Here is a 57,671-nt window from a genome sequence, read left to right on the forward strand (position 1 = left end):
GGCGAACCCGCCTCACCCCACCACATCCGCCTCCTCCACGACCGCTTCCCCCGCCTCACCATCACCAACGGCTACGGCCCCGCCGAATCCATGGGGTTCACGACGACGCACACCATCGACCCCGCACTCCACTCCCCCGGCCCGGTCCCGATCGGTACGCCGCTCGCCAACAAGTGCGCGTACGTGCTCGACGCGCGGCTCCAGCCGGTCCCGCCCGGTGTGACCGGCGAGCTCTACCTCGCCGGCGACGGCATCGCCCACGGCTACCTCGGCCGACCCGCACTCACCGCCGAACGCTTCGTCCCCCACCCCTACGGACCCCCCGGCACCCGCCTCTACCGCACCGGCGACCAAGCCCACTGGGACACCCACGGCACCCTCCACTACACCGGACGCACCGACACCCAGATCAAGATCCGCGGCTTCCGCGTCGAACCCGGCGAGATCGAGGGCGTGCTCCTCGGGCTCCCAGGGGTGGAGCGGGCGGCCGTCACCGCGTACGAGGCCGGGCCGGCGGACAAGCGGCTCGCCGCATACGTGGTCACCGCCCGGGAGTCCGGCGAGCTGCGGCAGGAGCTGCGCGCGCTGCTCCCGCAGCACATGGTCCCGGCCCATGTGGTCGTCCTGGACCGGCTGCCGCTCACCCCGAACGGCAAGCTCGACACCCGGGCCCTGCCCGCCCCCGCACCGTCCGCCACCGCGGCACCCGGCCGCGCGCCGCGCACCCCGGCGGAGGAGAAGCTGTGCGCCCTCTTCGCCGAGGTGCTGCGCACGGACCAAGTGCCTTCTCCCGACGCCGACTTCTTTGACCTGGGCGGGCACTCGCTGCTCGCCGCCCGGCTCACCGGCCGCATCGGCACCACGTTCGGGGCCCGGCTGACCACCCGGGACGTGTTCCTGCACCCCACCCCGGCCGCGCTGGCCGGACGCCTCACCTCACTGACCGACGCCGCCGCGGCACCCCGGCGGGCCCGTCCCGCCCTGCGCCGCCGCACCTCCTCCTGAACGGAGTACGCCATGACGTACGACATGTCACACGACCACCCGGCTCCCGCGCCCGAGGACGTCGTCTGGGCCATCCCCGGCTCCGCGCCGGCCCGCACCGCGCTGCTGGTCCTGCCGCACGCCGGCGGCAACGCCCACGCCTACGCCGAATGGCGCGACCACCTGCCCGCGGACGTCACCCTGCTGATCGGCCAGTACCCGGGGCGCGGGGCCCGCTTCTCGGAGCCGCTGCCCGAGTCCGTGGACGACCTGGCCGGTCCGGTGGTGGCCGCGCTGCCCGAGGGCACCGAGGACCTGGTGGTGCTGGGGCACAGCATGGGCTCGCTGGTGGCCTTCGAGGTGGTCCGGGCCCTCCGGGCCGCCGGCCGGGCCCCGCGCGCCCTGATCGCCTCGGCCTGCCGGGCCCCGTTCCTGCCCAACCCCAGTCCCGTCCACCCCGAACTCCTGGACGACGAGGCCCTGGTGGCGGCCATCAAGGAGCGCGGCGGCACGGACGACGGCATCCTCGACGAGCCGGAACTGCGGGAGATCATCCTGCCGTCCATCCGCGCCGACTTCGCGATCGACGACGTCTACCGGTGCGCGGAGGAGCGGGTGCGGACCGGCTGCCCGGTGACCGTGATCGGCGGCGACGCGGACCCGATCGTGCCGGTGGAGGCGCTGACCCACTGGGCCGGGGTGACCGACGACGGCTTCGCGATGTCGGTGCTGCCCGGTGGCCACTTCTACTTCCAGGAGCAGCTGCCCGCGTTCTTCGCGCTGGTCAACCCGGTGCTCGACGGCACGGCGGGCGCCCTGGCCGGCGGCGTGCCGGCCGCCCGCGTCGCCTGAGCCGTACGTCCCCTTCTTCCTTCCCCTACCTCAAGGACACGTCTGCCATGACCGCGATCGCCGATACCCCGGCCACCTCCCTCGACGCCGCGCGCGAGCCCGGCAAGCCCGTCGTCGTGACCGCGCCGCCGGTCTCCTCGATGGCCGAGGCCGTCGCCTGGCTCACCGCCCACCGTCCCGCGATCCAGGCGGAGTTGCACCGCTCCGGCGCGGTGCTGCTGCGCGGCCTGCCCGTCGAGGACGCGGCCGGATTCGCCCAGGCCCGCGACGCGCTGATCGAGACCCGCGCCGGCTACAAGGAGAAGGCCACCCCGCGCACCGACTTCGGGGAGGGCGTGTTCTCGTCCACCGACCTGCCGGCGGTGCAGCCGATCCGGCTGCACAACGAGAACAGCTACACGCTGGACTTCCCCGGCGTGCTGCTGTTCGGCTGCGTCACCGCCCCCGAGACGGGCGGCGCCACGACCGTCGGCGACATGCGCGAGGCACTGCGGCAGCTGCCGGCCGAGCTGGTGGAGCGGTTCGAGACGGCCGGCTGGCTGCTGGTGCGCAACTACTCGGAGCTGGCCGGGCTGCCCTGGTACAAGACCTTCGCCACCGAGGACCGGGCGGTCGCCGAGGCGTACTGCGACGAGAACACCGTCGGGTACGAGTGGCTCGACGACGACTCGATGCGCACCCGCCAGCGCCGTTCGGCGATCGTGACGCACCCGGTGACCGGGGAGCGGGTCTGGTTCAACCACTTCGCCTTCTGGAACAGCCGGACCCTGGACGAGGACGTGCGGGAGGTGCTCGTGGAGACCTACGGGGAGGACGGCCTGCCGTTCAACACGTACCTGGGTGACGGCACCCGCCTGACGGACGCCGAGGTCGACGCGGTCAACGCCGTGTACGACCGGGTGACCGTGCGCGAGACCTGGCAGCGGGGCGACCTGATGCTCGTCGACAACATCCTGTGCGCCCACGGCCGCGAGGCCTTCACGGGCGACCGCAAGATCCTCGTCGCGATGGGCGAGCCGGTCTCCCTGGCCGACTGCCGTCCCGCGACCGCCCCTTCGACCGCCCTGCACGGGGAGTGAGCCCGATGACCGCCGTACTTCCCGAGACCTCGGCCGCCCCGATGGGCGGCGCCGTCCCCGTCGCCCCCGCCGACCTCGCCGTCCCCGCCGCCCGGACCGTCCCCGCCGACCTGCTGGACCGCCTGGCGCTGGTGCCGGGCGAGCGGCCCGCCGTGGTGGCCGGGGACCGGAGCCTGGACTTCGACGCGCTGCGCGCCGAGGCCGCCCGTATCGCGGCCCGGCTGGCGGCCCGCGGGATCGGCCCGGAGTCCGTGGTGGCGCTGTGCCTGCCGCGCGGCGCGGACCTGGTGGCCGCGCTGATCGGCACGCTCACCGCGGGGGCCGCGTACCTGCCCGTCGACCCGAAACTGCCGGCCGAGCGCCGCCGCTACCTGGTCGAGGACTCCGGCGCCGACCTGGTGGTGACGGCCGGTGCGGACGACGCGCCGCTCGCGGAGGGCGTGCCGCACCTGCCGGTGGCCGAACTGACCGCGCCCGGGGAGCCGGTAGCGTTCCGGCCGGTGCCCGTGCCCGGCGGGGCCCTCGCATACGTGATCTACACCTCGGGTTCGACCGGCCGCCCCAAGGGCGTGGAGATCGGCAGGGCGGCGGCCGCGGCCCTGCTGGCCGAACTGGAGGGGGCCGGCATCGCGGTCACCGACGGCGGCCGGGTCGGCTGGAACGCCTCGCCGTCCTTCGACGCCTCCGTGCAGCAGTGGGTGCGCATCTGCCGCGGCGACACCCTCGTGATGATCGACGACGAGACGCGGGCCGATCCGGCGCTGCTGGCGCGGCTGGTGGACGAGCAGGCGCTGACCGACCTCGACATCACCCCCTCGCACGCGGACCCGCTGCTGGACCTGATCAGCGAGGACGGCGGGCCGCGCCCGCTGACCCTGCTGGTCGGCGGCGAGGCGGTCGGCCCGGCGCTGTGGCGCCGGATCGTGGAGCGCTCCGAGGCCGGGGTGCTGCGTGCGGTGAACCTGTACGGGCCGACCGAGTGCACGGTCGACGCGACCGCCGGCTGGATCGACGCGGACGAGCCGCCGCACATCGGGGCGGTGCTGCCGGGCCTGCGGATGCGGCTGCTGGACGGCAGGCTGGCGCCCGTCGGCTTCGGCGAGACCGGCGAGCTGTACCTGGCCGGGCCCCGGGTGGGCCGCGGGTACCGGAGGCGGCCGGCGCTGACCGCGGAGCGGTTCGTGGCCGACTCGGAGCCGGGCGCGGCGGACGGGCAGCGGATGTACCGCACGGGCGACCTGTGCCGGCTGCTGCCCGACGGGCGGCTGGTCTACCTGGGGCGGGCGGACGGGCAGGTCAAGCTGCGCGGGCACCGCATCGAGCTGCCGGAGATCGAGGCCGCGGTGGCGGCCTTCCCGGGGGTGGCCGAGGCGGTCGTCGTCGTACGGGACGACCTGAACGGGGCTCCGGGCCTGGTCGCGTACCACCGTTCCGCCGAGGGCGCCGCGGTGGACGAGGGCGCGCTGCGCGAGCGGCTGGCGGCGGGGCTGCCGGCCTACATGGTGCCGGGCGCCTTCGTGGCGGTGGACCGCTTCCCGACCACGCCGAACGGCAAGCTGGACCGGGCGGCGCTGCCCGCTCCGGTGGCCGCGCCGGCCGGGGCCGCGGACGCGGCGGCGGAGACGGGGTCCGGGCTGCAGGGGCCGGTGGAGGAGCTGATCGCCGGCGTGTGGGCGACGGTGCTGGGCGCCTCCCGGATCGGCCCGGACGACAACTTCTTCAAGCTCGGCGGGCACTCGCTGCTGGCCATCAAGCTGGTCTCCCGGGTGCGTTCCGAGCTGTCCGTCGCACTGCCGGTGAAGGCCGTGTACGCCAACCCGCGGCTGCGTGACCTGGCCGCGTTCATCGAGGGGCTGCTGGAGAAATGACGACCATCCCGTTGTCCTACGCGCAGCGGCGGCTGTGGTTCCTGAACCGGCTGGAGGGCCCGTCCGCGACGTACAACGCGCCCGTGGTGCTGCGGCTGGCGGGCGTGCCCGACCGGGCGGCGCTCGACGCGGCGGTACGGGACCTCGCCGGGCGGCACGAGGTGCTGCGCACCGTGTACCCGGCGGTGGACGGCGAGCCGCACCAGCGGGTTCTGGAGGCGCCCGCGCCGGGGAACGGTGTCGAGGTGCGGGCCTGCGGGCCCGGCGAGGTGGCCGCCCTGGTGGCGGAGTTCACCCGGGAGGCCTTCGACATCGCCGGCCAACGGCCGCTCCGGGCGCGGCTGTTCGTGCCGGGCGACGGGAGTTCCACCCTGGTGCTGCTGGTGCACCACGTGGCGACGGACGGCTGGTCCCTGGGGCCGCTGCTGCGGGACCTGTCGGCGGCGTACGGGGCGCGGTGCGCGGGGCGGGCGCCCGGCTGGGAGCCGCTGCCGGTGCAGTACGCGGACTACGCGCTGTGGCAGCGGGAGGTGCTGGGCGACCCGGACGACCCGGAGAGCCTGGCGGCGGAGCAACTGGCCCACTGGAGCGGGGTGCTGGCGGGGCTTCCGCCGGTGACGGAGCTGCCGGCGGACCGGCCGCGGCCGGTGGAGCCCACGCACCGGGGGGCCACGGTGCGGGCGCGGACGGACGCCGGGGTGCGGTCCGGGCTGGCGGCGGTGGCCCGTACCGGCGGGGCGAGCATGTTCATGGTGGTGCGGGCGGCGCTGGCCGTCGCGCTGTCGGCGGCCGGCGCGGGTCCGTCGGTGACCATCGGGACGCCGGTGGCCGGGCGGCCCGAGGAGGACCTGCACGAGCTGGTCGGGTTCTTCGTCAACTCCCTTGCGCTGCCGACGGATCTGTCGGGCGACCCGACGGCCCGGGAGCTGGTGGCGCGGGTACGGGAGGCGGACCTGGCGGCGTACGCGCACGAGGAGCTGCCGTTCGACCTGCTGGTGGAGCGGCTCAACCCGGACCGGGCGCTGGGCCACCACCCGTACTTCCAGGTGATGCTCACGTACGCCGCGGCCGGGGAGGGTCCGGGGCCGGTGCGGCTCGGGGAGCTGGCGGGGCAGGTCGAGGACGCGGACCTGGCGGCGGCGAAGTTCGACCTGACCGCGTACTGCGCGGAGGAGGGCGACGGGCTGGCGCTGGGCCTGCAGTACGCGGAGGACCTGTTCGACGCGGGCACGGCCGAGCTGGTGCTGGAGCTGTGGGTGCGGGCGCTCGCGGCCTTCGCGGAGCGGCCGGAGGCCCGGCTCGGCGAGCTGGCGCTGCTGACCGCCGAGGAGGAGCGGGGGCTCGCCGCGCGGCGGGAGCGGGTGGCGGCGCTGGCCGCGGCAGCCGCCGAGCGGGACCGGGCCGGGGCCGCCGCGCCCGGGCTCAGGACCGGAAGCTCGCCGCGCGAGGAGCTGCTGTGCGGACTCTTCGCCGAGGTGCTGGGCCGCGAGTCGGCCGGCCCGGACGAGAACTTCTTCAGGCTGGGCGGGCACTCCCTGCTGGCCAGCAAACTGGTCAACCGCATCCGGGCCGCGCTCGGTACGGAGGTCGGCATCCGGGACCTGTTCCTCGCACCGACCCCGGCCGGCCTGCACCGCCGGCTCGCCGGGCAGGAGGGGGTCCGGAGCGCGCGGCCCACGCTGACCGCGGTGCCGGAGCGGCCCGAGCGGGTGCCGCTGTCGGCGGCGCAGCGGCGGCTGTGGTTCACCGACCAGCTCCAGGGCCCCGGCTCCGCCTACAACATGCCGCTGGTGGTGCACCTGGACCGGCCGCTGGACGCGGCCGTGCTGCGGGAGGCGCTGGCGGACGTGGCCGGCCGGCACGAGGTGCTGCGCACGGTGTACGGGGCGGTCGGCGGGGAGCCGTACCAGCTGGTGCTGGACGCCTCCGACGAGCGGGCGCGGCCGGTGCTGGAGGTGCGGGAGGGGGCCGACGCGGACGCGGTGTCCTCGTACGCCTTCGACCTGGCCGGCGAGATCCCCTTCCGGGCCTGGCTGCTGGCGCGGGAGGGCGGCGGGCACACGCTGGTGCTGCTCGTGCACCACATCGCCGGGGACGGCTGGTCCAACGGGCTGCTGCTGCGGGACCTCACGCGGGCGTACGCGGCCCGGGCGGGGCGGCGGGCGCCGGAGTGGGAGCCGCTGCCGGTGCAGTACGCGGACTACGCGCTGTGGCAGCGGGAGCTGCTGGGCGACCCGGCCGACCCGGAGAGCCCGGCCGGCCGGCAGCTCGCCCACTGGAAGGGCGTGCTGGCGGGCCTGCCGGGGGTGACGGAGCTGCCCGCAGACCGGCCGCGGCCGGCGGAGCCGAGCCACCGGGGCGGTCTGGTGCGGGCCGCGCTCGGCGCCGGGACGCAGGCCGGCCTGGCGGCGCTGGCGCGGACCGCACGGGCCACGCTGTTCATGACGGCGCGGGCCGCGCTGGCGGCGGCGCTGTCGGCCGCCGGGGCCGGGACCCGGCCGTCCGTCGGCACGGTGGTCGCGGGCCGGGACGACGACGCGCTGCACGAGCTGGTGGGCTTCTTCGTCAACACCCTGGCCCTGCCGGTGGACCTGTCGGGCGACCCGACGGCCGGCGAGCTGGTGGCGCGGGTGCGGGAGGCGGACCTGGCGGCGTACGCGCACGCCGACCTGCCGTTCGACCTGCTGGTGGAGCACCTCAACCCGGACCGGTCGCTGGCCCACCACCCGTACTTCCAGGTGCTGCTCACCGTCGCGGCGGACCCGGAGGAGGAGTCGGTGGCCTTCGCGGGGGCGACCGGCCGGGTGACGACCACGGACCTGGCGGCCGCCAAGTTCGACCTGGCCTTCCACTGCGCCCGCACGGCCGACGGCCTGGACCTGATCCTCCAGTACGCGGAGGACCTGTTCGACGCGGGCACGGCGGAGCTGCTGCTGGAGCTGTACGCGCGGGCGCTCACGGCCTTCGCGGAGCGGCCGGAGGCCCGGCTCGGCGAGCTGACGTTGCTGACGGCGGAGGAGGAGCGGGGGCTCGCCGCGCGGCGGGAGCGGGTGGCGGCGCTGGCCGCGGCAGCCGCCGAGCGGGACCGGGCCGGGGCCGTCGCGCCCGGGCTCCGGACCGGGATCTCGCCGCGCGAGGAGCTGCTGTGCGGACTCTTCGCCGAGGTGCTGGGCCGGGAGTCGGCCGGCCCGGACGAGAACTTCTTCAGGCTGGGCGGGCACTCCCTGCTGGCCAGCAAACTGGTCAACCGCATCCGGGCCGCGCTCGGTACGGAGGTCGGCATCCGGGACCTGTTCCTCGCACCGACCCCGGCCGGCCTGCACCGCCGGCTCGCCGGGCAGGACGGCACGCTCGGGGCCCGGCCGCCGCTGACCGCCGGGGAGCGCCCCGAGCGGGTGCCGCTCTCTCCGGCGCAGCGCCGGCTCTGGTTCGTCGACCAGCTGGAGGGCCCGTCCGCCACGTACAACATCGCGCTGGTGCGCCGGCTGGACCGGCCGCTGGACCCCGCCGCGCTGGCGGCCGCCCTCGCGGACGTGGCGGGCCGTCACGAGGTGCTGCGCACGGTGTACGAGGTGGCGGACGGGGAGCCGTACCAGCGGGTGCTCGACCCCTCGGACGGCCGGGCGCGGCCGGTGCTGGAGTTCCGGGCGGGCGGTCCGGCCGAGGCCGACGCGGCGGCGGCGTACGTCTTCGACCTCGCGGCCGAGATCCCGTTCCGGGCGGCGCTGGTGTCGGAGGACGACGGCGGGCAGATCCTGGTGCTGCTGGTGCACCACATCGCGGGCGACGGCTGGTCCACGGACGTGCTGCAGGACGACCTGGCGCGGGCGTACGCGGCCCGGGCGCAGCGGCGGTCCCCGGAGTGGGAGCCGCTGCCGGTCCAGTACGCCGACTACACGCTCTGGCAGGAGCGGCTCCTCTCCGACGGACTGGAGAAGACCCGGCTCGCGCACTGGGAACGGGCCCTGGCCGGGCTTCCGCCCCTGGTCGAGCCGTCGGACGCCGCGGAACGGCCGGCCGAGCCGAGCCACCGGGGCGGCCTGCTGACCTTCTCCGTGGACGCGGACACGCACCGGCGCCTGGCGCGGGTGGCGCACGCGACGGGCACCACGCTGTTCATGGTGGCGCAGGCCGCGCTGGGCGCGCTGCTGGCCCGGCACGGTGCGGGCACCGACCTGGCGGTCGGCACGACCGTGGCCGGCCGGGAGGACGACGCGCTGCACGGGCTGGTGGGCTTCTTCGTCAACACCCTGGTGCTGCGGACCGACCTGTCCGGCGACCCGACGTGGGCGGAGCTGCTGGGCCGGGTGCGGGAGGCGGACCTGGCGGCGTACGCGCACGCCGAGGTGCCGTTCGACCGGGTCGTGGAGCACCTGAGCCCGCACCGGTCCACCGCGCACCACCCGCTGGTGCAGGTGTTCCTGCAACTGGCCGCGGCGACCACGGGCGCCACGGGTGCGGCCGGTTCGCCGCTGGCCGGGACGCAGCTGCCGGTGGGCGCCACGACGGCCAAGGCGGACCTGACCTTCGCGCTGACCGAAGCCCCGGGCCACGGCGGGCTGTCGGGGGTCCTGGAGTACGCGCGGGACCTGTACGACGCGGACGCCGCGGCACGCCTCGCGGCGGAGCTGACCGGCATCCTCCGGGAGATCGCGGAGGACGTCTCGGGACGGCCCGGCCCGCTGCCGGCGCCCCGCGGCGAGACCGTGGACGGCTACCGGGTGGACCCGGAGCGGGTGGCCCGCGTGCTCTCCGGGCACCCTGCCGTGACGCGGGCCCGGGCGGAGGTGCGCGGGGGCCGGCTGACGGCGTACGTGACGGGGCCGGTCGCGGAGCCGGAGCTGCGCGAGTGGGCCGCGGCCCGGCTGCCGGACTACGCGCTGCCGGGGACGTTCGTGACGGAGGACACCGGCCCGGCTCCGGAGCCCGGGGCGGCCTCCGCCGGCGCCTCGTGGGAGGACCGGCTGAGCGCCCTGTTCACGGAGGTGCTGGAGGGCCGGGAGGTCTCCCGGGAGGACAACTTCTTCCGGGTGGGCGGGCATTCGCTGCTGGCGGTGCGCCTGGTGAACCGGGTGCGGGCCGAGCTGGGCCGGGAGATCACCCTTCGTGAGGTCTTCCGCCACCCCACGGTCGCCTCCCTGGCCGCCCGCCTCGCCGAAGCGACCACGACGCCCGCGGCCCCGCCCCTGACGAAACTCCGCCGCCGGGCGCGGAGTTAGCACACACGCCAACCCACCAACCGCACCCGCACCACGCCGAGGGGCATCGCCAGCCGCACCACGCGGCCGACGATGCCCCTCCGCGCGTCCCGAAGCGCCACCGGCGTGCCCGCACCCCCCCTCTCGCCCACGGCCCCAGTCCCAGCCCCCGCCCAAGCCGCCCCACACCGCCGCACCCCCACCGCCGCCCAACCTGCCTGCCGCACTGCCGGTTGTGCCGGTTCCGCGTTCCTACCGTGGTCGCAGCGAGGGCCGAGTGGCCTCTCCGCCCCACCCCGTCTGGAGGATCTGCGATGCCCTCGACCGACGTACTGGACGGCGGGCCCGCCGTGCGCCCGGCGCCCCCGGCGCTGGAGCGGATCACCGCCCGGGTCGCCGAGGACCCGGAGCGGACCGCCCTGGTGCACGGCGAGACCCGGATGAGTTACGGAGAGCTGGCGCTGGCCGTCGCCTTCCGTGCCGACGAGCTGGCCGCGGCCGGTGCGGGGCCCGGGCGCCTGGTGGCCCTGCACCGGCGCCGCGGGGTGGACGCGGTGGTCAGCCTGCTGGCGGTGCTGCGGACCGGTGCCGCGTACCTGCCGCTCGACCCGGACGCCCCGGCCGCCCGCAACGCCGCGATCCTGCGCGACGCGGCCGGCGAGGTGCCCGTGCCGTCCGGCGAGCGGGACCTGGTGCTGCCGGCCCGGGAGGACATCGTCCCCGGCGACGCGTACGTCATCTACACCTCCGGCTCCACCGGCACCCCCAACGGCGTGGTCGTCGGCCACGACGCCCTCGCCCACTTCGTCGCGGGGGCCACGGAGACGTACGGGATCGGCGCCGACGACGTGGTCCTGCAGTTCGCGCCGCTGCACTTCGACGCCAGCGTCGAGGAGGTGTTCCTGACCCTGGGCGCCGGCGCCACGCTGGTGCTGCGCGACGACGAGATGCTCGACGTGCCGGGGCTGCTGGACGGCTGCGCCCGGCACGGGATCACCGTGCTGGACCTGCCGACCGCGTACTGGCACGAGCTGGCCCACGCCGTCTCCGCCGGCCTGGCCGGCCTGCCCGCCGCGCTGCGGACCGTCGTGATCGGCGGGGAGGCGGCGCTGCCGGAGCGGGTGGCGCAGTGGTCGCGGGCGGCGGGTGCCGTGCGGCTGCTCAACACGTACGGTCCCACCGAGGCCACCGTGGTCGCCACCGTCGCCGACCTGTCGGGGTACACCGGGGGCCCGGTGCCCATCGGCCGGCCCCTGCCGGGGGTGCGTGCGGCCGTGGTGGACGGTGAACTGTGGCTGCTGGGCGGCGGGTTGGCGCGGGGCTACCTCGGGCGGCCGGAGCTGACGGAGCGTCGGTTCACCGCCCTGGACGGGGAGCGCGCCTACCGGACCGGGGACCTGGTGACCGTACGGGAGGACGGGCAGCTGGGCTTCCGGGGCCGGTCCGACGACGAGGTGAAGGTCAACGGCCACCGGGTGGACCCGGCGTCCGTGGAGTCGGTGCTCTCGGCGCACCCGGCGGTCCGCGAGGCGGCCGTGGTGGCGCAGCGGCCCGCGGAGGGCGTCGTCCGGCTGGTGGCCTTCGTGGTGGCGGACGGGGCGACGGCGGCGGAGCTGCGGGCGCATGTGCGGGCCGAGTTGCCGCCGGCCGCCGTGCCGGGCGCCTTCGGTCTGGTCGCGGCGCTGCCGCGGACCGCGTCCGGCAAGATCGACCGCCGGCTGCTGCGGGACGCGGTCCCGCAGGAGCGGGACGCGGCGCCGGCGCGGGAGGCCGCGCCCGCCTTCGAGCCGCCGGCCGAGGAGGACCGGGTCCCGCTGTCGTACGCGCAGCGCAGGCTGTGGTTCCTGGCCGCCCTGGAGGGGCCATCGGCGAGCTACAACGCGCCGTTCGTGCTGCGGCTGGACGGGGTGCCGGACCGGGCCGCGCTGGCCGCGGCGCTGGCCGACGTGGCGGAGCGGCACGAGGTGCTGCGGACCGTCTACCCGGCGCCGGCGGGCGGCGAGCCGTACCAGCACGTGCTGGAGTCGGTGGAGGTGCCGCTGGAGGTGCACGCGTGCGGGGCCGGCGAGGTGGCCGCGCGGGCCGCCGCGGCCTGCGCGTACGCCTTCGACGTGGCGCGCGAACTCCCGGTGCGGGCATCCCTGTTCACGACCGGGGACGGTGCGGCCACGCTGGTGCTGCTGGTGCACCACATCGCCACCGACGGCTGGTCCGTACGGCCCCTGCTGCGCGACCTCGACCAGGCCTACCGGGCGCGGCTGGCGGGCGAGCAGCCGGGCTGGGAGCCGCTGCCGGTGCAGTACGCCGACTACACGCTGTGGCAGCACGAGCTGCTGGGCGACCCCGAGGACCCGGACGGCCTGGCGGGCCGGCAGCTGGCGCACTGGCGGGCGGCCCTGGACGGCATGGCGCAGGAGGCGGCCCTGCCCTTCGACCGGCCGCGGCCGGCCGAGCCGAGCGGGGCGGGGAAGACGCTGGTCGGGCGGGTGGACGCGGAGACGCACCGGCGGCTGGCGGAGGTCGGCGCCGAGCACGGCGCGAGCTCCCTGATGGTCTTCCAGACGGCCCTGGGCCTGGCCCTGGCGGCGGTGGGGGCGGGCGACGACCTCGGGATCGGCACACCGGTGGCGGGCCGCGGCGACGAGGCGCTCGACGAGCTGGTCGGCTTCTTCGTGAACACGCTGGTGCTGCGCACGGACGTGTCGGGCGGGCCCGGCGGCGCCTCGTTCGGGGAGCTGGTGGAGCGGGTCAGGGACGCCGACCTGGCCGCGTACGCCCATCAGGAGCTGCCCTTCGACCTGCTGGTGGAGCGGCTGAGCCCGCGGCGCTCGCTGGCGCTGAACCCGTTCTTCCAGGTGATGCTGACGGTCCAGCAGGAGGACGGCACCGAGGAGGGCTCGGAGCGCGGGGCCGGGGTCCCGCTGGGCGAGCTGCGCGGCCGGTTCGCCGAGACCGGCCTGGCGGCGGTCAAGTTCGACCTGAGCCTGTCGTGCGTGGAGCGGCGCGACGCCGCGGGCGTGCCGGCGGGGGTCGAGGTGTGGTGCGAGTACGCCGAGGACCTGTTCGACGAGGAGACCGGCCGGCTGCTGCTCGACCTGTACGTACGGACGCTCGCGGCCTGCGCCGCGCGGCCCGGGGAGCGCCCGGACCCGGCGGAGCTGCTGGGCGCGGACGCGGAGGGTCTGGCGGCCCGGCGCGAGCGGCTCGTGGAGGCGGCGGGCCGTTCCGGCGCCGGCCGGGGCGGTACGGCCGGGGGCGACCCGGCGGGGGACGGCGACGGGACCGCCCGTCCCGGTACGGTGCGCGGTGCGTCCGGCCCGGCGGCCGTCACGGAGATCCTGTGCGGGCTGTTCGCCGAGGTGATCGGCCGGGACCGGGTGGGCCCGGAGGACGACTTCTTCGCGGTCGGCGGCCACTCGATGATGGGCATCCGGCTGGTCAACCGCATCCGCGCGGTCCTCGGCCTGGAGGCCCGCATCCGGGACCTGTTCATCGCGCCCACGCCGGCCTCGCTGGCCCGGCACCTGACCGGCCGTGCGGCGCCCGCGGCCCGGCCCGCGCTGGTGCCGGCCGAGCGGCCCGAGCCGGTGCCGCTGTCGTACGCGCAGCGCCGGCTGTGGTTCATCGACCAGCTGGAGGGGCCGAGCCGCTCGTACAACATCCCCTTCGCGCTCCGCCTCGACCGGCCGCTGGACCCGGCGGTGCTGGCCGACGCGCTGGCCGACGTGGCCGCGCGGCACGAGGTGCTGCGGACCGTGTACCCGGTGGTCGACGGGCGGCCGTACCAGAGCGTGCTGGAGTCGGCGCGGCCGGCGCTGGGCGTGGTGCGGACCACTCCGGAGAACCTGGCGGCGGCGATCGACGCGGCCACCGGGCACGTCTTCGACCTGGCCCGGGAGATCCCGTTCCGCGCCTGGCTGCTGGAGGCCGGGCCGGCGGAGGGGCAGGTCCTGGTGCTGCTGGTGCACCACATCGCGGCGGACGGCTGGTCCACGGCACCGCTGCTGGCCGACCTCGCCGAGGCCTGCCGGGCGCGGGCGGGGGGTGCCGCGCCGGAGTGGGAGCCGCTGCCGGTGCAGTACGCCGACTACGCGCTCTGGCAGCGGGAGCTGCTGGGCGCGGCCGACGAGCCGGGCGGCGAACTGGCCCGGCACCTGGAGTTCTGGAAGGAGCGGCTGGCCGGGGCGCCGCCGGTGTTGGAGGTGACCGGGGCGCGGACGCGTCCGGCGGAGGCCTCGCACCGGGGCGCGGGGACGGCGTTCGCCCTGGACGCGGAGACGCACCGGGCGCTGGCCCGGCTGGCGCAGGAGCGCGGGGTCACGCTGTTCATGGTGGTGCAGGCGGCGCTGGCGGCCGTGCTGACCCGGCACGGGGCGGGTACGGACCTGCCGCTGGGCACGGTGGTGGCGGGCCGGGACGACGAGGCGCTGGACCGGCTGGTGGGGTTCTTCGTGAACACGCTGGTGCTGCGGTGCGACACCTCGGGCGACCCGACGTTCGGGGAGCTGCTGGCCCGGGTCCGGGACACGGACCTGGCGGCGTACGCGCACCAGGAGCTGCCGTTCGACCAGTTGGTGGAGCACCTCAACCCGCAGCGGTCCACCGCCCACCACCCGCTGGTGCAGGTGGTGCTCCAGGTGCACCCGGCCGAGCCGGCGGGCGACGGGGACTCGCCGCTGGCGGGCACGCCGGTGGCGTTCGACAGCGGGTTCACGAAGTTCGACCTGACGGTGCAGCTGTGGGAGGCCGAGGACGCGGCGGGCGGCCCGGCGGGCCTGTCCGGGGTGCTGGAGTACGCGACCGACCTGTACGACGCCCCGGTGGCCGCGCTGCTGGCGGAGCACCTGTGCCGGGTCCTGCGGGCGGCCGCGGCCGACCCGGAGGTGGCGATCGGTGACGTCCGGCTGCTGGACGCGGCCGAGGAGCACCGGCTGCTGACGGCGTACAACGACACGGCCACCCCGGCGGCCCCCTGCGGGCTGGTGCACGAGGTGTTCGCGGCGCGGGCCCGCCGTACCCCGGACGCGCCGGCCGTGTCGTACGGGGACGAGACCCTGACGTACGCGGAGCTGGACGCGCGGGCCAACGTGCTGGCGCACCGGCTGCTGGCGGCGGGGGTGGGCCGGGACGACGCGGTCGGGGTGCTGATGGACCGCACCCCGCACCTGCCGGCCGCGGCGCTGGCGGTGCTCAAGTGCGGTGCGGCGTACGTCCCGCTGGATCCGCGGCTGCCGGACGCCCGGGTGCGGATGGTGATGGAGGACGTGGCGGCGTCTGTGCTGCTGACGCAGGAGGCGCACCTGGAGTCGGCGCCGGTCCGGCAGGAGCGGGCGCACGGCGTCCGGGTGCTGACGGCCGACTCCCCGGCCCCCGGGGGCACCCCGGAGCACGACCCGGGGATCGAGGTGGGCGAGGACGCGCTGATGTACGTGATGTTCACCTCGGGCTCCACCGGGCGGCCCAAGGGCGTGGGCGTGACCCACCGCAACGTGGTGGAGCTGGCCGCCGACCGGTGCTGGGACATGGCCAACCACCGCCGGATGCTGGTCCATTCGGCGATCGGGTTCGACGCCTCGACGTACGAGCTGTGGGTGCCGCTGCTGGGCGGGGGAGAGCTGGTCGTGGCTCCGGGCGACGGCACGGACGTGGCCGAGCTGGACGCGGTGGTCCGCGAACGCGGCGTGACGGCCGCCTACTTCACCATGGGCCTGTTCCACGTCATGGCCGACGAAGGCCTGGAGACGCTGAAGCTGCTGCGGGAGGTGTGGACGGGCGGTGACGTGGCCTCGCCGGCGGCCCTGCAGCGGGTGCTGGACCACTGCCCGGACACGGTGCTCGTGCACTCGTACGGGCCGACCGAGACCACCTTCGCCTCGCACCACCAGCGCTTCGAGACCTCCGAGCGGGAGCTGCCCGGCGTGTTCCTGGGCGCGGCGATGGACAACACCCGGATCCACGTGCTGGACGAGCGGCTGCGGCCGGTGCCGGTGGGCGTGCCGGGCGAGATGTACATCGCCGGCTCGCACGTGGCGCGCGGCTACGTCGGCCGGCCGGGGCTGACGGCGGAGCGGTTCGTGGCCGACCCGTTCGGCGCGGACGGCGGGCGGATGTACCGGACCGGCGACCTGGTGCACTGGACGCCCGGCGGCGAACTGCGGTTCATCGGGCGGGCGGACGGCCAGGTCAAGCTGCGCGGCTTCCGGATCGAGCCGGGCGAGATCGAGGCGACGCTGGCCCGGCACCCGTGCGTGGGCCAGGCGGCGGTGGTGGTCTTCGAGGACCGCCCGGGCGACAAGCGCCTCGTCGCGTACGTGGTCCCGCGCGCCGGCGGCGGCGGGGTGGACCGGGACGCCCTGGTGGCCTGGGCGGCAGAGGAGCTTCCGGAGCACATGGTGCCGGCCGCGCTGACGGTCCTGGACGCGATCCCGCTGACGGTGAACGGCAAGCCCGACCGGGCGGCGCTGCCGGCGCCCGAGCTGCGGGCGGCGTCCTCGGGGCGGCGGCCGCGCAACCCGCGCGAGGAGGTGCTGTGCGGGCTGTTCGCGGAGATCCTGGGGCTGCCCGAGGTGGGCATCGACGACAACTTCTTCGCCCTGGGCGGGCATTCGCTGCTCGGAGTGCGGCTGGTGAGCCGGATGCGGACGGTGCTGGGCGTCGAGCGCGGGGTGCGGGACCTGTTCCGCACCCCGACGGTGGCGGGCCTGCTGGGCGGGGACGGCCAGGAGGGCGGCGAGTTCGACCCGATGGGCGTGCTGCTGCCGCTCAGCACGCGGGGCACGCAGCTGCCGCTGTTCTGCATCCACCCGGGTACGGGCGTGGGCTGGCCGTACGCCGGCCTGGCCCAGCACCTGGGGCCCGACCAGCCGCTGTACGCGATCCAGGCGCGGGCCCTGAGCGAGCCCGGCCACTCGCCGGCGAACGTCGAGGAGATGGCGGAGGACTACCTGGAGCGGATCCGGCAGGTGCAGCCCTGGGGCCCGTACCGCTTCCTCGGCTGGTCCTTCGGCGGCACCGTGGCGCACGCCCTGGCCGCCCGGCTCGCGGAGCTGGGCGAGCGCACCGAGCTGATCGCGATGATGGACGTGCACCTGCTGCCGACCGAGCCGGTCCGGCGGGCCATGACCCCGGCGCAGAAGCGGGACATGCTGGTGGGCGACACGGACGAGCCCGAGGACGCGCCGTTCGACGTGGGCGCCCTGATCGAGCTGGTCCGGGCGCAGGATCCGGTGCTCGGCGGGTTCTCCGACGAGGAGATCACCTCGGTGATCGGGGCCTCGGTCAACCACGCCGAGATCATGAACCTGTACGCGCCGCGCCGGGTCGCCACCGACCTGCTGTTCTTCTCGGCGACGGAACCGGGCGTGCCGACGGACGCCCTGGTGACCAACTGGATTCCGTACGTCGACGGTGCCGTGGAGAACCACGTCGTCGACTCCATTCACACGAGAATGGGCGAGCCGGAACCGCTCGCCCGAATCGGACGCGCACTTTCCGAGAAATTGCAGACCCTTTCCCGCACCCGCGAGAATTACCCGACGAGGAGCCAGTGATGACCAATCCTTTCGATGACAACGAGGGCACGTTCTACGTCCTGGTGAACGAGGAGGGCCAGCACTCGCTGTGGCCCGGCTTCGCCGAGGTCCCGGCCGGCTGGGAGATCGCCCGAGGTGAGGGCAGCCGGGCCGAGGCGGTGTCGTACGTCGAGGAGCACTGGACGGACATCCGGCCGAAGAGTCTCGTCGCGCAGTACGCCTGATCCCACATCCCCGGTAAATCATTTTGCGGGCCGTGTCCGCGGCGCTTTCACAGCGCCGCGGACACGGCTTTTCCATTTCCCGCCGGCGGACCGGCACTTCCGGCAATCTGCCGCTCCAACTACCCCTCCCATTCCGGCCCTCCGCCGATAATTCCATCATGCGACGAGGGATTTTGAAGATTCTGCTGAGCGGCACGGCATCGGATTCCCACACCTGGAACCTGGTCTACCTGCAGCTCTTCCTGGAGGAGCTGGGGCACCGGGTCGTCAACCTCGGCCCCTGTGTCCCGGGCGATCTGCTGGCCGCGGCCTGCCACGAGCACGCCCCGGACCTGCTGGTCATCAGCAGCGTCAACGGCCACGGCTACCGGGACGGGCTGACCGCCGTGGCCCGGGTGCGCCGCGAGCCGGGACTGGCGGCCCTGCCCGTGGTGATCGGCGGAAAGCTCGGGGTCGCCGGGGTCAGGGACCCGGCCGCCGCGGCGCGGCTCACCGCCGCGGGCGTCGACCGGGTCTTCGACGACGGGGACGTGACGGCACTGCGCGGCTACGTCGGCACGCTGGCGGGGGACCGCTCCCCCGCCCGGGTGCCGGCATGACCGCCGGGACCCTCACCGTGCCGGCCCCGGCCGGCGGCGCCGGGACCCTGGAGGCCCCGTCCTTCGGCGGGTTCGTGGCCGCGGCGGCCGCCGGGGGGCGGCTGGTGGTCCAGCCCCGGATGGGCTTCTCCGACCCGGCCCTGATGCGGGCCGGACTGGCCGCCACCCGGGGGGCCGCCGCCACCTCCGTCGGCACCCTGACCATCGACAGCTACACCCGGGTCGGCGACCAGGCGGCGGCCCGGGCCTGCCTCGCGGAGGGGGTGCCGCTCAACGGCTACCCCATCGCCACCCACCCCGGGCACGAGACCCGGGCCCTGCTCGACGGGGTGCTGGACGCGTCGTTCCCGGTTCAGGTCCGGCACGGCTCGTCCCGCCCCGAGGCGATCATCCGGGCACTGGCCGCGGCCGGCCTGGACGCCACGGAGGGCGGCCCGGTCTCGTACTGCCTGCCCTACGGCCGCACCCCGCTCGCCGAGTCGGTGGACAACTGGGCACGCGGCTGCGAGCTGCTGGCCGCCCTGGTGCCCGCCCCGCGGGTGCCGCACCTGGAGACGTTCGGCGGCTGCATGCTGGGGCAGCTCTGCCCGCCCGGCCTGCTGGTCGCCCTCAGCCTGCTGGAGGGGCTGTTCTTCACCCGGCACGGCATCCGCAGCGTCTCGCTGAGCTACGCGCAGCAGACCGACCCGGGCCAGGACGCGGAGGCGGTACGGGCGCTGCGCCGGCTCGCGGCCGAGTTCCTGCCGCCCGAAGTGGACCGGCACGTCGTGCTCTACACGTACATGGGCGTCTACCCGCGCACCCCGCGGGGGGCGGTCCGGCTGCTGGAGGCCTCGGCGCGGCTGGCGGTCCGGGCCGGCGCCGCCCGGCTGATCGTGAAGACGGCCGCGGAGGCGCACCGGATCCCGACCGTCGCGGAGAACGTACGCGCCCTGGAGACGGCGGCGGCCACCGCGGCCCTCACCGAACGGCCGCCGGGGGACGACGAGTTCGCCGACAGCGAGGTGTACGCGGAGGCGCGGGCCCTCGTGGAGGCGACGCTCTCCCTCTCCCCCGACCCGGGCCGGGCCCTGCGCACCGCGTTCGCCCGGGGCCACCTCGACGTCCCGTACTGCCTGCACCCGGACAACGCGGGCCGGTCCCGCAGCTTCGTGGACCGGGACGGGCGGCTGCGCTGGTCGGCGGCCGGGGCCATGCCGGTCGCGCCGTCGGCGGTGACCGGAGGACGCACCGCGATGACCGCGGACCGGCTGCTCGCGGCGGTGCACGGCGTCGCCACCCGCTTCGACCGAGAGACCACTTCACCGACGGATTCAGGGAGTTGACCATGCAGGAGTCGTACGAGGACCAGACCGGCGGCCAGGCCGGCGGCCAGGGCAGGGGTCGGCGCGGGGACCGGGCCGAGGACCTGGCCGCGGGACCGCTGCCACTGGGCGCCCACCTGCGCTCGCCCCGGCTGCGGGCGGCGATGCTCGTCCAGCAGGAGGCGCTGTTCGCGGCCCGCGCGTTCCTGCGCGGCGAGGGCTTCACGGAACTGCTGCCGCCGCTGGTGGGCCCGGTCACGGACCCGGGCGGGCGCGGCGCCAAAGCGCTGGACGTGGACTACTACGGGCACCCGTACAAGCTGATGACCAGCGCGATCCTGTACAAGCAGGCCTCGCTGCGCGGCTTCCCGAAGCTGTTCTACATCGCGCCGAACGTGCGGGTGGAGCCGCCGGAGACCGCGGGCACCGGCCGGCACCTGGTGGAGTTCCATCAGATCGACGTGGAGCTGGCGGGCGGCAGCCGCCGCGACGCCCAGGAGGTCGCGGCGGGACTGCTGACGCACGTGGTGCGGCACGTCTGGGCTGCCGTGCCGGAGGTTCTGCGCGAACTCGGCCGCGACGAGCTGGTCTTCGCCGAGCTGCTGGCCGGGAAGTTCGACACCTGCACGCACGGGGAGGCGGTGGCGCGGCTGGCCGGCCGGGGTCACGCGCAGAGCCCGGACGCGGAGATCGACTGGGCGGGCGAGCGGCTGCTGTCCCTGGAGGCGGACCGGCCGTTCTTCATCGAGGACTACCCCAAGGGCTCCCGCGGCTTCTACGACCGCGAGGACCCCGAACGCCCGGGCGTGCTGCGGAACTTCGACCTCATCGCGCACGGCGGCTACGGCGAGCTGGTCAGCGGCAGCGAGCGCGAGTCGGACTACGCGACGATCGTCACCCGGATGCGGGAGAGCGGCGAGAACCCGGCCAAGTACGCCTGGTACCTCGACCTGGCCCGCGAGGGCATCCCGGCCAGCGCCGGCTTCGGCATGGGCGTGCAGCGGCTGGTGCGCTACCTGACGGGGCTCGACGCCCTCTGGCAGGTCAGCGCGTACCCGAAGCTCCCCGGGGTGGTGGCGCCGTGAGCGGGCTGCGGGCGGCCGGGTTCCCCGAGCACGAGGTGCGCGCGCGGGCCCGGAACGGTACGGCGGAGGTGTTCCCCGCGCCCGGCGCGTACGGCGAGGAGCTGTTCGGGGCGCGCGAGACGCACGCGTACGACGAGCTGGACCGGGCGCGGCTGGCGCCGCCGGTGTTCATGCCGCTGCGCCTGGAGAAGCTGATCGAGCTGGGCCGCGAGCCGGGGTACGCGGACGTGGACCTGCGCACCGGCATCGGCGGGTTCTCCGCCGAACTACCCCTGTACCTCTCGGCGTTCGGGTCGACCCGGGCCGGCAGCGGCGACCTCGGGACGGCCGCCTCCCGCCAGGCCGCGCGGCTGGGCATCCCGATGGTGATCGGCGAGAACATGGTGCCGGTGCACGGCTACCGGCGCGGGGACGGGGCCGTCCGCTCGGCGCTGCTCGCGCGGATCGCCGCGTACACGGAGGAACTGCCCGACGGGGTGGGCGGCGTCGTGGTGCAGCAGTCCACGGAGGACGCCGACTCGGAGGTGTGGAACCTCGTCTACAGCGACCCGGGGACCCGGCCGCTGCTGGAATCCGGGCGGCTGGCGTTCGAGCTGAAGACCGGGCAGGGCGCGAAGCCCGGGCTCGGCGGGATGACCGTGGTCGGCGCGGCGGAGGCGGAGCGGCTGGCCGGGCGGTTCGACGTGCGGGAGGTCTTCGGGGAGGACTCGGAGCACCGGCTGCGCTGCGCCACGGCCGGGACCTTCACGCAGGAGATCGTGCGCCAGCAGCTGCGGTTCATGCGGAACAACTTCCCCAAGGCCAGGACCTGGGTGAAGTTCCACCCGGGCCGGGACGTGGCGGACGCCGCGGCGACGGCCTGGGCGGCCGGCGCGGACGCGGTGACGGTGGACGGCGCGGAGGGCGGCACCGGCTGGGCGCCCCGGGTCTTCCTGGACCAGGTCGGGCTGAGCCTCGCGGAGTGCCTGCACCGGATCGGGCGGCCGGCGGGCTGTCTGCTGGCCTCGGGCCGGATCTGGGAGGGCGGGCGCGCGGTGCGCGCGCTGGCCCTGGGCGCCCGGGCGGTGGGCCTGGGCCGGGCGGCCCTGATCGCCGTGGACGAGGATCCCGAGGCGGGCCTGGTCCGGCTGGCCGAGGCGCTGGCGCTGGAACTCCGCCTGCTGACGGGCGCGCTCGGCAAGTACCGCACGGACGCGCTGGACCCGGCGGACCTGTGGTGGCCGGGCACCCCCGCCGTACCGCCCCGGGCGGCCGTTCCGGAGGGGGAGGGCGCGGCGGGCCACGCCGCCCCCGCACAGACGGGAAGCGCACCGTGACCCGGCGCACCGCGCCCGGGCCGGCCGGGGCCTGCCGGGGCGCGTCCGGGCGGCCGCGGTGCCGGGGCGCCGGCCGCTCAGGGGGGTCCGCCCCCGTACGGCCCGGCAGGGCCGACGGCAGCCGGACCCCGGCCGGAGGCCACGGGCAGGTGCTGGCGCGGTTCACCTTCGGGCCGCTGCCGGGCGTGGTGGTCCGGCCGGCCCCCGCAAGCGCCGGCTGCGGCGCGGCCGCCGTACGGGCGCTGGCCGCGCACGGGCGGCCGTACCTCGGGGGGCTGCTGGAGCTGCGTACCACAGGCCGCCCCTCGGCGGCGGCCCGGCGGCGGGCCGCCGCACTCGCCGTGACCTCCGCCCTCCGCGGCGGCCCCGGGGTGGCACGGGTGCGCTCCGCCGCGCCCTGAGCCCCCGAGTCCCCGGGCCCCCGAGCCCCCTCTCCTCCTCCGGTCTTTCCCTCTCCCGATGACAGAACCAGGCAGGTACTCGATGGACAGCTCCGCACGCCCGGCCACCCTCCACTGGGGGAAGGTGGGCTCGCTCGTCGGCGGTCAGGCCGCCGTACAGCTGGGCAGTTTCGCCCTGCTGATCGCCATGAACTGGACGGCGGTGCAGATCGGCGGCACCGGCGCCGTCACCCTGCTGATGCTGGCGGCCACCGTGCCCAGGGCGCTGATGCTGGTCTTCGGCGGGGCCGTGGCCGACGTCCTCGGCCCGCGCTGGGTGCTGCTGCGCACCACCACCGCCCGGGTCGCGGTGCTCGCCGCGGGCGCGGTGATCACCGCGTCGACGGAGCTGCTGTGGCCGCTGGCCCTGGTCGCGCTGGTGGAGGGGGCGCTGCTGGGCCTGGCCGGTCCGGCGTCGGGGGTGCTGATGCCGCAGCTCGCGGCGCCGGAGCACCTGGCGCGCGCCAACTCCCTGTACGCGATGGTGCTGCGGATCGCGCCGATCCTCGGGGCGCCCGCGGGTGCCTGGCTGATCACGGTCGGGGAGCTGTGGGTGGCGCTGGCGGTGGCCGCGGTCACCGGCCTGGTGTGGCTGGGCTGCCTGCTGTACGTCACGCACGGCTTCCGGCGGCCCGACCCGGAGCCGGGCGTGTCGATGGTGAAGCGGTCCGGCGACGGGTTCCGGCTGCTGGCCCGGCACCCGCGGCTGCGCTGGATGTTCGTGGCCTCGTTCTGCCTGGACCTGGCCTTCGGCTGGCCGGCCGAGGTGGCGCTGCCGCTGCTGGTGGACGAGCGGGGCTGGGGCGTCGGCGCGGTGGGCGTGGTGCTGGCCGCGTTCAGCGTGGGTGCGCTGGGGTCGAGTGCGCTGGGCGCGGTGCTGGCGCACCGGATCTCGCTGTTCGTACGGCTGGTGGTGTCCGGGGCCGGCCTGGCGGTCGGCATCCTCGTGATGGCGCTGATGCCGTCGGTGGTCTCCCTGACCGTGGTGGCCGCCCTGGTGGGGCTGCTGTCCGGGCTGAACGGGCCGGCACTGGTGACGGTGTACCAGCAGGCTGCGCCCGAGGACCGGATGGGCGCGGCGATGTCCACGCTGTCGCTGGCCGGGATCGGCACGGCGCCGCTGTCGATCGCGGTGTTCAGCAGTCTGGCGCTGGTGCTGGGGGTGCAGACGACCTGGCTGATCTGCGGGACGGTGGCCTTCGTCTCGCCGGTGGCCGCGCTGCTGGCCCTGCGCCACCCGGTCCCGGCCGAGCAGGCGCCGGCCGAGGAGGCGCCCGCCGACGCGGCAGCCGCCGGGCAGGCGCCCGCCGAGGGCACGCCCGCTGCCGCCGACGCCTCCGGAGCCGTACTCGTCAGTCCCTCCCCCGCATCCGTGTGAGGTTGCAATGTCACGTGTGATCGCCCCTCCCGAGCTGATCGCCCCTCCCGAGCCCCGGGCTCCGCTGTCCCCCACCCCGCTCGCCGCCCTGTACGTCGCCCCGCCCCCGGTCCCCGGGGCCGGCACGGCCCCGCAGGTGTGGCTGGTGGAGACGGCCGTGCACCGCGAGCCCTCGGCGCGGCTGGCGCCCGCCACCCTCGACCCCCAGGAACTGGCCCGCGCGGCCGGCTTCCTGCGGGCCGAGGACCGGGACGCGTACGTCTGCGCGCACGTCGCGCTGCGCCGGCTGCTCGGCGCGTACCTCGGGCTGGCCCCGCGCGGGGTGTCCGTCTCCCGTGCGCCGTGCCCGCACTGCGCGGAGCCGCACGGCCGCCCGGTGCTGCCCGGCGACGCCCTGCACTTCTCCCTCTCGCACTGCGCCGGGCTGAGCCTGCTGGCCTTCGCCGCGACCCCGGTGGGGGTGGACGTGGAGGCGGTGCCGCCGCCGGCCACGGTGGCCGAGACGGCCGACGTGCTGCACCCGCGCGAGGCCGCGGAGCTGGCGCTGCTGGATCCCGGGGAGCGGGCCCTGGCCTTCACCCGGGTGTGGACGCGCAAGGAGGCGTACCTGAAGGGCCTGGGCATCGGGCTGTCGGAGAACCCGGCCGCGGACTACGTGGGTTCGGGCCCGGTGCCGTCCCATCCGCCCGGCTGGTCGCTGAGCGACGTGGCGGTGCCGGCCGGGCACTGCGCGGCGGTGGCCCTCGAACTGCCCTGAAACGGCGGAGGGGGCCGGAGGGAGCGGACCTTTCGGTCGCTTCCTCCGGCCCCCTCACGGGCCGTTGTTCAGTGGTGCGGATGCCGGTCCGGCCGGTTCAGCCGTCCCGGGTGACTACCAGGGCTTGAAGAAGCTGGAGTCACCGTGCTTCGAGACCGCCCAGTAGAAGCCGTTCGCGGCGCCGTTGCAGACCGTCTCGATGAGCTTCGGCTCGCAGATCCGCTTCTTCATGTCGTACTTGAAGCGGGAGTCGATCCGGTCCTTGTTGGCCCGGGTGCGGCGGTTCTGCTTGCGGTAGTTGCGGTAGCCGAAGTCGTGGCGGGCGCAGGGCCAGTAGAACTGGCTGGAGTAGTAGGCCAGCGGGGCCCCGATGATGATGTAGCCGTACCACGGGGCGGAGCAGCCGTCGTCGGACCAGACCAGGTCGCTGCGGTGGCCGCGGCGCTTCTTCTCGTCCCGGAAGGCCCAGAGGCCGCGCTCGAAGAGCCAGTAGTCGGTGGCGGACCGCACCGAGCCGGACGGGGAGCCGTAGGCCGTGACGCTCATCGTGGAGGCGAGCGGGGTGACCTTGCAGCCGGGGCACTGGCCCAGGAGGCTGGCCGCGCCGGTGACGTCCTGGCCGCTGATCTGGCCCGCCAGGGCGCCGCCGGAGGCGAGGCCGCCCGCGTTGTCCTGGACGAAGAAGGCGCCGGTGCCGGGGCTGTACTGGATCTGACCCTCGTCGGTGGCCTCGTTGAGCTCGATGGTGACCGAGCCGTCGGAGTCGATCGCGGCGATGCCGTTGAGGTCGTCGACCTCGGTGATCAGGGTGCGGGTGATGCCGTTCGCGCCCTGGGTCCAGACGAGCTGGTCGGCGTCGTCGTAGTGGAACTTCTGGGTCTCGGCGACGGTCCAGGTGCCGGCGTTTCCGGTCTCGATGACGGCGCCGCGCTTGCGGCCCGCCGGGTCGAGGGTCCAGGTCTGGCGGCGGTCGCCGGCGGTCTGCCGCTGGAGCAGGTCGTTGGCGAAGTAGTCCGAGGTCAGTCCGTCCGGGCTGGCGGTCAGGCGGCCGCGGCCGTCGTACTGGTAGCCCGCGTCGACGATCCGGCCGGCGGAGTCGTAGGTGTGCTCGGTGGCCGTACCGGCCGAGGTCGGGCAGCCCGCCTCGGTGGTGCCGGCGGCCGAGGCCTCGCTCTTGCGGCTGCCGTTGGCGTTGTAGGTGTACGAGTACACGCTGCAGGTGCCGGAGCCGTCCTGCGCCTCGTTGGTGGTCTTCACCAGGCGGCCGGCTGCGTCGTACGTGTTGTTGGCGACGGTCAGGCCCGAGCGGTCGAGCAGCTGGCCGTGGACCGAGGTGCTGCCGGCGCTGGCGAAGAAGGGCTCGCTCTGACCGTCGAGGGTGTAGGAGCGGGCGACCGCCTCGCCGTTGGGCGCGTTGGTCTGGCGCATGGTGACCCCGCCGGGCAGGGTCTGCTGGACGGTCTTGCCGTCACCGTCGTACTGGCTGGTGAAGACACCGGCGGCGGAGTCGGTCACCTTGGTGGCCAGGCCGCGGGGCTCGGCGTTCGCGTCGTACTCGTAGGTGATCGTGTACGGGGCGGAGCTGGCCGTCTTGACGACCCGGTTGAGCGCGTCGTACTCGGTGGAGGTGGTGGCGCCGTCGGCGTCGGTGTACTTCACCAGACGGCCCAGGGCGTCGTACTCGCTGGTGAGCGTGGCGTCGGTGGTGGCGGTCCTGGTCACCCGCCCGCTGTCGGTGTCGTAGGTGGTGGTGCTCTCCGCGACGGTCGTGCCGGGTCCGGTGACCCCGGTCTTCACCACGCGTCCGGCGGCGTCGTAGGTCTTGGTGGTGACCTTGGAGGTGCCGTTGGCGGTCTCGGTGACCTTGGTCTGCTGGCCGTGCCGGTCGTACTCGAAGGTGGTGGTGGGCACCTCGTCGGGGTTGCCGTTGCCGCCGGTGATCTTGGCGGCGGGGGCGGTCTTGCAGACCAGGTCGGCCCATTCCGGCCTGCCGGAGCAGTCGCCGGTGCCGCCCGCGGACCAGTAGGTGGTGACGGTCGCCGAGGCGTCCGTGCCGCTGGAGGCGGGGATGGTCGCCAGGATCGGGCGGCCCGCGGTGTCGTACTTGGTGGTGCGGGTCACCGCGAGGGCGCCCGGGTCCTCCGTCTTGGCCGTGGGCAGGCCCTTGGCCCAGTCGTAGGCGGTGCTGATGGTGCGGGTCTCGGCCTCGGCGTAGCCGGTGACCTGGACGCCGACCGTCTTCCTGGTCTCCTGGTGGCTCACCTTGGCGCTGCCGTCGGTGGGACGGCCCTCGTCGAAGGTGGTGCGGGTGTGCTCACGGCCGGGGACCTCGCTGCCCGCCGCGACGGCGGGGAGGCCGCCGGTGGCCGGCAGTCCGGCCGCGAGGCCGGTCAGCTTCAGCGGACCGTAGGCGTCGGTCTCGCTGACCCCGTCGGCGCTGTAGGAGCTGGTGGAGGAGAGCAGGTCGGCGCGCTCCGCGGTGCCGAGTTCCGAGATGTTCAGCGCGTCGAGCGTCTGGGCGGCGCCGGCGGCGGTGCCCAGGGCCAGCTCGCGGTTGGCCGCGGTGAGTTCGCGGACCTGGTTGCCGAAGGTGTCGTACTCGGTGGTGGAGATGTGCCCGCCGGGTGCCGCGGTGTTGACCTGGCGGCCCGAGGCGTTGGTGTAGGTGACGGCGGCGCGCTTGTAGTCGGCGGCCGTCAGCTGGTCGCCGGTGGTGCCGGCGGGGACCTGGTCGGCGGGGAAGAGCGCGGTGGCGTCCGTGGGGACGTCGCTCTGGCCCCAGGCCGCGACCTGGGAGGCGCCCATGCCGTACGGGGCCTTGGTGCCGGTGAGCGGGACCTCGTAGACCACGGAGGTGGCGGCGGTGCCGTCGGTCTCGGTGGCCGAGCCCTGCTTGAGGGCGGGGCGGGAGGCCTTGGTCAGCATGCCCTCGCCGGCGACCGGCGAGGTGCCGGCCTTGGCGTAGGAGAAGGTCCAGGCGAGCTCGCCGATGGGGGTGAGCTTGCTGACGCGGCCTGCGCTGTCGTAGTCGTACTGCGTCTTCAGCGCCGGGGAGACCCGCGGGTCCCACATCTGGCGGAGCCGGCCGGCGTTGTCGTAGGCGTAGGCGACGGCGTCGGTGGACGTGGCGGCCGCGGCGCCGGGGTTGGTGGCCCACAGCCGGATGCCGGTGACGCGGCCGGCGTAGTCGCCGAACTGCGTGTCGGTTGCGGTGGTGGTGGCGGCGTACACGTACTCCAGGACGCGGCAGCCCTTGGTGGCCGGGGTGGCCTTGCACAGGTCGATCGAGGCGGCGCTGGTGCGGGAGACCAGGTACTTGGGCCGGGCGACCTGCTTGCCGTTCTCGGTGACGACCGTGGAGATGAGCACGGTGCTGGGGTTGGCCGGGTCGTCGGCGGGGCGCGCGGTGCCGGACAGGGCCCAGGCGTCGGTGCCCGCGGGCTTGGTGAAGGTGCTGGTGACGCCGTTGGTGTCCTTCAGCGTGTACGTGCCGTCGGCGGCCTTGGTGAGGGTGAGGCCCTCGGCGCCGGGCTCGGGCTTCCAGCCGCCGCCGGTGGTGGCGGTGAAGCCGGTCTGCTTGCCGTCGGCGTCGGTGACGGTGGCGAGGCCGGTGCCGGGCTCGCGGACGGTGGCCCAGTTGCTGCCGGTGGTGGCGAGTTCCAGGCCGGAGGCCCACTCGGGTCCGAAGATCGCGGCCTGGCCGGACTGGGCGGCACCCTGGCCGGGGCGGCGCGAGGAGGCGCTGCGGGTGACCGACATGCCGAAGACGGTGGTGTCGGTGGAGCCGAGGGTGAAGTCACCGGTGAGGGCGTTGACGCTGCCGGGTCCGACGGGGAGGTCGGGGGCGGCGCCCGCGGCGCGGTCGACGGTGACGGTGTTGGCCGGCGAGTACTCGGTGGAGGTGCCGTCGGTGACGACGGCACGGACGTCGGCCGGCCCGTCGGCGGTGAGCGTCTGGGTGATGTTCCAGCTGAGCTCGGGCACGACGCCGCCGGTGATGGCGACGGGCCAGGCGGCCGGGGTGGCGCCGGTGGCGGCGACCCGTACGTCGGCGAGGGGGACGTCCTTCCAGGTGTCCGTCTCGCCCCGGCGGTACTGGTAGCGCACGCCGGTGTCGCCGGGCTTGGCCTGGGCGAGCAGTGCGGTCCGGCTGGCGGGGCGGTCGCCCTCGGCCGGGGCGAGGAGGGCGGCGCCGCTGCCGGCGTAGAAGGTGTAGGTGACGTCGGCGGAGGCGTTGCCCGCGGCGTCCCGGGTGTGCACGGTCAGGGTGTGCTTGCCGGCCCGGAAGGTGAGGGGCTTGGTGACCGCGGCGCCGGTGGTGGCGGCGGTGGTCCAGGTGCCCGCGTCGAGCTTGTACTGGATGTCCTTCACGTCGCTGGTGGGCGGGGTGAAGGTGAAGTTGCCGGTGAAGTCGCCGTTGGAGTTGGCGGTGCCGGACCACTGGCCGGCCGGGAAGGCCGTGGACGAGACGGCCGTGGTGGCCGGCTTGGTGGTGTCGACCGTGAAGGTCTGGAAGGCGGACCAGGTGCCGTTCCACGTGTTGCCGTCGTAGACCGCGGCGCGCCACTTGTAGCTGCCGGGGGCGAGCGCGGTGGTGGGCGTCCAGGGGGCGTTGGAGCCCGAGGCCGTGTAGGCGGACTTGCCGGTCTGGAGGGCGGCGGTGCCGTTGGCGGCCCAGATCTCGTAGGTGAGCTGGACGGTGTTGCCGTCGGCGTCGGTGGCCTTGCCGGTCAGCGTGGGGGTGGTGTCGTTGGTCGAGGCCCCGGTGAGCGGGGAGACCGGCACGGCGGCGCCCGGCTTGGTGTTGTAGCTGACCGTGAGGGAGGGCTCGTACGTGGCGTTGTGCGAGCCGTCGACGTAGTTGGCGCTGCGGTAGCGGCGCCAGGTCAGCGGGTCGGCCTCGTTGGCCGAGGCCACGCGGATGCCGTAGTTGGGCTGGCCGGCCGCCCAGTCCGCGGCGATGCCGTCGAGCTCCCAGGTGGACTGGCCGCCGGGGCAGGAGGTGTTGTAGCCCTTGGCGTCCTTGTTGAGGGCGGCGGAGTCGGTGGTGGTCGCGGGCTGGTTGGACCAGGTGATGGCCGAGGGGTCCCAGGCGGCGGTGACGCGGCGCACCTGGATGCCGGCGTTGGCGGTGTTGCAGGTCGACGCGTAGTACGAGTACATGCGCAGCTTGGCGTCGAGGATCTGCTTGCCCTTGTACTTGTCCACGTTGAACTGGAGGAACGAGCGGGCCTTCTCGTTGCCGTCGTACGTGCCGGCCTTCAGCTCGGTGGAACCGCGCTGCGAGGTCAGGTAGTCGTCGTACTGGATCCAGGTGTCGGTGACCGCGCCCATCAGCGAGTCGGTGGGGTCGATCGTGACCGGGTACTTGAGGCCCGGGTCGTTGAGGAACGCGGCGCTCGGCTTGAGGACGAGGACCTGTCCGCCGTCCTTGTCCTTCTCGATCTCCACGTCGACCGCGGCGATCTTCTCGGGCTCGCCGGAGGCCTTGTCCGTCGTGGCGCCCCACATGACGGGGGCGGGCGCGGTGGCCTTGGCCTTGTTCTTGGCGTCGTCCCAGCGCAGCCGCTTGTCGGCGGTCTCCTTGAGGGTCAGGCCCTCGGCCTCGACGGGGAGGCGGTACTCGACCGGGCCCTTGGGGCGCTCGCGGAGCACGACGTTGTGGGTGAAGCCCTCCTTGAGGGCCGTGACGACGAGGTCACCGCCGGGGACGGCGTCCGGGTAGGTGGCGGTGGGGCCGTCGAGCTTCGGCTTGGGGAGCTTGCCCAGCCAGGAAACGCCGAGGGAGTGCTTGCCCTTGTCCACGGAGGCGAGGGGCTCGCCGGTGCCGCCGTCGGAGAGTTCGACGTCGGCGGCGGCCTGCTTGGGCTGGACGACGCCGTCCTCGGCGACGAGCGTCATGTCGATCGGCGCCCAGTTGCCGTGCTCGTCCTTGGCGCGGATGGCCCCGGTGAAGGTCTCGACGGTGGTGGTGCCGTCGGGGTTGGCGAAGGTGCTGGTGGAGTCGGTGCGCTCGGAGAGGATCTCGATCCGGCGCTTCTGCACCTTGGCCATCAGGCGGGCGGAGGCCGCGTTGGGGGCCTCGGCCGGCCCCTTGGGCTTCTTCACCGTGGGGGCCGCCGGGGCCGTGCGGGGGGCGGACTGGGCGGTGGTGGCGAGGGCGATGCCGGTGTCGCTGATCATCAGGACGGCGATCGCGGCGGCTTGCCACATGAGCCTGCGCCGGTTGTTGGGCAGCGCTCTTCTCTCGGACGAGTCGGGTATGTCGGACTCGTTCAGGCCGGAAGGCATGGGGGAGTTACCTCACTGTGAACTGGGGGAAGAGGAATGGTGTTCAGAGGTCCTGAGCGGGCTCAGGGAATGGGGTGGGGCTGTCCGGTGGAGCGCGCCCCGCCGGCGGCGGCGCGCTCGGGGACTACTGCCAGCCCATGGTGTTCTTGGCGGTCTTGGCGGCCGGAGCCTGCCAACCCATCGTGTTCTCGACGGACTTGGCGACGGGGGCCTGCCATCCCATCGTGTTCTTGGCGGTCTTGGCGGCCGGAGCCTGCCAACCCATCGTGTTCTCGACGGACTTGGCGACGGGGGCCTGCCATCCCATCGTGTTCTTGACGGACTTGGCGGCCGGAGCCTGCCAACCCATCGTGCTGCCCTGCGTGGACTTGGCGGCCGGGGCCTGCCAACCCATGGTGTTCGCAGCCGTCTTGGCCGTCGTGGACTGCCACCCCGTCGTCTTCGCCGGGGCGGTGGCCGCCGAGGCGGCGGCCGGGGCCGTCAGGACGAGGGCGGAGGCGGCGACCGCGGCGGCCAGAACGGTGTGGATGCGAAGCATGGGGGGTCCTCGGTGTCTGGTGGGAAGTGGTCGGGAGAGGCTGGTCCCGGTCTTCGAGCGCCCCGCGGTGGCGCTGTCCGTTTCCGGTCCCCGGCCGGTTGCCCCGGCCGCTGACCACTAGTTTTCGGATCCCCAGAGGCGGTCGGAAGAGCTTCGGGATGGACGGATCCGGTCCTGACCGGAACCGTCCCGGCCCTCGGCGGAAGCGGCCGCGAACTCCATCAGGGGGGCGATCAGCGGCACCTCCGCGCACAGCACCGTCCAGCCGCGCAGGGCGGCGAGCAGTTCGGTGCCGCGGCGGCCGACGGCGTGCGCGGCGCGCTCGGCGTCCGCGAGGGAGCCGGACAGCAGGAAGAACCCCAGCACGGGGTACGGGAGCGAGTCGGGATGGGCCACCACGTGCTCCACGCGCTCCTCGGGTCGGGCCAAAGCCCGCAGCAGGGTGGGGAGTTCGGCGTCGAGGGCGGCGCCAGGCGGCGGGCGCAGGGCGACGTGTACGAGATACATGCCACCCAGGGTGTGAAATCCGGCATGCCGGGATCCAGGGGACAGGCTGGCCGGTTCCGGGCCTGTCCTAAAGAGGCCATCTTTCGAACCGTCAGCTTTTCGACCGCACCGTGCAGGTTCTGCGAAGATCACGCAGGACCGCGCAACACAGGGGGACCCGTCATGCTCACGACATTGGGGTTGGACACCACCGCCGAGCTCGTCTACCGGGCGATGCTCCGCCTGCCACAGGCGGGCGTGGCCACACTGGCCCAGGACTGCGGGATCGCCGAGGACGCGGTCCGCTCCGCCCTCGACCAGCTGAGCAACCTCGCCCTGGTCCGCCCTTCGCACACCGGGGACGGCAGCCTCAAGGCCGTCTCGCCGGACGTGGGCATGGAGCTGCTCATGGTCCGCCAGCAGGCCGAGATCGCCGCGCACCAGCAGCGCCTGGAGCAGTCCCGGGCCGCCGCCGCGCAGCTCATCGCCGAGTACGCCGACCTGCGCCCCGCCACCACCAGCCCGGGCGTCGAGCACCTGCTGGGCCTCGACGAGATCCGCGAGCGGCTGTCCCGGCTCACCCGCGAGGTGCGTCAGGAGGTCATGACGCTGGCCCCCGGCGGCGCGCAGACCCCCCAGAACCTCGCCGCCTCCCGCCCGCTCGACGAGGAACTGCTGGGCCGGGGTGTCCGGATGCGGTCGATCTACCAGTCCAGCGTGCGCAACGACCGGCCCACGGTCGAGTACACCGACTGGCTGGCCGAGCGCGGCGGCGAGGTCCGCACCCTCACCACCCTGCCCACCCGGATGATCATCGTGGACCGGGCGACGGCGGTGATCCCGGTCAGCAGCGACGACACCGGCGCCGGTGCCGTCGTGCTCACCGGCCAGGGCACGCTCAGCGCGCTGACCGCGCTCTTCGACAGCCTGTGGGAGTCGGCCGAGCCGCTCGGCGGCACGCACCGGGCCCCCGTGGCCGACGAGGAGGAGCTGTCCCCGCAGCTCGACGCGGTGCTGCGGTTCCTCGCCGACGGGCACACCGACGACGCGATCGCGAAGCGCCTCGGCGTCTCCCCGCGCACCGCCCGCCGGCTGGCCACCGACCTGATGGAACGCCTGGGCGCCCGCAGCCGCTTCGAGGCCGGCGTACGCGCCGTCCAGCGCGGCTGGCTCCCCATGCCCCGCTAGGGGCTGTCGGATCGGAGCCGGCGGCACCCCCGGACACGTCACCGCACCCCGAACACACAGCACCGGCTCCCCCGCCCTGCAGGCGGGGGAGCCGGTGCTGTGCAAGCCGCCTCCGCGTCCGCCGGGTCACCGGAGTCGTCCGGCGGCGCGGCGGGGGTCGGCGCCGAAGGTCAGACCATCGGATCCATGTTCGGTCCCGCGCCGCCCCGGCGACGGGCACCCAGTCGCGAGCCGCCACCGGTCATGGCCGCACCGGCCATGGCCAGCCCCAGCAGCAGCGCGACGCCACCGGTGATGCAGTTGCTGACGATGCTGCGGGTGGTGTCCATCTCGCCCACGACGACCCACGGCGCGAGGACGGTCCAGGCGCCGATGGCGACGGCCGCCCAGGCCATGGAGTGGGTGCGCTCGTAGGCGTTGCCGAAGCCGCCCATGATCAGACAGTACGCCACGCCGCAGATCAGGTTGTTGACCGCGAGCGCGGTGAGGTCGTTGAACCCGGCGATCCACGGCGAGGCCGCCAGGTAGACACCCGTGAGCAGAGCCAGCGTCTCGATGGCCTGGGCACGGGGGGTGGTGGTCGCCCGCTCGAACCGAGAGCGCATCTCGGCGAGGTCGGGGTGTTGCTCAATGCTCGGATGGGTGGTCATGTCGGGCCGCCTCCCGCTGAAGCTTTATATGCCCTTTATCCCCTTTGTAACGCTCGCCCGATTCTCCGGTCAAGCGGCTCGGGGCCCGGAATCAGGGGAGTTCCCGGACAGTCCGCCGCGCGGCGCCCCGACTAGGGGGTGCTGCGAAAGTCCTGTGTGGTGCCCGCGGTGTCCGGTGCGTGCTCTCGGCGTGCCGGACGAAGGCCCTCGTACTGGGCGTACTCGGGGCTTTGGCCGGTGCGGCGAGAGTGCGTGCCGGGCGCCGTGGGCGCCGTGCGGGACTTTCGCAACACCCCCTAGGCCGCGGGGACCCCCGGGAGGCCCGCCAGGATCAGCCGGAGACCCAGGCCGAAGCCCCGCGAGTCCAGGCCGGCGAGGCCCCCGGCGGCGGCTTCGGCGGCATCGAGCGAGTCGGCCAGGGCCGGGAAGCCGGGGCGGTACTCGGCCGGGGCCCGGGTGAAGCCGGCCGTGAAGGTCTCCAGGGCGGAGCCCAGGACGAGGTTGTCGATCGCTGCGGCCGCCTCGGCGGCCTCTGCGGGCGCGCACCCGGCGCCGGCCAGGGCGGCGAGCAGCGCGTCGTATCCGCGCAGCGCCTTGTACGAGGAGACCCGGTGGCGGGCGACCAGCGGGATCATGTGCGGATAGCGGAGGTAGACCTGCCGGTAGCCGTGGGCGTACGCGGCGATGCCGGCGGTTCCGCCGGGGTCGGCGAGCGGGGCCAGGTCGATCTCGTCGTTGATGAGTTCCGCGACCGCGTCGAGCAGGTCGTCCTTGGACTTCACGTGATGGTAGAGCGAGGCGCCGCGCACGCCGAGCCGGTCCGCGATGGTGCGCATCTTGAGCGCCTCGACCCCCTGCTCGTCCAGCAGCTCCAGTGCCGCGCGGGCGATGATCGCCCGGCTCAGCAGGGTCTGGCTCGGCCGTGGCATGCGGGGGCTCCTTCGTCTCCGGTCCCGGCAGATTACCTGTCAGGAACGCTTCACAAGCCCGCGGCACTGCGGCTACATTCACGCCACCCGTTTACCTAACACGGTTAGATTTATCGATGGGGTGATCATGAGCGAGGGCATGGACCAGCCGGCCGACGCGGACACGTCACGGCTGCGGGACCTCGGTTACCGCCAGGAGCTGCGGCGCAGCCTCGGCATCCTCGGCAACATTTCGATGGGCTTCGCGGTCGTGTCACCGGTGGTCGCCCTGTACGCCGTCTCGATGGTCGGCACGACGGTCGCCGGGCCGATGTGGGTGTGGGCTCTGCCGCTGGTGCTGGCCGGGCAGTGCCTGGTCGTCAACGTGTACGCCGAGCTGTCCGCGCAGTGGCCGCTGGCGGGCGGCCCGTACCAGTGGGGCAGGCGGCTGCTGGGGCCGGCGTTCGGCTGGCTCGGCGGCTGGGTCTGGCAGTTCGCCGTGATGTTCGGCAACACGACCGTCGCGTACCTCGCCGCTCCCTGGGTGTACGCCCTGTTCGGCGCGGTCCCGACCCCCGGCGGCCTGGTCGCGACGGCCGTCGGCATCCTGCTCGCGGGGATGCTGGTGAACGCGTACGGGATCACCGTCCTGCGGCGTTTCGTCTCGATGGGCATCGCGGCCGAGGCGGTGGCCTCGGTACTCGTCGGGCTCGCGCTGCTGCTGTTCTTCCGGGAGCACGGCTTCGCCCTGTTCACCAGGACGCTGGGGGCCGAGGCACTGTCCGGCGGCTCCACCGTGCTGGGCCTGCTCGCAGCGGTCGCCGTCGCGGGGTGGGCGTTCATCGGCTTCGACGCCTGCGTCTCCACCGCCGAGGAGACCAGGGACGCCGGGCGCCAGGTGCCGCGCGCCATGTGGTGGGCGCTGCTGAGCGTGGGCACGGTGGTGGTCCTCAACGCCATGGCGGTGGCGCTCGCCCACCCGCGGCCCGCGGACGTGGTGGCCGGACGGGACCTGGACCCGGTGACCACCGCCGTGGTGCACGCCTTCGGCGGCTGGTCCGACAAGCCGTTCGTGGTGGTCGTCCTGATCGGCTTCCTCGCCTGCGCGGTGGCGTCCCAGGGCGGCGCGGCGCGCGGCCTGTTCTCGCTGGCGCGGGACGGGGTGTTCCCGTTCTCGCGGCAGGTGCGCAGGGTCAACGGGCGCCGGGCGCCCATCGGCGGCCTGGTCGCCTCCACCCTGATCAGCGGCTCGGCGCTCGCCCTGGGCCTGAACGCCACCGCCATCGGCGCGCTGATCGCGTTCGGCACGGCGGCGACGTACCTGCCCTTCTTCCTGGTGTCGCTCGCGGCGTTCGTCGCCCGGGTGCACGGCACGTGGGTGCCGTCGGGGCACATCCGACAGGGCGCCAGGGGTACGGTCCTCAACGCGCTGGCCGTGCTGTGGACCGCCTTCGAGGTGGTCAACGTCTGCTGGCCGCGGGCGGTGCTGGCGCCGCCCGGCGCCCCCTGGTACCAGGTGTGGGCCGCCCTGCTGGGGACCGGCGTGGTGCTCGGCAGCGGGCTCCTCTACCTGCTGGTCAAGCGGCCGCAGGACCGCCTGCGCGACGGCGCCACCGGCCCGCTCCCGGCCCCGGCGGCGTGCCACGCAGAGGGCGCCGCGGCACCGGCCGCCCCCGAGGGGGCCGGGCGCGCCGCCCACTGACGGGACGTCACCCTCCGCCGGAGCCACGCGCGTACGCCCGTACCGCGCGGGGCACTCGGCCGTGCCCCCACGCCCCTTGGGTGAACGCACAATGGATTCGGCAGCATTGAGCCGTACTATCCATCGATTCCCAAGTTACCTGCGGGTTTTACTTTCGGAACATCGCCCCGCAGCCTTGCGTACGGGTGGTTCCTTCCGCCAGGATCAGTGCCCGTCGGGCCGTGGAACGGCCCGTTCCGCCTCGGCTCCCGGCCGCGCACCGGCAATCCCCGTGCCATCGGCCGTCCCATGCCCGCCCCATCCGCGCGGCCGGCCGCACACCTGCCCTGAGGCTTCCCCCCTCTCATTCACCTACCCTCAGGCAAGGCAGAGATGGCTCCTTTGACCGCGCGCCGCAGAACCCCCGCATCCGTCCACCCCGTCGACGAGGTGCTCCCCCTCCCCAAGCTGTCGCTCTACGGCTTCCAGCACGTCCTCGCGTTCTACGCCGGGGCGGTCCTCGTCCCGGTGCTCCTCGGCAACAGCCTCGGCCTGCCGCGCCACGAGCTCGTGTACCTGATCAACGCCGACCTGGTCACGGCCGGCATCGCCACCGTCATCCAGGCCTGGGGCTTCTGGCGGATCGGCGCCCGGCTGCCGCTGGTCCAGGGCGCCACCTTCACGGCCGTCTCCCCGATGATCGCCATCGGCCAGGGCGCGGGCGGCGGCACCGCCGGACTGCTCGTGGTCTACGGCGCGGTGATCACGGCCGGCGTGGCGACCTTCCTGCTGGCCCCCTTCGCCGGCCGGCTCGCCGTGTACTTCCCGCCGATCGTCACCGGCACCCTGCTGACCGTCATCGGCGTCACGCTGATCCCGGTCGCGCTCCAGGACGTCGGCGGCGGCGCCGGGCTCATCGGCGGCCCCGGCTACGGCGACCCGGCCCATCTCGCCTACGCGGGCGGCACGTTGGCCTTCATCCTGCTCGTCACCCGGTTCGGGCCGCCCGCGCTGCGGAGCGTGGCCGTGCTGCTGGGGCTGGTCGGCGGCACTGCCGTCGCCTGGCTGTGCGGCGACGCCGACCTCGGCGCCGTGGACCAGGCGGAGTGGTTCGGCGTCAGCACCCCCTTCCACTACGGGATGCCGCAGTTCTCCCTCTTCCCGATGCTGGCGATGGTGGTGGTCATGATGATCACCATGGTGGAGACCACCGGTGACGTGTACGCCATGGGCGAGATCACCGGCCGCCACGTCGACGGTGAGACGGTCGGCCGCGCACTGCGCGCCGACGGCGTCGCGACCGTCCTCGGCGGCGTCTTCAACTCCTTCCCGTACGTGGCCTTCGCGGAGAACATCGGCCTGGTCCGGATCTCCCGCGTGACCAGCAGGTTCGTCGTGGTCGCGGCCGGCCTGTTCATGATCGCGCTCGGGCTGGTGCCCAAGGCCGGCGCCGTCGTGGCCTCCGTCCCCCACCCGGTGCTCGGCGGCGCGGCCGTCGCGATGTTCGGCATGGTCGCCACCGTCGGCATCCAGATCCTCGGCAAGGCGGACCTCAAGGAGGAGCGCAACGCGCTGATCCTGGCCGTCAGCCTCGGCGCGGCGATGCTGCCCGCCGTGGTCGGGCCCTTCTTCGAGCGGATGCCCACCGAGATACGGGCCGTGCTGGGCAGCGGGATCACGCTCGGCAGCCTCACCGCCGTCCTGCTCAACCTCTTCTTCCACCGCCGGGCCGACCGCGGGTCGGGCGAGGAGATCGACTGGGACGCGCTGACGGAGGCGGACACGCCGGCGGGACGGTGACCGGCCCGTGTCCCCGAACCCCAGTCCCAACCCGTCGCCGTACCCGCCCTTCTCGCCCGCCGAGGCCCGCGCCGCCCGCGCGCGCATCGGACTGACGGTCCACCAGGTGGCGGCGCACATGGCCCAGTTGGGCCTGGACCGCGGCTACGGGGCGGTCCTCGCCTGGGAGTCGGGCGCGGCCGCCCCCACCGAGCCGGAGCTGTTCGCCCTCGCCGACGCCCTGTGGTGCCCGGTCGCGGTCCTGATGGCCCGGCGGCCCGTCACCCTCCGGGAACACCGGCTGGCCCGGCAGTTCACACCGGACCGCCTGGCCCTGCGCATCGGCATGGCACCGGAGGCGTACGCCCTGGCCGAGCGGGAGCACCGCTGGTCGGGCGACGACCGGCAGACCCTGCTGCTGGCGGACGCGCTGGGCATGGGCCCGGAGGAGGTACGGGCCCTGGTCGCCCGTACCTCCGAACTCGACCGGCTGCTGCGCCAGGCCGTCGAGGGCCGCTGGAAGCAGTACGTCGACCCGCTCGCCCGCCTCGCGGAGGCCGACCGGGCCGGGGTCGGCCGGGCCCTGCGCACGCTGCACCAGGAGTACGCCCGGTTCAACGAGCGGTACCTCGGGCACCTGGTCGCCCGCAGCGGCGACGAGCGCCTGCGCGAGGTCGCGGCCGACCGGGCCGCCTGGCTCCGCGCCCTCCCGGACCGCTTCCGCCACCTCGCCGCCGGGGGCTGACCCCGGCGGCTGCCCGCGTCACGGCCCGAAGGGCGTCCCGGACGGCGACGCCGTTCGCGGCTCGCCGTTCGCCGTCTGCCGCCCGCCTCCCCGGGCGGCAGGCGGGCCGCACGCGCTCGACGGCGGCGGGACCCCTGCCGTGTGGGCGCTCCGGCGCCGACCGCACGGGTGACCAGCCTCTCGCGTCCTCGGAGTACCGGCATCCCCACGGCCCGCCATCACCCGAACGGCCGCACCCGCCCTGCGCGTCGCCCCGCCGCGTCCGAGCCTGGTGCCCAGCCACCACACCCCAGGAGGGCACATGGCATCGATGGACGTCCCGGCCGAACTGCCGAAACGCGCGGCAGTCCGGACAGCCGCGCCGCCCACCCTCACCTGGGTGACGCTGGCGCTGATGACGACGGCGTCGGTGGCCAGCCTGCGGGCCGCGCCGACCATGGCCGTGTACGGCCTGGCCTGCGTCTTCCTCTATCTGCTCCCCGCGGTCGTCTTCCTGCTGCCGACCGCGCTGGTCTCGGCCGAACTGGCCTCCGGCTGGTCGGGCGGCGTCTACCGGTGGGTGGCCGAGGGGCTCTCGAAGCCGCTCGGCTTCCTCGCCGTGTGGTGCCAGTTCGCCATGACGATCTTCTACTACCCGAGCCTGCTGGCCTTCGTCGCCTCGACCATCGCGTACGTCATCGACCCCGCACTGGCGTCGAACGGCGTGTACACCGCGATCGTGATCATGGTCTTGTACTGGACCGGCGTCTGGGTCTCCTCCCGCGGCACCAAGGCCCTGGCGGGCCTGTCGAGTTGGGGCCTGATCATCGGCACGCTCATCCCGGGCACGATCCTGGTCGTCCTGGGCATGGTCTTCCTCGGCCAGGGCAACCCCTCGGCCGCGCCCATGACCAGCAGCCACCTGCTCCCGCAGTGGACCGGTCTGGCGAGCCTCGTCCTGATCGTCAACAACTTCCTGTCGTACTCCGGCATGGAGATGAACGCCGTGCACGTCTCCTCGCTGAAGGACCCGGCGAAGGAGTACCCGAAGTCGATGTTCCTGGCGATGGGGCTCGTGCTGCTCATCTTCATCCTGCCGGCGCTCGCCATCAGCTGGGTCGTCCCGGCGGACCGGCTCAGCCTCACCGCCGGTGTCATGCAGGCCTTCGAGGCCTTCTTCTCGTACTTCGGCGTGGGCTGGATGACCCCGATCGCCGCCGTCATGCTGATCTCCGCCTCACTCGCCGGCATGCTGACCTGGCTGGCCGGTCCCTCCAAGGGCCTGCTGGAGATCTCCCGCAGCGAGGGCTACCTGCCGCCGTTCCTGCAGAGGCTCAACAAGTACGGCATCCAGCAGAACATCCTGGTCACCCAGGGCATCGTGACCTCGGTCATCGCCCTCGGGTACGCGCTGATCCCGGACGTCTCCAGCGTGTACTGGATCTTCTCGACCATCACCACGCAGGTGTACCTGATCGTCTACCTGCTGATGTTCGCCGCGGCCATGCGCCTGCGGAAGACCAAGCCCGACCACCCGCGCGGCTACCGCGTCCCGGCGCTCGGCCTGGTGTGCGTGGTGGGTCTGCTCTCCTCCCTCGCGGCCCTCGTGATCGGCTTCGTACCGCCCTCGCAGTTCGGCGGCAGCAGCGTGCTGCAGTACGTCGTCATCGTCGGCGGCGGCCTGGCCATCCTGGGCTTCCTCATCCCGTACGCCTTCCTGAAGCTGCGCAAGCCGAGCTGGCGCACCGCGGACGCGGGGTCCACCGACACGGCGGGAGGCCCGTCATGAGCCCCACCCGATTCGCCTCCGAACACAGGTGGCTCTACATCGGGGCCATCGTGGTGCTGGTCGGACTGGTGATCACCGGCCTGATCCGGTTCAGCAGTGTCAGGCACACCAACGAGACGGCGAACAAGGCCAACCAGCTCAGCGACGCGCTGGTCGCGGCCGGCTACCCGGCCCCCGACAAGGAAACCGTCGAGCAGACCCTCGGCACGGACGGCGGCGCGGTCTGCGAGGACCCCGGCAGCGCCCTGAAGCACGGGCTGTACCGCATCCAGCAGCTCTCCAACGGCGCGACCGGGCCCGGAATGCGGCCGGTCATCGCCGACTCCAAAGCGGTGGCCGTGGAGCGGATCGTCCTCCAGGTGTACTGCCCCGACCAGGTCGACGACTTCGACGAGGCGGTCGAGGACCTGAAGACCGACGACACGGTGAAGAGGTGACGCAGCAGATGGACCCGCAGTCCGCCCAGTCCGCCCAGTCCGCCCAGTCCCCCCATGCCTCGCAGACCTCCCCGTCCGCCCGGCCCACCGGGAGCGACGGCCTCGCCGCGAGGATCTCCGCGCTCATGCCGCGCGCGCAGCAGGACCTCGCCGAGCTGGTGGCCATCCCGTCGGTCGCCGACCCCCGCCAGTACCCGCCCGAGGAGTGCCGCCGGGCCGCCCAATGGGTCGCTGACGCCTTCGCGGAGGCCGGGCTGGAGGACGTACGGCTGGCCGAGACCCCCGACGGCAGCCACGCCGTCATCGGCCACCGCCCGCCCCCGCCCGGGGCGCCGACCGTCCTGCTGTACTGCCACTACGACGTCCAGCCGCCCCTCGACGACGCCGCCTGGACCACCCCGCCCTTCACCCTCACCGAACGCCCCGACGGCCGCTGGTACGGGCGCGGCACCGCCGACTGCAAGGGCAACGTCGTCATGCACCTCACCGCCCTGCGCGCGCTCGGCGACGACATACCCGTGGGCCTGAAGTTCGTCGCCGAGGGCTCGGAGGAACAGGGCACCGGCGGGCTCGAACAGTACGTCGTCCAGCACCCGGAGGAGTTCCGCGCCGACGCCCTGCTGGTGTGCGACACCGGCAATGCGGAGGTCGGCACCGGAACCGCCACCATCACCCTGCGCGGCCTGGCCAGCCTGGTCGTCACCGTCGACACCCTGCGCGGCGAGATCCACTCCGGCATGTTCGGCGGGCCGGCCCCGGACGCCCTGGCGGCCCTCGTCCAGATGCTGTCCACGCTGCGCGACCCGGCGACCGGGGCCACCCGGATCGACGGGCTCGACTGCGAGGGCACGTGGGACGGCGTCGGCTACGAGGAGGAGACGTTCCGCGCAGACGCCGGCGTCCTGGACGGCGTACGGCTGACCGGCACCGGCACCGTCGCGGACCGGCTCTGGGCGCGCCCCGCGGTCACCGTCCTCGGCATCGACTGCCCGCCGGTCGTCGGTTCCGCGGCCGCCGTCCCGGCCACCGCACGGGCCCGCGTCAGCCTGCGCGTACCGCCGGGGACCGATCCGGAGACCGCACGCGAGGCCCTCACGAAGCACCTGACGGACGCGGCGCCGTGGGGCGCGCGGGTCTCGGTCGAGACCGAGGGCACGGGCTCGCCGTTCCGCGCCGCCACCGACGGCCCGGCGTACGCCGCGCTGGGGTCGGCGATGCGGGAGGTGTACGGCAAGGAGCTGGCCTTCCTCGGCCAGGGCGGCTCGATCCCGCTGTGCAACGTCTTCGCCGCGACCTACCCGGAGGCGGAGATCGTCCTGATGGGCGTGGAGGAGCCGCGCTGCCTGATCCACGCCCCGAACGAGAGCGTGGACCCCACCGAGATCCAGCACATGGCGCACGTGGAGGCCCTGTTCCTCCAGACCTTCGCCGAGCACCGCTGACCCCGCGGCACGGTGCCGCCCCGGCCCCCTCGGGGGGCTGGGGCGGCACCGTGCTTCGTCGTCTCAGTACCTCAGGGCGTTCTCGACCTCGGCCGTCACCTGCCCGTCCAGCTGACGGTGGCTCTGGGCGGTCCCTTCCCCGGTCCCGCCCGCGGCGACGTCGTCGACCGTCACCACCACGGTGTCCAGCAACTTGCCGCCGTCCCCCTTGAACACGACCTGCACGCCGAAGGACTTGGCGGCGTCGGCGGTGTTCCGCACGGTCACCTTCACGGTGGTCCGTCCGTCCGCGTCGGTGGAGACCGACCCGAGCGTCACCTCGCCCTTGGCGTCCACGCCGTCCTTGATCTCCTCCAGCTTCTTCCCGGCCTCGGCCGTGGCCGACGCGAGCACGTCGCCCGCCTCACTCGCCAGGGAGGAGCCGACGGAGGACAGGGCGGACGCCGCCTTGCTCGCCGCGTCGGAAGGCGCACCGGAGTCATCCGAGCACCCGGCCGCACCCCCCAGCAGCACCACTGCCACCCCCGCCCCCGCCACTCCCCGCTTCCACCGCACCACCATGCCGCCTCCGTTCGCGCGTACCCGTCGCCCCGCCTGAGCAGGGCCCGCCCTCCAGGCAACCCCGCGCCCCCACCCCCGGCGACCGGACTGACCCGACCGGGTGACACGTGACCCACGCCACAACGACCGGATGTCACAGCGCGCCCCCCGGCACCGTCCCGTGACCGAGCCCTTCCGAGCCCGCGCACCCGAAAGCCGAGGATCCACCCATGACCGACCGCGCGACGACCGACCAAGCGACGACCGACCGCCCGACGAGCATCCACCCGGCGGCCGGCGGGCCCCAGCCGGCCACGAAGCCCGTCACCGCCTCCCCCCGCCTCGACACGCTCCTCAAGACCACGGCGGCGCTGCAGACCCTCACCCTCTTCTTCCAGGCCGCCACGGCAGGAGCACTCCTGGCCTCCCCCACCGCCCACGACCTGCACCACGTCGGCTCCCGCGTGATGTACGGCGCGTCGATGCTCTACCTCCTGGCGACGGTCCTGGCCTGGCGCCCCGGCGGTGCCTCCCCCCGCCCCGCCCTCCACGCCACGCTCTTCCTGGCCCTCGCCACCGCCCAAGTGGTCCTGGGCATAGCCCACGTCCCCTCCCTCCACGTCCCCCTGGGCACTCTCCTCTTCGCTCTCAGCACCCTCACCCTCGTCAACCGCCTCCGCCCCGCCCCGGCGGTCCCGCTCAGTCGGACCGGGCGGGGGCTCGTAGTTCGATCCGGTATCCACCGTCCGGGGTGGGTTCGGCGGTGAGGGTGCCGTCGAGCAGTTCGGCGCGTTCCCTGAGGCCGATGAGGCCGTGGCGGGCGCTGGGCAGGGCGACGGACGGACGGGTGGGGGCGGTGTTGGCGATGGTGACGCCGAAGTGGTGCGCGTCGTGCCACAGGCGTACGTCGGCGCGGGCTCCGGGGGCGTGCTTGCGTACGTTGGTGAGGGCCTCCTGGACCGTGCGGTAGACGGTCCGCTGGGCGGTGGTGCCGATGTCGGCCGGAAGGTCTCCGGCCACGGTCGTCTCGATGCCGCTGTTGGCGATGAGCTGCCGGAGGTCCGCGAGGGTGGGTTGCGGGGCGAGTTCGGTCTCCCTGCCGCCGGAGGCGCGCAGCAGGGTGACCATGTGGCGCAGTTCGTCGAGGGTGTTCGCGCTGAGGGTGCGGATGGTGCGGGCGGCCTCGCGGGCGTCGGGGTCCCTGGCCGCGACCTGCAGGGCTCCGGCCCGGACGGCGATGAGGCTGACCTGGTGGGAGACGACGTCGTGCATCTCGCGGGCCAGCTGGGCGCGTTCGCGGGCGAGGACGGTCTGTGCGTGCAGGGCGCGTTCGTGCTCCCGGGCCTCCTTGACCTCGACGAGCCGACGGGCCACGTCGTGTCTGGCCTGGACGAGTTGCCGAACAGGACCGGGGCGGCGGCCGTGGCCAGGGTGTAGACGAACTGGACCAGTGTCCAGGTCCGGTCGTCGCCGGTGAACCCGTCGGAAAGCGGCCAGGCGAGGGTGCCCGCGGCCGCGTTCAGCAGGCGCAGCCGGCCAGCAGCGGGCGGTTGCGGGTGGACGCCGCCAGTGTGTACAGGGCGGCGATGGGCGCGACCGCCACGTCCATGAACAGGGTCATGGGCAGGGTCAGCAGGAAGACGGTCAGCGGAAAGCGCCTGCGGAGGAGCAGCGCTGCACTGCCGAGGGCGGCGCAGGCCCACATCAGAGCGGTGCCCCCGCCGAAGAGGTTGATCCACGCGTCGAGCGCGGCCAGCACCACGAGGCCCGCGTCGACGGCCCAGGGCGGCACCCGCCGCCACGGCGCCCGGCCCGTGCTCATCGACCGTTGCCCCGGGTCGTGTCGTCGTCGTGGCGGGTGAGCAGTCCGGCGCGCTCGGCGAGGAGTGCCGCCTGGACACGGCTGGAGACCCGCAGCTTGGTCAGGATCGAGCTGACGTGGTCCTTGACGGTGCCCACGCTCAGATGGACGCGGGTGCCGATGTCGGCGTTGGACAGCCCTTCCGCGACCAGGACGAGGACGTCGCGTTCCCGGTCGCTGAGCAGGCCGACGCGCGCCGTGTCCGCGTCCTGGGGCGCTCCCGGGCCCGGGTGGCTGCGCAGCAGCGCGCGCGAGGCCTTCGGCGACATCACGACCCCGCCGGCGGCCAGGGTGCGCACCAGCTGGGCGAGCTGTTCGGGCTCGGTGTCCTTGAGCAGGAAGCCGGAGGCTCCCGAGCGGAGCGCGGTGAGGATGTACTCGTCGGTGTCGAAGGTGGTCAGCATGGCCACGTGCGGCGGTTCGGGCAGCGTCTGGAGCTGCCCCAGAACGGTCAGACCGTCCACGTCCGGCATGCGGATGTCGAGGAGGACGACGTCCGGCCGCTCGCGCCGGACGACGTCGGCCGCCTGCGCCCCTTCGGCGGTCGCCACGACCTCGATGCCGTCGGACGCGTTCAGGATCATCTGGAAACCGGACCGCACCAGGGCCTCGTCGTCCACCACCACTACCCGGATCACCGGAGTCCCGCCTCACACTCTCGTCTGCGCCGTCCCGCTGCCCGGCGACCCGTGCGTCCGGGGGTCCCACGTGCGCACCGGGCTCGCCTGACGTCGACCGTACGTCGGGCAGGGTACGGGGTGGCGTGATCACCCGAGGACTGCGGACGCCCGGCGGGTCGGCTCCAGCCGTTCGGGGAGTGCGCTCCGGCCGGTCGGCGGGGGTGCGACCGAAGCCTGCCGGATGGTCCGCTCCCCCGCCCCGCCGGGAGATTCCCGGTATGACACGGATACGACCGCCGCAGGAGACCTCGGCTCCGCCGGAGCACACGCCGCCACTGCCCGCCGCCTCGTCCGAGCCCGTCGGGAAGCCCTCGGGCGGCCCCTCGACGGGGCGTCTGGTCGGGGTGGACCTGGCCCGCGCCCTGGCGGTGTTCGGCATGTACATCGTGCACATCGGCCCCGCTGTCGTCCACACACGGCGCCGGCACCTGGGTCCGGTACCTGGCGGACGGGCATTCGTCGGTCCTGTTCGCCACCCTCGCCGGGTTCTCGCTGATGCTGATCGCCGGCCGCCGTGAGCCGAAGACCGGCCTGGCCGGCCGGCAGGCGAAGGCCCGGATCGCGATCCGCGCCGTGGTCCTGCTGGCCCTGGGCACCGTGCTGGCAATGGCGTACGGGGGCGTGATCATCCTCGGCTTCTACGGCGTGTACTTCCTCCTCGCCCTGCCCCTGCTGCGGCTGTCGGCCAGAACACTGGCGATCACTGCCGCGGGGCTCGCGCTCGTCACGCCGCAGTTGGCGTTCTTCCTGAACTCGCTGGTGAGCGAGTCCGTCCAGCAGACCGTCGACGCCTACGACCCGCTCAAGAAACTCAGCGAAGTGGGCCTGCTCGATCTGCTGCTCACCGGCTTCTACCCGGCGGTCACATGGATGTCGTTCGTCGTCGCCGGCATGGCGCTGGCCCGCCTCGACCTCTCGGCCGTCTCCGTCCAGAGGCGCCTGGGGGCTCTCGGTGCCGCCCTGACGGCCGGCGCGTACGGCCTGTCCCTGCTGCTGGCGGGCAAGGACGCGCTCCGGAGCATGGCGGAGGACGGGAAGTCGTCCGCCGGTTCCGCGGCGGCGCCGTCCTTCGGCGACGGGTCCTTCGAGGCCCCCCGGCGGGCGGCCTCGGAACTGCTGTCCGCAGGGCCGCACAGCGGCACCACGTTCGACATCGTCGGCAGCGTCGGCGTCGCCATCCTCGTGATCGTCGGGGCGACGGTGCTCATGGACCGCCTGCCGCGCCTGCGCAGCCTGGCGAAGCCCGTCGTTGTTGTGGGCACCATGTCCCTGACGGCCTACGTCGGCCACTTCCTCGCCCAGTCCGTGCTCGGCGTAGCGGCCGGCGAGAGCAGCCAGACGTCCTGGATCCCCGTGCTCGCGTTCATCCTCGGGGCGATCGTGTTCAGCGCCGTCTGGTCCCGCTTCTTCCGCCGCGGGCCGCTGGAGGAGTTGCTCCACCGGGCCACCAAGCCGGCGAAGTACGTGCGTTGACGAGGTGGAGCCACAGAACCGGCAGCCCCCGCCGTGCGGCGGGGCTGCCGGCCGGTGCGGCACCCGCGTCACCCGACGGGACGCTCCGCCGGGAGCAGGAGCTGCGTCGCGGCGAGGTGTGCGTACAGCTCGTCTCGGTCCACCAGCTCCTCGTGGGTGCCGATCGCGCGGACCTCGCCGGCGTCCATGACGACGATGCGGTCGGCGTCCGTCACCGTCGAGAGGCGGTGGGCCACCACCAGGACGGCGGTCTCGCGGGCGGTCTCGGCGACGACGTCCCGGAGCGCCAGCTCGTTGACCGCGTCGAGCTGCGAGGTCGCCTCGTCCAGCAGCAGCAGCCGGGGCCTGCGCAGCAGCGCGCGGGCGATCGCGACGCGCTGGCGCTCGCCCCCGGACAGCTTCGAGCCGCGGTGCCCGACGAGGGTGTCCAGGCCGTGAGGGAGCCGCTCGACCAGCGTGTCGAGCCTGGTCCGGGAGAGTACGGCCCGGATGACGTCGTCCGTCGCGCCCGGCGCGCTGAAGACCAGGTTCTCCCGCAGTGTGCCGGCCAGGACCGGTGCGTCCTGCTCGACGTACCCGATGACGGAGCGCAGTTCGGACAGCGGCCACTGGCGTACGTCCGTGCCGTCGATCAGGATGCGCCCGCCGGTCGTCTCGTAGAACCGCTCGATGAGCGAGAAGACCGTCGACTTGCCCGCACCCGAAGGCCCGACGAAGGCCGTCAGCCCGGCACCCGGCACCTCGAAGTCCACCCGCCGGTGGATGTACGGCAGCCCGGGCCCGTACCGGAAGGAGACGTCCTCGAAGCGGACCGACGCCGGCCGCCGTACGGCCGTCGCCCCGGCCCGCACCGGCTGGTCCGCGGCCGGCGGCTCCGCCGCGAGGCGGTCCACCTCCTGGATCCGGGAGATCGCGGCCGCGCCCTCCTGGTATGCGGTGGCGGCCTCGACCAGCCTGTACACCGGGAGGCGGTCCACCTCCTGGATCCGGGAGATCGCGGCCGCGCCCTCCTGGTATGCGGTGGCGGCCTCGACCAGCCTGTACACCGGTTCGATCAGGTAGAACAGGTACAGCAGGAAGGCGATGAGCGTGGAGACGGGGATGTCCCCGGACGCCACCCGCGCCCCTCCGACCGCGAGCACCGCGAGGAACGCCAGCTCGACGGCGAGGTTGTCCGCCGTTCCCAGCAGGGCCTCCCACTTCGCGCCGCGCACGCCGTGCCGCCAGGCCCGCCGGGCCGAGGCTTCGACGCGGGCGGTCTCCCGCTCCTCGGCACCGGAGGCCTTCACCGTGCGGAACGCGCCGAAGACCCGCTCCAGGCCGGTGGACATCTCCCCGACCGCGGCCTGGGAGCGTTCGGCGGCGTCCCCGATCCTCGGCATCACCAGGGCGGCGCCCGCGCCGACGACCGCGATCACGACGAGGGTGACGCCGAGCAGGACGACGTCGAGGAGGGCCATCACGACGACCGCCGCGGCCAGCGTGACCGTCCCGGTCGCTGCGTTGACCACGGCCTGGGTGCTGACGGCCCGAAGCAGCGTGGTGTCGGAGGTCACCCGTGACATCAGGTCGCCCGGCTGCATCCGGTCGATCGCCGTCAGCCGCAGCCGCAGCAGCCGGCCCACGAGGCTGCGGCGGGCGGCCAGGACGACCGACTCCGCCGTCCGCTCCAGCACGTAGGCGCCGAACGCCTCGGCCACCGTGCTCAGCAGCACCAGCGCGGTCAGCGCCAGCAGGACGGTGGCGAGCGTGCCGCCGGACGAGAGCCGGTCGACCAGTGCCTTCGTGGCCAGCGGCTGCACCAGTCCTCCGGCCGCCCCCACCAGCGCCAACAGCAGACCGAGCGTCACGGTCCACCGGTGCGGGCGGACGTACCCGTACAGCGCCTTGAGCGTCTCGCGGACGCGCAGGGACTCGGCACCCGTCGTCTCCGGGGCGGATGCGGTCATCACAGGATTCCCTTCCTCTGTGGGGCTGCCCCGCACCTGGTCGGCGGCGGGGCCGTGTCGGCCCGCAGAGGAGTCCCGGCTCAACGAGCCGGTCGGCGAGGGACGGTCGTGGGCCCCTCCTCCTGCGTACGGCGGGTCATGGCCCCCAGACTGGGAGCCAGGGCGCTCCGCAGACCATCCGGTGATCGGCGGGTGGACCCCCGCCGAGTGACCGGAGCAGTCGGCCCGCACCGCAATCGATGCCGTCTGCTCCGACGTCAAGCCGCCCCCCGACCCGGTGGTGCGCTGGTCGGAGGGCGGCTTTCCCTTGCGGATGTCAGCGGGCGCGGATGTCAGCCCGGTGTCCGCTCCGGTGCCGGCGTCAGGACGGGTCCCCGTACTGGAGGCCGCGTCCGTTGGTGCCGACGTAGACGCGGCCGTAGGTGTCGGGGTCGCCGGTGATCACGCCGACGCCTCCGATGGCGCCCCACTGGTGGGCGTCGTCGTTGACGCGGAGCCAGGTGGCGCCCTTGTCGGTGGAGCGGAAGACGCCGGTGACGTCCTTGACGGTGCCGATCAGGTAGAGGGCCTGGTAGGAGGCGCCGGGTGCGGCCTTGCCGAAGCCGAGCGCGGAGGCCGACTTCACCGTGGTGAGCGTGGTGAAGGTGCGGCCACCGTCGGTGGAGTGCAGCAGCCCCCGGGTGCCGCCGGCGATCCACAGGTCCCCCGTGACGCCGGGGACGGCCGTGAGCCGGCCGGCGGGCAGGGTCACGGCGCGGGCGGTGAAGGTCGCTCCACCGTCGGTGCTCGCGTACAGCGTGCCGCCGGACAGGGAGTAGAAGGTCCTGGCCGAGGAGCGGTCGGCGACGACGACGGCGTCGGCGCCGAGGCCGCCGACCCTCGACCAGCTCGCCCCCTTGTCGGTCGAGCGGTACGGGGCCTGACCGGCCTGGGTCCACACGATCGTGGAGCCGTCCGCCGCGAGCGCGACGTGCCCGTCCTGGGCGCCGGCCACCGGCTCGGCCTTGAATCCGTTCCAGTTGCTGCCGCCGTCGGTGGAGTAGGCGCCGTCCTGCTCACCGCCGCGGCCGACGCGGACCATCACCCTGGGGTCCGACTGGGCGAAATCGATGTCGGTGCTGTTGGCCATCGTCGGGTTGCCCAGCCGCCCGGCCGGCACCCGGGTCAGGTCGTCGTGTCGGAAACCGCCCTGGTCGCCCATGGCGGTGACGACGGCGGCACCGCCGGGCGGGGCGATCGCGTCCATCAGCGCGGTCTCCTCCAGGCCCCGGGCCCCCGAGGTCCAGTGGCTGGTGCCGCCGCTGTCGGTGGCGGCGGCGTCCTTGCTGCGCCAGATGCCGTTGCCCGTGCCGTACAGCACGTGCCCGGAGTCGAAGGGGTCGATGGCCAGGGCGGTCATCCAGTGCCCGGTGTGGGTGCCGACGTAGGGAGCGGCGGAGGCGTTCCGCACGGACTTGTCCGCCAGCGCCTTCCAGGTCGTGCCGCCGTCGGTGGTCCGGTAGATCTCGTCCTCGGGCCACCAGCGGTCGAGAGTGGTGACCATCACCGTGGACGGCTTGCGCGGGTCGACGGCCAGACCGGAGAACCCGTATCCGCCCTGGGACGGGGAGACGTTCCTCCAGGCTCCGCTCTTCGGCGTGTGCCTCCACACCGAGCCCGCCGTCACGCCGTTCGGGCCGAGGGCGTCGGTGTACGTCAGGTACAGCGAGCCGTCGCCGGAGACCACGCCGTGCTGCGGGAACCGGCCGGTGGGCTGCCCGGCGACGGCCTGCCAGGTGCTGCCGCCGTCGGTGGAGCGGTACAGCGAGGTGCCCTTGTCGGCGACGCCGACGTAGACCGTGTTGCTGCCGGCCGGGCCGTACGTCACGAAGGAGATGCCCGCGCCGCTGCTCGCCCCGTCCTTGACGGGGAACGAGGAGACCTGCCGCCACGTCACTCCGCTGTCCGTGCTGCGCCACAGGCCGTTCTTGCGGGTGCCGAGGAGGAGGGTGCGGTTGTCCGAGGGGTCGATCACGAGCCGTTCGCCCGCCCCGCGCCCGTCCTCGTTGCCGCCCAGCTTGAACGGCAGGTCGGTGCGCCGGAAGGTGCGGCCCCGGTCGGTGGAGCGCAGGAGCGCGCCGTTGCCGGCCCAGTCGTTGGTGTAGGTGCCGGCCGCGAGGTAGAGCCTGTCGGGGTCGACGGGGTCGGTGGCCAGCGCGTCGATGCCCAGCAGGTTCCAGTCCTTCTCGCCGATCCAGTCGGTCAGCGGGATCCACTGCTCGGCCGCGGCGTCCCAGCGGTAGGCGCCGCCCATGTCGGTACGCGCGTACAGCAGGCCCTTCTCCCGCGGGTTGAACACCAGGCCGGTGACGTACCCGCCGCCTACCACCTGGGCGTTGTTCCACACGTACGGTCCGGTCCCGGGGGCCGGAGCCTCGGCCGTCCTCACCAGCTTCCACTGCTGGTTGGCGCTGCCGTGGCCGGGATACTGGACGACTGCCGCGCCGTCGGCCGCGGAGCCTCCGTACACGTCCAGGACCTGGCCGCTCCTGCGGGAGGTGAGGGTGACGGCGTCGGAACCGCTCACGGCGTCGATGCGCCACTCCTGGGAGGCGGAGGAGCTGTCGGTCTGCTGCTCGGCGGCGGCCGCACTGGCGGTCGAGTCGCCCGCTATGCCCAGCACTTTGCCGCTGTTGCGGTTCACCAGCTCGTAGTAGCCGTCGCCCGTGGACCGCAGCCGCCACTGCTGGTTGGCGGTGTTCTGGTCGGTCCACTGCTGGATGCGGGTCCCGTCGGCGGTCGAGAAGGCGTTGACGTCCAGCACCTTGCCGCTGCGCACCGAGACCAGCCGGTAGTAGGCGTTGCCGTCGACCGTCGCCGCCTGCGAGTCGTCCTGCACGAACAGGAGGTAGGGGACGACGGTGGCGGGCACTCCGAGCGCCAGGATGGTGGCGGTCCTGCGGCGGCGGTGGCGGCCGCGGCGCCCGCCGTTGGTGGGGTTGTTCATGGGGGGTGTTTCTCCTTGTGTGGCCATGGACCCGGTGGATCAGCGCTGCAGGGTGAGGACGCCCGGCCGGTACGGCAGCCGGTCGTAGGGGCCGCCCGCCGTGGGGGACTTGCCCTGGTAGAGGAACTGCAGGTTGCAGGGGTCGATGGTCATGGTCTGGTCGGGGCTGGTACGGATCAGGTCGCCGTGGCTGATGTCGTCGGTCCAGGTGGCACCACTGTTGGCCTTGCCCGCGAAGGGGTTGCTCTCGGTCGCGGCCTGCGGGGTCCACGTCCCGCTCAGGCTGGAGGCGGTGAACGAGCGGAAGTAGCGCCGCTCCTGCGCGCCGCGGGCCTCGACGATCATGAGGTACTGGTTCTGGTCCTTGACCTTGTAGACCTGCGGCGCCTCGAAGAGGTTCTTCGCCGTGTCGCTCATGACCGTCGTGTACGACGAGCCGAAGCTGCCCGGGAAGTTCCCGATCGGCATGCTCGCCCGGTAGATCCTGCCGTTGTCACCGGCGAAGAACAGGTACATGTTCGTCCCGTCGCCGATCAGCGTCTGGTCGATCGGGCCGGTGCCGGAGTCGGGGATGGATCCGGTGAACAGCGGCCGGGGCGCGGACCAGCCGTTCGGGTTGGTGGGGTCGCTCGACGTGCGGTAGCTGAAGGGCGAGGCACCCCACTGGTACGCCAGTACCCAGATGTTCTTCGGCGCGAAGTAGAACAGGGTGGGCGCCACCGCGTTCTGGTTCATCCTGGTCTGGCCGGCCGACGCCATGTCCGACCAGTTCGCGAAGGGGCGGAACGCCATCGAGCCGTACGAGGTTCCCGACGCGCTCGACGCGTAGACCAGGTGCCTGCCGTCCAGGACCACGTGGGTGAAGTCCTTCACCGCGTGCCACCCGTTCGACGGCTGTGCCAGGGCATCCGTCGAACTCCATCTGTACGTCGACGGAAGGGCACACGTGCCGCCTCCCGTCCCCCGGGACAGGGCGGTCCACTTCTGGTTCTTGACGGACGCACAGGTGTACAGCTGGATCCTGGTGCCGTTCGCGACGGCCGCGCCGACGGCGTCGAGGCACAGCCCGGACTGGACGCCGGTGATCGTGCCGTCGGTGTTGAGGGTCCACTGCTGGTTGGCGCCGCCGTTGCAGTCCCAGACGACCACCGGGGTGCCGTTGGTGGTGCCCTTGCCCTTCGCGTCCAGGCACTTGTCGTGGACCTTCAGCTGCCTGGCGGCGGTGTGGGTCCAGCGCTGGTTGGCCTGTCCGCTGCAGTCCCACAGTTGCGCCTGGGCGCCGTTGGCGGTGCTGGCGGCGGAGCCGGGGACGTCGAGACAGCGGCCGGAGCCCACGCCCTTGATCTCCCCGGTACCGTCGGTCGGCTGGGGCGGGGTGGTCCCGGATCCGGACTTGAGAGCATCCATGGCGGCGGTGTACGCGGGCTTGGGCCTGCCGTTGCGGTCGAACAGCAGGGGGTTCTCGCCGCTGCGCCAGGAGTCGCTGTCACGGACGCCCCACACCGTGATGCCGGTGCACCGGGCCACGGACAGGCAGGTGCCGACCGTGTTCGCGTAGTGGACGGGTGACGCCTGGGCGATGTCCAGCTCGGTGATCTGGACATCGACGCCCAGGGCGGCGAAGCCGGCCAGGGTGGTCCTGAAGCTCGCCGGCGGGCCGCCCGCACCGAAGTGGCTCTGGAAGCCGACGCAGTCGATGGGCACGCCGCGTGCCCGGAAGTCCTTGACCATGCGGTAGACGCCCTGGGTCTTGGCGTCCGACCAGTTCTCGATGTTGTAGTCGTTGTAGCAGAGCTTCGCCGCGGAGTCGGCCGCGCGGGCGGTGCGGAAGGCCTCCTCGATGAAGCCGTCGCCCAGCACCTTCTGGAAGACCGAGTCGCGGAGCCGGCCGCTGCCGCCGTCGGCGAACGCCTCGTTGACCACGTCCCAGGCATAGATCTTGCCCTTGTAGTGGGTCATCGCGGTGGTGATGTGGTGGTTCATCACGCTGCGCAGCGTTTGCGCGTCGCGGATGGAGCCGACCCAGGAGGGGAGCTGCGAGTGCCAGACCGTGGTGTGCCCGCGCAGGCGCTGGCCGCGGGCCCGGGCACGGTCGACGATCCGGTCCGCGGGGGCGAAGTTGAAGTTGCCGCGGGACGGTTCGATGGCGTCCCACTTCATCTCGTTCTCCGGGGTGATCATGGTGAACTCCCGGTCGGCGATCGCGGTGTACGCGGAGTCGCCGAGCCTGCCCGCGGCCACGGCGGTGCCGAAGTACCGGCCGGAGGGGGCTGCCTGGGTGCCCAGGCCGGCGGCGCCGGCGGAGCTGGGGAGCAGCGTCACGACACCGGCCAGCACCGTGGCGGCCGACAGTCCTGCGATCAGTGTTCGGCGACGCCGGCGGAGCCGGTGCAGGCCCTTCATGCTTCTCCTCGGGGGGTGCGGTTCACCCTGGGTGCCGTCATCGTGCGGGCATCGGCCGGCGCGGCCTGATCTGCCGCGGGGTGGGTGCGGAACAGGACGTGCGGCCGTTCCTGCGGACCGGTCACCCGGGGTTCGTGGGTGTGTCGCGTCATGGGAGGGCTTTCTTCAGGGGATACGTCAGCGGGGGAAGGTCACCCCTGAAGTGGAGGCCGCCGGACACCCGGTCGCGTAACAGAAAATTCGCGCCGCCCGAGAATCTGCCCGGTGACGCAGGTCGCGGGCAGAAGGCGGTGCCGAGCACCACGGTCTGGTCGTCCCCGCGGAAAGGGCCGATCCCAGGCGGCACTCGGCGCGCTGCCTGGCCGGGAACGGCGTGGTGCGGGGGCGGTTCTCAGCCCCGGGCCGCGCGCACGATGAAGGAAGCCTGGCCGGCGAAGGTCCGCGTGCCGTCGGAGCCGTCGAGCCAGATGCCGCCGTCGCGATGGCGGAGGACCGATCCGGGATAGTTGTGCGCGTGCAGGGTCACCGACCCCGCAACCGACCCGGGGCGCGGACAGAACGTCGCGTCTTCCCGGAACAGGTCGCTGCCGTCGTCGGTGCTGAGCCGCAGCCGGAGATAGGAGTGGCGAAGATACCGGCCGTCCGCGGCGCGGAAGGTGACGCACCGGGTGTCGGCCAGCCCCGCGATGACCGTGAAGGCGCCCCGGTTCCGGGTCTGCGCGCCGCTGGACGCGAAGGCCCGGTCGAGCGTCGCGTAGTCGCCGGCGTAGGTGACGAACAGTCCTGGTCGGTCGACGGCCTCCAGCGACCGCGTGCCCAGGGGAACGGTGCCCGCGGCGGCTGCGGACGGAACGGCCGGGGGCGGGGTGGCCGACGCGGTGGTGCGCAACGGGGTCGGCGTGGCGGTGCCGACGGTGGGAGCGGCGACGACGGCAGGCGCCCGAGGCGCGGGGTCGGGCCAGGTCGCGTAGGTGGCGGTCCCGGCGACGAGCACCGCGCCGGCGGCGAGGCCCACCAGCGGATGAGCGGTCACCGCCGCATGGAGTTTCCCGGTCAGCGCGCCGTGCAGACCGCCTCCCCCCGTCGCCGTGCCGACGGCGACGGCGACGGGTGCCGTGGCCAGCCCGGCGGTGCTCGCGGCGGTGCCCGACAGCAGGCCCTTGGCGACCAGCGCGGAGACCAGTCCGGCCGGGACGGCCAGCGTGGTGAGGCTGAGGGGCAGCAGTTCGGCCGGCACCCGTTCCGCCGTCGACCCGGTGCAGACGGAGCAGCCGCGGGTATGCCGCGCCATCCGCTTGCGCCACACCGATGCGCGGTCGCCGTCCCAGCCGACGACGGTCTCGTCGAGCTGCGGACAGCGCGGGTCGGCCTCCAGCGCGGCGACGATCGTCCGGCACAGTTCCAGCTGCTCGCGCATGCGCTGCAGGCGTACTCCCACGTGGGCGACCGTGAGCCCCGTCGCGGCCGCGATGTCCTCACGGCTCAGCAGACCGGCGCATTCCTGCCACCAGAGGGACAGCAGCAGCCGATGGTCCGGGTCGAGCCACCGGCCGGCCTCGACCACCCGACGGCGCTCGTCCGAAACGTGCAGCCGCAGGATCGCCACGTCCACGGTTTCGGCCCCGGCGTGGGGTATCTCGCCCGCCTCGTCGATCACCGTGGTCCGGTCGGCGAAGGCGTGTCTCCGGTGCAGTTGGGTGTTGATCTGGCGGAGCGTGATCGACACGAGCCAGGACCGGAAGCTCTCCGGAGTACGTACGGCGGGCAGGTCGCGCACCACGCGCAGCAGGGTCTCCTGGACGACGTCGTCCACGTCGGCGTGGCCGCTCAGCGCTCGCCCGACGATGTTGTAGACGAGCGGCAGGTAGGCGGCGACCAGCTCCTCGCGCGCCCGCTCGTCCCCGGTCTGCGCCCGGACGACCAGCCCCGCGTCGTCCACGTCGATGAGCCCCATTCCCACCTTCTCCAGGGGAGCGGTCCGCCGGGACGGCGGCCTGCCTCCGCGCCCGCAAAGATATACGGCCCCGGCCCGTGCCTCTCTCCGCACCCGTCAGCGCTGCAGCGTCAGCAGGCCCGGGCGGTAGGGCCACTGGCCGTAGTCGCCGCCGGAGTTGGGATCGCGCCCCTGGTAGAGGAACTGCAGGTTGCAGGGATCGACCGTGAAGGTCTGGTCGGCGCCGGTGCGGACCAGCTCGCCGTGGCTGATGTCGTCGGTCCAGGTGGCACCGCTGTTGGCCTTGCCGGCGAAGGAGTTGCTCTCGGTCGCGGCCTGGGGCGTCCACGAGCCGTTCAGGCTGGTGGACGTGAAGGAGCGGAAGTAGCGCTGCTCCTGCGCGCCGCGGGCCTCGACGATCATGAGGTACTGGTTCTGGTCCTTGACCTTGTAGACCTGCGGCGCCTCGAAGAGGTTCTTCGCCGTGTCGCTCATGACCGTCGTGTACGACGAGCCGAAGCTGCCCGGGAAGTTCCCGATCGGCATGCTCGCCCGGTAGATCCTGCCGTTGTCACCGGCGAAGAACAGGTACATGTTCGTCCCGTCGCCGATCAGCGTCTGGTCGATCGGGCCGGTGCCGGAGTCGGGGATGGTTCCGGAGAAGAGCTCCTGCTCCGCCGACCAGCCGTTCGGGTTGGTGGGGTCGCTCGACGTCCGGTAGGAGAACGCGGTCCTGCCCCACTGGTAGGCGAGCACCCAGATGTTCTTCGGCGCGAAGTGGAAGAGCGTGGGCGCGACGACGGTGTTCGACATCGTGTTCTGGCCGGTCGCGGCCATCTGCGACCAGTCTGTGAAGGGGGTGAAGTTCATCGAGCGCCAGCCCACTCCCGTCCCCGCGGCGCCGTGCGTGGTCGCGTAGACGAGGTGCTTGCCGTTGTGGGGGGCGACGGTGAAGTCCTTGAGCGAGGCCCATCCGGTCTTGGGCTGCGCCAGCGGGCCCGTCGACGACCAGCGGTACGTCGGGGGCAGGGCGCAGGTGCCGGGAGTGCTGCCGCCGGCGACCTTGACGAGCTGCCACTGCTGGTTGGCGCCGCCCCAGTCGTCGTACTGGACGACGTTCGCGCCGTCGGCGGTGGAGGCGCCCTGGACTTCGAGGGCCTTGCCGCTGTGGCGGGCGACGAGCCTGACGCGGCCGTCCTCGCTGTCGGCGAGCCGCCACTGCTGGTTGGTGCCGTTCAGGTCGGTCCACTGGACGACCGGGCCGCCATTGGCGGAGGACAGGTTGTGGACGTCCAGGACCTTGCCGGAGTGGCGGGA

General features: G+C 73.9%; 34 protein-coding genes and 2 pseudogenes (1 of these 36 running past the window's edge). 23 read left to right on the forward strand and 13 right to left on the reverse strand.

What is annotated here, in order from left to right; translation table 11 throughout:
- The 14 genes from ACIF6F_RS29695 to ACIF6F_RS29760 all read left to right on the forward strand — a co-directional run.
- A partial coding sequence (locus ACIF6F_RS29695; protein WP_399953533.1) for an AMP-binding protein occupies positions 1–1,005 on the forward strand: 1,005 nt, incomplete at its 5' end.
- 12 nt (positions 1,006–1,017) lie between these two features.
- Positions 1,018–1,836 carry a thioesterase II family protein gene (locus ACIF6F_RS29700; RefSeq protein WP_399953538.1) on the forward strand — a complete coding sequence of 273 codons (819 nt, stop codon included), beginning with the start codon at positions 1,018–1,020 and terminating at the stop codon, positions 1,834–1,836.
- Positions 1,837–1,883: 47 nt separating this feature from the next.
- On the forward strand, positions 1,884–2,915 hold the full coding sequence (locus ACIF6F_RS29705) for a TauD/TfdA family dioxygenase (protein WP_399953541.1): 1,032 nt from the start codon (positions 1,884–1,886) through the stop codon (positions 2,913–2,915).
- Positions 2,916–2,920: 5 nt separating this feature from the next.
- Positions 2,921–4,783 carry an amino acid adenylation domain-containing protein gene (locus ACIF6F_RS29710; RefSeq protein ID WP_399953546.1) on the forward strand — a complete coding sequence of 621 codons (1,863 nt, stop codon included), beginning with the start codon at positions 2,921–2,923 and terminating at the stop codon, positions 4,781–4,783.
- On the forward strand, positions 4,780–10,002 hold the full coding sequence (locus ACIF6F_RS29715; protein WP_399953551.1) for a condensation domain-containing protein: 5,223 nt from the start codon (positions 4,780–4,782) through the stop codon (positions 10,000–10,002). Before ACIF6F_RS29710 ends, ACIF6F_RS29715 begins: the two co-directional genes overlap by 4 nt.
- 293 nt (positions 10,003–10,295) lie before the next feature.
- Positions 10,296–17,531 (forward strand): amino acid adenylation domain-containing protein, encoded by a 7,236-nt coding sequence (locus ACIF6F_RS29720; protein WP_399953554.1) that lies wholly within the window; start codon positions 10,296–10,298, stop codon positions 17,529–17,531.
- Positions 17,531–17,737 carry an MbtH family protein gene (locus ACIF6F_RS29725; RefSeq protein ID WP_399953557.1) on the forward strand — a complete coding sequence of 69 codons (207 nt, stop codon included), beginning with the start codon at positions 17,531–17,533 and terminating at the stop codon, positions 17,735–17,737. The genes ACIF6F_RS29720 and ACIF6F_RS29725 overlap by 1 nt, the downstream gene beginning before the upstream one ends.
- Before the next feature lie 158 nt (positions 17,738–17,895).
- On the forward strand, positions 17,896–18,336 hold the full coding sequence (locus ACIF6F_RS29730; protein ID WP_399953560.1) for a cobalamin B12-binding domain-containing protein: 441 nt from the start codon (positions 17,896–17,898) through the stop codon (positions 18,334–18,336).
- A complete protein-coding gene (locus ACIF6F_RS29735; RefSeq protein WP_399953563.1) occupies positions 18,333–19,661 on the forward strand; it encodes a methylaspartate mutase in 1,329 nt (442 codons plus the stop codon). The genes ACIF6F_RS29730 and ACIF6F_RS29735 overlap by 4 nt, the downstream gene beginning before the upstream one ends.
- A 143-nt stretch (positions 19,662–19,804) precedes the next feature.
- The gene (locus tag ACIF6F_RS29740; protein WP_399953834.1) at positions 19,805–20,725 is read left to right on the forward strand and encodes an asparagine synthetase A; all 921 of its coding nucleotides are present in this window, start codon (positions 19,805–19,807) and stop codon (positions 20,723–20,725) included.
- The gene (locus ACIF6F_RS29745) at positions 20,722–22,041 is read left to right on the forward strand and encodes a glutamate synthase-related protein (RefSeq protein WP_399953566.1); all 1,320 of its coding nucleotides are present in this window, start codon (positions 20,722–20,724) and stop codon (positions 22,039–22,041) included. The genes ACIF6F_RS29740 and ACIF6F_RS29745 overlap by 4 nt, the downstream gene beginning before the upstream one ends.
- Before the next feature lie 149 nt (positions 22,042–22,190).
- Positions 22,191–22,442, forward strand: a complete 252-nt coding sequence (locus tag ACIF6F_RS29750) for a hypothetical protein (RefSeq protein ID WP_399953569.1) — start codon at positions 22,191–22,193, stop codon at positions 22,440–22,442.
- 58 nt (positions 22,443–22,500) lie between these two features.
- Entirely contained in the window at positions 22,501–23,859 is a 1,359-nt protein-coding gene (locus ACIF6F_RS29755) for an MFS transporter (RefSeq protein ID WP_399953572.1), read from the forward strand.
- 7 nt (positions 23,860–23,866) lie between these two features.
- The gene (locus ACIF6F_RS29760; protein ID WP_399953575.1) at positions 23,867–24,616 is read left to right on the forward strand and encodes a 4'-phosphopantetheinyl transferase family protein; all 750 of its coding nucleotides are present in this window, start codon (positions 23,867–23,869) and stop codon (positions 24,614–24,616) included.
- A 114-nt stretch (positions 24,617–24,730) separates the two neighbouring features.
- Here ACIF6F_RS29760 and ACIF6F_RS29765 read toward each other — a convergent pair whose 3' ends face one another.
- The 3 genes from ACIF6F_RS29765 to ACIF6F_RS29775 form a co-directional block, all read right to left on the reverse strand.
- Positions 24,731–30,907: a phospholipase A2 gene (locus ACIF6F_RS29765; RefSeq protein ID WP_399953579.1), complete on the reverse strand. Its 6,177-nt coding sequence runs from the start codon at positions 30,905–30,907 to the stop codon at positions 24,731–24,733.
- 124 nt (positions 30,908–31,031) lie between these two features.
- Positions 31,032–31,445, reverse strand: coding sequence for a hypothetical protein (locus ACIF6F_RS29770; RefSeq protein WP_399953581.1), 414 nt, complete (start codon positions 31,443–31,445; stop codon positions 31,032–31,034).
- Between the two features lie 117 nt (positions 31,446–31,562).
- Positions 31,563–31,952, reverse strand: coding sequence for a hypothetical protein (locus ACIF6F_RS29775; RefSeq protein WP_399953584.1), 390 nt, complete (start codon positions 31,950–31,952; stop codon positions 31,563–31,565).
- Between the two features lie 162 nt (positions 31,953–32,114).
- On the opposite strand from ACIF6F_RS29775, the gene ACIF6F_RS29780 reads away from it, so the two are divergent.
- Positions 32,115–33,119 carry a helix-turn-helix domain-containing protein gene (locus tag ACIF6F_RS29780; RefSeq protein WP_399953587.1) on the forward strand — a complete coding sequence of 335 codons (1,005 nt, stop codon included), beginning with the start codon at positions 32,115–32,117 and terminating at the stop codon, positions 33,117–33,119.
- 170 nt (positions 33,120–33,289) lie between these two features.
- On the opposite strand, the gene ACIF6F_RS29785 is transcribed toward ACIF6F_RS29780, so the two are convergent.
- Both ACIF6F_RS29785 and ACIF6F_RS29790 read right to left on the reverse strand, forming a co-directional pair.
- Positions 33,290–33,769, reverse strand: a complete 480-nt coding sequence (locus tag ACIF6F_RS29785; RefSeq protein ID WP_399953589.1) for an SPW repeat protein — start codon at positions 33,767–33,769, stop codon at positions 33,290–33,292.
- Between the two features lie 296 nt (positions 33,770–34,065).
- On the reverse strand, positions 34,066–34,698 hold the full coding sequence (locus ACIF6F_RS29790; protein ID WP_399953592.1) for a TetR/AcrR family transcriptional regulator: 633 nt from the start codon (positions 34,696–34,698) through the stop codon (positions 34,066–34,068).
- Positions 34,699–34,825: 127 nt separating this feature from the next.
- On the opposite strand from ACIF6F_RS29790, the gene ACIF6F_RS29795 reads away from it, so the two are divergent.
- The 6 genes from ACIF6F_RS29795 to ACIF6F_RS29820 all read left to right on the forward strand — a co-directional run bounded on the left by ACIF6F_RS29795 (position 34,826) and on the right by ACIF6F_RS29820 (position 42,529).
- Positions 34,826–36,379, forward strand: coding sequence for an APC family permease (locus ACIF6F_RS29795; RefSeq protein WP_399953597.1), 1,554 nt, complete (start codon positions 34,826–34,828; stop codon positions 36,377–36,379).
- A gap of 372 nt (positions 36,380–36,751) precedes the next feature.
- The gene (locus ACIF6F_RS29800; protein WP_399953600.1) at positions 36,752–38,158 is read left to right on the forward strand and encodes a nucleobase:cation symporter-2 family protein; all 1,407 of its coding nucleotides are present in this window, start codon (positions 36,752–36,754) and stop codon (positions 38,156–38,158) included.
- A gap of 7 nt (positions 38,159–38,165) precedes the next feature.
- Positions 38,166–38,882, forward strand: coding sequence for a transcriptional regulator (locus ACIF6F_RS29805; RefSeq protein WP_399953603.1), 717 nt, complete (start codon positions 38,166–38,168; stop codon positions 38,880–38,882).
- Positions 38,883–39,183: 301 nt separating this feature from the next.
- Positions 39,184–40,650, forward strand: a complete 1,467-nt coding sequence (locus ACIF6F_RS29810) for an APC family permease (RefSeq protein WP_399953606.1) — start codon at positions 39,184–39,186, stop codon at positions 40,648–40,650.
- A complete protein-coding gene (locus ACIF6F_RS29815; protein ID WP_399953609.1) occupies positions 40,647–41,087 on the forward strand; it encodes a hypothetical protein in 441 nt (146 codons plus the stop codon). The genes ACIF6F_RS29810 and ACIF6F_RS29815 overlap by 4 nt, the downstream gene beginning before the upstream one ends.
- Positions 41,084–42,529, forward strand: coding sequence for a dipeptidase (locus tag ACIF6F_RS29820; protein ID WP_399953613.1), 1,446 nt, complete (start codon positions 41,084–41,086; stop codon positions 42,527–42,529). Before ACIF6F_RS29815 ends, ACIF6F_RS29820 begins: the two co-directional genes overlap by 4 nt.
- 63 nt (positions 42,530–42,592) lie before the next feature.
- Here the strand turns inward: ACIF6F_RS29820 and ACIF6F_RS29825 are convergent, their stop codons facing one another.
- A complete protein-coding gene (locus ACIF6F_RS29825) occupies positions 42,593–43,090 on the reverse strand; it encodes a hypothetical protein (RefSeq protein WP_399953618.1) in 498 nt (165 codons plus the stop codon).
- A 209-nt stretch (positions 43,091–43,299) separates the two neighbouring features.
- On the opposite strand from ACIF6F_RS29825, the gene ACIF6F_RS29830 reads away from it, so the two are divergent.
- A complete protein-coding gene (locus ACIF6F_RS29830; RefSeq protein WP_399953621.1) occupies positions 43,300–43,836 on the forward strand; it encodes a hypothetical protein in 537 nt (178 codons plus the stop codon).
- On the opposite strand, the pseudogene ACIF6F_RS29835 reads toward ACIF6F_RS29830, so the two are convergent.
- Positions 43,769–44,891 (reverse strand): annotated as a pseudogene (locus ACIF6F_RS29835) (sensor histidine kinase). The gene ACIF6F_RS29830 and the pseudogene ACIF6F_RS29835 sit on opposite strands and share 68 nt — an antisense overlap.
- Positions 44,888–45,514 carry a response regulator gene (locus tag ACIF6F_RS29840; RefSeq protein ID WP_399953837.1) on the reverse strand — a complete coding sequence of 209 codons (627 nt, stop codon included), beginning with the start codon at positions 45,512–45,514 and terminating at the stop codon, positions 44,888–44,890. The pseudogene ACIF6F_RS29835 and the gene ACIF6F_RS29840 overlap by 4 nt, the downstream one beginning before the upstream one ends.
- 314 nt (positions 45,515–45,828) lie before the next feature.
- Between ACIF6F_RS29840 and ACIF6F_RS29845 the strand changes: the two are divergent.
- A pseudogene (locus ACIF6F_RS29845) lies at positions 45,829–47,083 on the forward strand (DUF418 domain-containing protein).
- Positions 47,084–47,151: 68 nt separating this feature from the next.
- Here the strand turns inward: ACIF6F_RS29845 and ACIF6F_RS29850 are convergent.
- From ACIF6F_RS29850 to ACIF6F_RS29870, 5 genes are all read right to left on the reverse strand, one after another.
- Complete coding sequence (locus ACIF6F_RS29850; RefSeq protein WP_399953624.1) at positions 47,152–49,035, reverse strand: ABC transporter ATP-binding protein; 1,884 nt, start codon at positions 49,033–49,035, stop codon at positions 47,152–47,154.
- A gap of 358 nt (positions 49,036–49,393) precedes the next feature.
- Positions 49,394–52,018 carry an RICIN domain-containing protein gene (locus tag ACIF6F_RS29855; RefSeq protein WP_399953628.1) on the reverse strand — a complete coding sequence of 875 codons (2,625 nt, stop codon included), beginning with the start codon at positions 52,016–52,018 and terminating at the stop codon, positions 49,394–49,396.
- 39 nt (positions 52,019–52,057) lie between these two features.
- A complete protein-coding gene (locus ACIF6F_RS29860; protein ID WP_399953631.1) occupies positions 52,058–54,421 on the reverse strand; it encodes a non-reducing end alpha-L-arabinofuranosidase family hydrolase in 2,364 nt (787 codons plus the stop codon).
- A gap of 391 nt (positions 54,422–54,812) precedes the next feature.
- Complete coding sequence (locus ACIF6F_RS29865) at positions 54,813–56,375, reverse strand: sigma-70 family RNA polymerase sigma factor (RefSeq protein WP_399953634.1); 1,563 nt, start codon at positions 56,373–56,375, stop codon at positions 54,813–54,815.
- Between the two features lie 96 nt (positions 56,376–56,471).
- On the reverse strand, positions 56,472–57,671 hold the 3' portion of the coding sequence (locus ACIF6F_RS29870) for a non-reducing end alpha-L-arabinofuranosidase family hydrolase (protein ID WP_399953637.1). 279 nt of this gene lie beyond the right edge of the window; only the last 1,200 of its 1,479 coding nucleotides appear in the window; the start codon falls outside the window, past its right edge; it ends in the stop codon at positions 56,472–56,474.

This window comes from Streptomyces sp. NPDC086023, assembly GCF_044540325.1.
Classification (GTDB): Bacteria; Actinomycetota; Actinomycetes; order Streptomycetales; family Streptomycetaceae; genus Streptomyces.

Excerpts from the sequence above, each read along its gene's own strand:
- ACIF6F_RS29710 (WP_399953546.1), top strand. The coding sequence starts at position 2,921 with ATGACCGCCGTACTTCCCGAGACCTCGGCCGCCCCGATGGGCGGCGCC.
- ACIF6F_RS29840 (WP_399953837.1), bottom strand. The coding sequence starts at position 45,514 with ATGATCCTGAACGCGTCCGACGGCATCGAGGTCGTGGCGACCGCCGAA.
- ACIF6F_RS29735 (WP_399953563.1), top strand. The coding sequence starts at position 18,333 with ATGACCGCCGGGACCCTCACCGTGCCGGCCCCGGCCGGCGGCGCCGGG.
- ACIF6F_RS29855 (WP_399953628.1), bottom strand. The coding sequence starts at position 52,018 with ATGAACAACCCCACCAACGGCGGGCGCCGCGGCCGCCACCGCCGCCGC.
- ACIF6F_RS29795 (WP_399953597.1), top strand. The coding sequence starts at position 34,826 with ATGAGCGAGGGCATGGACCAGCCGGCCGACGCGGACACGTCACGGCTG.
- ACIF6F_RS29730 (WP_399953560.1), top strand. The coding sequence starts at position 17,896 with ATGCGACGAGGGATTTTGAAGATTCTGCTGAGCGGCACGGCATCGGAT.
- ACIF6F_RS29860 (WP_399953631.1), bottom strand. The coding sequence starts at position 54,421 with ATGAAGGGCCTGCACCGGCTCCGCCGGCGTCGCCGAACACTGATCGCA.
- ACIF6F_RS29725 (WP_399953557.1), top strand. The coding sequence starts at position 17,531 with ATGACCAATCCTTTCGATGACAACGAGGGCACGTTCTACGTCCTGGTG.
- ACIF6F_RS29715 (WP_399953551.1), top strand. The coding sequence starts at position 4,780 with ATGACGACCATCCCGTTGTCCTACGCGCAGCGGCGGCTGTGGTTCCTG.
- ACIF6F_RS29830 (WP_399953621.1), top strand. The coding sequence starts at position 43,300 with ATGACCGACCGCGCGACGACCGACCAAGCGACGACCGACCGCCCGACG.
- ACIF6F_RS29800 (WP_399953600.1), top strand. The coding sequence starts at position 36,752 with ATGGCTCCTTTGACCGCGCGCCGCAGAACCCCCGCATCCGTCCACCCC.
- ACIF6F_RS29760 (WP_399953575.1), top strand. The coding sequence starts at position 23,867 with ATGTCACGTGTGATCGCCCCTCCCGAGCTGATCGCCCCTCCCGAGCCC.
- ACIF6F_RS29705 (WP_399953541.1), top strand. The coding sequence starts at position 1,884 with ATGACCGCGATCGCCGATACCCCGGCCACCTCCCTCGACGCCGCGCGC.
- ACIF6F_RS29810 (WP_399953606.1), top strand. The coding sequence starts at position 39,184 with ATGGCATCGATGGACGTCCCGGCCGAACTGCCGAAACGCGCGGCAGTC.
- ACIF6F_RS29755 (WP_399953572.1), top strand. The coding sequence starts at position 22,501 with ATGACAGAACCAGGCAGGTACTCGATGGACAGCTCCGCACGCCCGGCC.
- ACIF6F_RS29770 (WP_399953581.1), bottom strand. The coding sequence starts at position 31,445 with ATGCTTCGCATCCACACCGTTCTGGCCGCCGCGGTCGCCGCCTCCGCC.
- ACIF6F_RS29790 (WP_399953592.1), bottom strand. The coding sequence starts at position 34,698 with ATGCCACGGCCGAGCCAGACCCTGCTGAGCCGGGCGATCATCGCCCGC.
- ACIF6F_RS29700 (WP_399953538.1), top strand. The coding sequence starts at position 1,018 with ATGACGTACGACATGTCACACGACCACCCGGCTCCCGCGCCCGAGGAC.
- ACIF6F_RS29825 (WP_399953618.1), bottom strand. The coding sequence starts at position 43,090 with ATGGTGGTGCGGTGGAAGCGGGGAGTGGCGGGGGCGGGGGTGGCAGTG.
- ACIF6F_RS29775 (WP_399953584.1), bottom strand. The coding sequence starts at position 31,952 with ATGTATCTCGTACACGTCGCCCTGCGCCCGCCGCCTGGCGCCGCCCTC.
- ACIF6F_RS29865 (WP_399953634.1), bottom strand. The coding sequence starts at position 56,375 with ATGGGGCTCATCGACGTGGACGACGCGGGGCTGGTCGTCCGGGCGCAG.
- ACIF6F_RS29765 (WP_399953579.1), bottom strand. The coding sequence starts at position 30,907 with ATGCCTTCCGGCCTGAACGAGTCCGACATACCCGACTCGTCCGAGAGA.
- ACIF6F_RS29720 (WP_399953554.1), top strand. The coding sequence starts at position 10,296 with ATGCCCTCGACCGACGTACTGGACGGCGGGCCCGCCGTGCGCCCGGCG.
- ACIF6F_RS29815 (WP_399953609.1), top strand. The coding sequence starts at position 40,647 with ATGAGCCCCACCCGATTCGCCTCCGAACACAGGTGGCTCTACATCGGG.
- ACIF6F_RS29780 (WP_399953587.1), top strand. The coding sequence starts at position 32,115 with ATGCTCACGACATTGGGGTTGGACACCACCGCCGAGCTCGTCTACCGG.
- ACIF6F_RS29785 (WP_399953589.1), bottom strand. The coding sequence starts at position 33,769 with ATGACCACCCATCCGAGCATTGAGCAACACCCCGACCTCGCCGAGATG.
- ACIF6F_RS29740 (WP_399953834.1), top strand. The coding sequence starts at position 19,805 with ATGCTCGTCCAGCAGGAGGCGCTGTTCGCGGCCCGCGCGTTCCTGCGC.